Source organism: Paenibacillus lautus, assembly GCF_050482385.1.
GTDB lineage: Bacteria > Bacillota > Bacilli > Paenibacillales > Paenibacillaceae > Paenibacillus_AQ > Paenibacillus_AQ lautus_B.
The window spans coordinates 288358-346028 of the sequence record NZ_JBCNHV010000003.1; the positions used below are offsets into that span (position 1 = coordinate 288358).

Sequence of the window (57671 nt, forward strand, 5' to 3'; positions counted from 1 at the left end):
CAGAAGCGCAAAAAGCGATTGCCGAGAGCAACTCCATGGTCATGTACGATACCGAAATCGATCAGGCCAAAGTTACTTCCTTGTACTACAAAGCCTTTAACCTGGTGAAATCCACAAGCATTACGCCGGTATACGATGCTTATCTGTCTGCAGAAGCGGCTGAAGTCATCAATAACGGTCTGCAGGAAATTATGATGGGCGGTCCCGTCGAAGGTGTGGCCCAGAAGCTACAGGATGCGCAAGCCAGATCCGCTACTCCATAAGAAACCGTTCATCACTGCACAAGGATTAGGAGGGAGGAGGCTGCCATGCCTACAGCGATGAGAAGCAAAGGATTTATAGCCATAGCTCTTCTTCCTGCGCTTCTGTTGTTTCTGATATTTGTCATTATTCCGGTCTTCTGGTCAGCTTACTACGGATTTTTCAGTTGGAAAGGGTTCGGAGACGCTGCCTTTATCGGTCTTGATAATTATAAAGAGATGTTCAAGGATCCGATTTTCTGGCGGGCGCTTCGAAACAACCTGATTCTGGTCGTATCATCCATTATCGGTCAGGTTCCAATCGCGTTGATTCTGGCTATTGTATTGTTCAAGAATTCGTTCTTCTCCAGGTTCATCCGGTCTGCCGTATTCATGCCGATGGTTCTCTCCACGGTTGTTGTCGGTCTCATCTGGGGTTACATTTACCATCCTCAGTTTGGGATCGCCAACTATGTGCTGGAGATGCTCGGTCTGGAGTCATGGACCCGTGCCTGGTTGTCCGATCCAAAAGTGAACATGCTGGCGATATCGATCCCGATTAACTGGGCGAACATCGGCCCTTATCTGGTCATCTTTATCGCAGCACTGCAAAATATTTCACCGGAGATCCATGATGCGGCCAAAATCGATGGGTCCACCGGCTGGAACAAGCTGATGCAAATCACGCTGCCGATGATCTGGAGCACGGTTGTCGTAACCATTGTGCTCTGCATCTCGGGAAGCCTGAAAGCTTTTGACCATGTCATCGTCATGACGGGTGGCGGACCGGCGCAATCGACCGAGCTGTTAGCCACTTATATGTATAACAGCACGTTCAGTGTGTACCGTTACGGTTACGGCTCCGCCGTCTCCACGATGATTATGATCGTCAGCGCCATTCTTATCGCGCTTAACTATTTCGCAACGCGCAGAAAGTCAAGCTAACATGAAGGAGGGAGCGATGTGAATTTACAGACGACCGGGACCGGGAGCGCCTCAGGGAAACGCGTCATCACGAAGGGGTTAACCGGGTTCGTAAAATTGCTGCTGATTGTGTATGCGATTCTTACGCTCTATCCCTTGTACTGGCTTTTTACGAGCGCGTTTAAATCGAATCAGGATTTCTTCACCAACCCTTACGGCCTGCCGAAGGAGTGGATGACCGAGAATTTATTCCGGGCATGGGAGCTTGGAAATATGGGCAGAGCGATGCTGAATTCAACGGTTGTGACGATTACAGCTGTCGCTCTGACCATCCTGCTCAGTGTACTTGCGGCATATGTATTGTCCAGATTCGAGTTTCGGTTCAAAAAGCTGGTGGTCGTGTTGTTTACGACCGGGCTGCTGATTCCGATTCACAGTACGCTGGTGCCCCTGTTTATTATGATGAAAAATATCGGCCTGCTCGACACGTACGGTGCGCTCATTCTGCCTTATACAGCATTTGAGCTGCCAATCGCGATCTTCTTGGCGATGGCTTACATGTCTTCCATTCCAAGAGAGATTGAAGAAGCGGCCATGATTGATGGCAGCGGCTGGTGGGGAATCTTCGGCAGAATGATTCTTCCGCTCTGTACGCCTATCGTGGCAACGATATCGATTCTGGCATTCCTTCGATTCTGGAATGACTTCTCCTTCGCACTCGTATTTATCAATACGCAAGCGCTGAAGACGCTGCCGCTCAGTTTGTCCTTGTTCTCGGACGGCTTCGGCACGGATTACAGCTTGACGATGGGAGCGATGGCGATCGCAGTCATTCCAACGATCGTGGCCTACCTGATCTTGCAGGAGCAGATCATGAAGGGTATGGTGGCAGGGTCCATCAAAGGTTAAATCGTCAGAACGTCCGATTTAACGTAAAGCGTTAGACAGTGTTTTTCCTAAGGATAATCCACTTCATATTTACCATGCAAAGCCTCTTCCGATGCATTCGGAAGGGGCTTTTTCATTTCCTCGTGATCGTGGTAAGTCAACGTTTCCAACCGAAAAAAATTCATGCACGATTTTCGGCTACGTCATGTATGCAAAAGAAATATAATAGGAACACAAAGGTAAGCCACATGATTTGTAAGGAGAAGAACAGCACACATCATTATCGCCATATAGAAACAAAAGATACAGGGAGGAACCAAACATGATATCAGCCGCGAACCAACAGGAATATTATCAGGCGCTGCTGGATAAGAAAACCGAGTACGAAGGTGTCTTTTACGTAGGTGTGAAGACAACCGGTGTATTCTGCCGTCCGACATGTCCAGCGAGGAAACCCAAGATCGAGAACTGCGAATTTTACGAGACGGCTCAAGAAGCGCTGCTTGCTTCCTTCCGTCCCTGTAAACGATGCCGTCCGCTATCGCACCCCAATCAGGTATCCGACCTGGTCCGGCTGCTCGTAGAAGCCGTTGAGGAGAATCCGGAGAAAAGGTGGACCAACCAGGACTTTCAGAAGCTGTCCGTGGACGCTTCAACGGCAAGACGCCAATTCAAAAAGCGGTTTGGGATGACCTTTGTCGAATATGCGCGGGCACGGCGGATGGGACTCGCCCTGAAGCAAATCCGGGATGGGCATGCCGTCATCGATGCGCAGCTGTCGACCGGCTACGAGTCCAGCAGCGGCTTTAGGGATGCTTTTTCCCGCATTATGGGTGCAACGCCTACCCGAGCGGGGCACCATAACATCTTAAAAGCATCATGGCTCGACACGTGTCTCGGACCGATGATGGCCATCGCGGATGAGGAGGCACTGTATTTGCTCGAATTCGTGGACCGCCGAGGCCTGGAGCGTGAGGTTGAACGTCTCCGACAGAGAACCAAGTCGGCCATCATTCCGGGTTACACAGCTCCGATCCGTTCGATTGAGAGAGAGTTGAGTGCGTATTTTGACGGGAAGTTAACGGAATTTAAAACCCCTTTGTTCCTGTTAGGATCACCATTCCAACAGGAGGTATGGGACCGGTTACTGCAGATTCCACCTGGACAAACGTCTTCGTATGGTGAGATCGCAGCAACGATGGGGAGACCTACCGCTTATCGTGCCGTTGCTCAAGCGAATGGCGCCAACCAGCTCGCGATTGTCATCCCATGCCACCGCGTGATTAATACGAGCGGCGAATTGGGCGGATACGGTGGAGGATTGTCGCGCAAGCAGTGGCTGCTGCATCATGAGAAATCGATGAGTGCTGCAACCACACATGAATAGTAGACGTTCGTCGTAGAAAATGGTCTTACCTATCGGTAAGACCATTTTTGTATAGATCGTGTAGTCATTGGTATGACGTAATTATATATAAAATCTTTAAAATATAGAGCATACAATTGCATCAGTGGAAAAGGGAGCGTGAACATTGTGCAGAATCAAGAACAACTGCCTCAGTGAGGTATGGCCAAGATTCAAATTCAAGTGATGATCCTTTAATAACGAGCCCTCTATCATTATCAATGGTCCAAAAGTGATAGGGGGCTTTATGTCGTCGTGAACGAAAGGCTTCCGTTATCCACCGACCATTGGCAGCTGTATCCCATGTTTTTTACATTGAGCAGGACGATCTGGAATATGCATTTCGCAAGACTATTTGGGAACGACCGAAAGCATTATCGACTTCGTTGATAGAATGCAGAAATCGTTGCTGATCGACGTAGTTTTGCGTACTGAATAACCATACAATATGGTTTATTAGGAGGTTAGTAACGATGAAATGTACAAATCTCAGCAGAAACACATTGGATTTTAACAAGGACTGGAAGTTCATTCTTGGGGATACATCGGGAGCCGAGCTGAGGAACATGACTGATGATGAATGGGAATCCGTTTATTTGCCGCATACGCCTAGAATTGAATCCCTTCATGTTGATCTGAACTATCAAGGTCTTTGCTGGTATCGTAAGCACTTTATCGCAGACGAAGCGTGGAAAGGAATGAAGCTGTTTATTGAATTCGAAGTTGCCATGCAGGAAGCCCATGTATGGATCAACGGAACATTCAAACGGATTCATAAAGGCGGTTATTTGCCGTTTATGCTCGACATCACCGAGGATGTTGAATTCGGGGGGGAGAATGTGATTGCCGTCCGACTTGATAACCGCGACAACGGAGCAATACCGCCAGGCAAGCCGCTGGAGAGTCTGGATTTTTCATATTTCGGCGGACTGTATCGCAATGTGAAGCTCCATATCATAGAGAAACTCCACGTTACTGATGCGGTGTTTGCCGGGAAACAGGCGGGAGGCGGGGTCTTTGTCAAATATTCCAACGTCTCGAAAGCAGCTGCCACGGTTGAAGTTCAGACCCACGTGCTGAATGAGCATGATCATGTCAAGGATGTCACAGTCGTGACATCGATCATGGATAAACAAGGCAGATTACTAGGGACGGCAGAAAGCTTGATCGAAACCGTTAGCGCTGGCGGGGATCACACATTCGAACAAATGATTACGCTTTCAAACCCTCGGCTTTGGCATCCGGATCATCCCTATTTGTACACGTTGTTGACAGAAATTACCGATGGTGAGGGTAGGAAGGCAGATGATCTTCGAACCCGTATCGGAATCCGCACGATTTCGTTCAGCAAGGCGAACGGTTTTATGATCAATGGGGAAAGGTTGGTCATCCGGGGAACGAACCGCCACCAGCAATATCCTTATATCGGCAATGCTGCCTCGAACAACGCCCAATATCGCGATGCGTTGAAGTTGAAAGAAGGCGGGTTCAATTTCGTACGCCTTGGCCATTATCCGCAGGCTCCTGCTTTCCTGGACGCATGTGATGAGCTCGGGTTAATGACCGTTGAGCCGGTACCCGGCTGGCAGTTCTGCGCGGAAGGTGAATTCCAGGAGATTGTCAAGCAAAATATTCGGGATATGATCCGCCGCGACCGAAACCACCCTTGCATGATCATGTGGGAAGTCAGCTTGAACGAAACTTATAAAGGGCGTCCAGGCGCAACGGATGATTTCTTTCGAGAATGTCACCTGATCGCTCATGAAGAATATCCCGGAGATCAAATGAATACAGCGGGAGATACGATCGGCAGGGATAACCCGGCTTACGTTAATTATGATGTACCTTATACCATGTGGGACGAAGCAACGTTAACACGTCCATTGGAAGAGGTTCTGCCAAATAAAGCAGGTTTTGATAGAGAATACGGGGATTATGAATTCGGCGGTCATGAGAGTACAAGCCGTGTGCCACGAGGTGCTGGAGAGGAGAAACTGCTGCTGCAAGCTTGGAATTATCAATGGTCGTTGAATCGGAACCGCGGCAACCGCTGGTCGCTTGGTGACGCTTCTTGGGTTGGCATTGATCATAATCGGGGCTGCTACCCGCAGCTGTCGGAATGCGGAGCCTTGGATACATTTCGCTTGCCTAAATACGTTTACTACTTCTATCAGAGCCAGAGAATTCCGGATGTCATACACGAGCATTTAGACAGCGGACCGATGGTATTTGTTGCAAATGAATGGACGGAACGCGTCTCGCCGACGAAGATTGTCGTTTTTTCTAATTGTGATGAAGTAGAACTGTTTGTTAACGGAAAATCGGTGAGGACTCAAAAGCCTGACCAAGGGCCCGATACGGAATACGGTGAACGCGTGACTGGCTACGAAGTCGATTATTGGCTGACCGACAAGGAGCAGCATAAGGGAAATGATGTGACAACAGAGATTGGCGACGATCCCGACAGCCTGAAGGTAAATCCGCACGACGGAGGAAATTGCCGCAATCTGGAGAGGGCGCCGTTTACGTTTGAAGGCGTGGCCTATGAGCCGGGAGAACTGAAAGCGATTGGACGAATCGGAGGAGTGGATAAGGCGTCGTTTGTCGTGCGTACCCCGCTTGAACCTGAAATCCTTTCCATTCGGATAGACATTAGCGGCAAAGCTCTTGCCGCAGACGGTTCTGATTTTGTCTTTGCCTGTGCGGAGATCCGGGATGCCAAAGGGACTGTCGTAAACTCTGCCAATCATGAAGTGACTTTTGAAGTTGAAGGGGCCGCTGTCATCGTGGGTGAGAATCCGGTTCGAGCAGAAGCGGGCATCGCGACGGTATTATTGCAATCGCGTCCGGCAGCGGGTGAAGTGATTTTGACTACCCATGCAAAAGGATTAAAATCTGCTGTCGCGAAGTTGACAACTGCTTAGGAAAAGTCAATTTGGCTGCTACATAGATTGAACCAAAGAAAAGAAGAAACTTCAGCGGAGAAGGCGGAATTATTCTGGAGAAGCGAAGTGGTCGCCTTTGTCCCCGGATTTTAACCATGGTATGGATGTATAGAAGAAATCTGGGGGCAACAGCGATCGGAAGAATAATCCGCATTCGTAGTGATGCTCAGGCTAAGAATCTTTAGTTCAACTTATGTAGAATACACTTTTCGTTCTAGGAGGTGGTCTGGTTGGCCAAACGTTTCATTTGGCAGTGGGACCTGCAAATTATGGTGATCCCGGCGATCATCATGATCATTATATTTTCTTATTTCCCCATGTGGGGGGTCCTTACTGCGTTTCAGGACTATAGTCCGGCGAAAGGCTTTTTGGGAAGTGAGTGGGTAGGGTTCAAGCATTTCAGGATGTTTTTTAACGCTCCGGAATTTTGGCAGATCATGCGGAATACGATTGTGATCAGTCTTCTGAAGCTGTTCATCGCGTTTCCTGCGCCGATTATTCTGGCCTTGATGCTGAATGAGGTGAAAAACGCGTTCTTCAAGCGCTTCGTTCAGACCGTCAGTTATTTGCCCCATTTTATTTCGTGGGTCATCGTGTCAGGATTCGTAATCTCCTTGTTGTCGGTTGACAACGGCAGTGTAAACATCCTGCTGCAGAAGCTTAACCTCATAGATGAGCCTGTCCATTGGTTATCGATTCCCGAGTACTTCTGGGGTATTCTGATCTCGTCAGGGATCTGGAAAGATATCGGTTTCGGCGCTATCGTATATTTGGCAGCCATTGCGGGAGTCGATCCCAGCATGTATGAGGCGGCTTCGATTGACGGCGCTGGCCGGATGAGGAAGTTGGTATCCATTACACTTCCGTCAATAGCACCGGTGATCATCATTTTCCTCATTTTGCAGGTTGGACAAATATTGAATGCGGGCTTTGAAGAAATATTGCTATTGACTAATCAGGGGCAGAACGTCGTATTAAGGCCGGTGTCGGAAACGATTGATACATATGTCTATCGTGTCGGGATCGAGAACTATCGCTTCTCCTATGCGACGGCGGCTGGTTTGTTCAAGAGTGCGATCAGCGTCGGACTGCTTGTGATAGCTAACTGGATTGCCAGAAAACTGGGGGACTCAAGCTTATGGTAACGGCTTCAAGAAAGGAGGCAGCTTGTGAAACGCTCACTGGAAGATAATATTATCGATATTGTGGTATATGCAATCTTGTTGTTGCTTGCCGTAGTTACTTTGTATCCGTTCTGGAATTCTTTGGTCATTTCCTTGAATGCAGGAAATGACACGGCGGCTGGGGGCGTTACCATTTGGCCGAGAGAATTTACATTGGAGAACTATAAGTATGTTTTCAAGGACGCCCGATTAATTAACGCTTTCTGGATCACGGTTGCAAGAACGGTTACGGGAACCTTCCTATCGATTCTGTTTACCTCCATGTTTGCTTACGCGATGTCCAGGCGCGGATTGATCGGCAAAAAGTTCTATATGATCCTTTGCGTCATTACGATGTACTTCAGCGGCGGTCTAATCCCGAGTTATCTGTTGATCAAGGATTTGAATTTGATGAACACCTTCTGGGTTATGATTATACCCGGCATCATCAGCGTCTGGAATATGATCATCTTCCGCACCTTTTTCCAAGGGCTCCCTGACGGACTGGAGGAATCGGCAAGAATCGACGGGTGCAATCACATTAATACTTATTTCCGAATTGTTCTGCCGGTATCAGGACCGGTCATCGCGACGCTATCGCTGTTCACTGCGGTAGGTCACTGGAACGCATGGTTTGACGCTTCGATCTATATTTCGAATCAGAAGCTGCTGCCATTACAAGTTATTCTTAACCAAACCATACAATCGATTTTGTTATTTGAAGCCTCAACGCAGATCAGTGCGACCAAACAGGAATTTTTGCAGAACGCGCAGAGTGTCACGCATAAATCTATCGTGATGGCGACCACGATGGTAGCAACCATTCCGATTGTTATGGTGTATCCTTTCGTGCAGAAGTATTTTGTCAAAGGAGTGCTTGTCGGATCATTGAAAGAATAGGAGATGTTATGCGCCGATAGGCGATAACCTATAAGAAATGTACGAGAGGGGTAATCGATACATGAACAAGAAAAAATGGCTGATCGGTTTGTTGGTCGCGGTTCTATCTGTCAGTACTCTGATAGCCGGCTGCGGAAGTGCCAAAGACAAGAGCAAAGCTGCAACAGGGAATGGAAATGCCGGGGAAGCTGCTAGCCAAGACCAACCGGTAGAGTTTACGATGTACACTTTTGATGACGGATGGCAGCCTGCCGCTTGGGGAGAGACGGTTACCACGAAGTGGATTCAGGAAAACAAGAAGGTATCCATCAATTATCTTCCGACGAATGGCAATGCCAAACAAAGGTTCAATGCCATGTATGCGAGCGGCGAGCTGCCTGACGTTATTGCGCTTGGACCAGGGCCCGAGCTGGATCGGTTGATCAGTGAAGGCCAATTGGTGGAGCTTGATCCGTATCTCGACAAATATCCGAACTTGAAGAAGGCTGCTGGCGAGCAAATTATAAATATCAACCGTTCGGAAGACGGCAAGCTGTATCTTATTCCGGAATGGTATGTTGGAGGCGATCATCTGAACGGGAACGGCGGCTATGCCGTGAACCGGAAAATCTATAAAGAAATGGGTTCGCCAAAGCTGGAGACATTAACAGAATTCGAGAGCTATCTGCGTGCAGTTAAAGGAAAATATCCGGACATGATCCCGCTTGAAGTCGGTGGTCCATACGATATCAAAATGATGTATTCCGCATTTAGAGAAAACAGCACGCCGTATTTTGTGAGCAGAATGTTCTATCCGGAAGGCAACACGTTAAAACCGATTACAGAAGACCCGGCATTCAAGGAGTTTATGCTGTTCGCCAGTCGATTGTATCGCGATAAGCTGATGACCCAGGATGTGTTCACTCAAAAGGCCGATCAAATGATAGAGAAGCTGAGCCAAGGGAAAGTCGCTGTTGCCATTAATGCGAACTTATCGGGCAGAGCGCGCGTTCCGAACTCTACTCTCCGCGCCCAAGATCCTGAGGGTGGATACGAATTTATTTGGCCTATACACAATGAGGGTTTGGACAAGAACAAAATTTATCCTAACTATACCGGCAGAGAAGGCGGCGGCAAAATCGTCATTACGAAGAATGCGAAAGATCCTGAACGTATTTTCGAATATCTGGATTGGGCTACAAGCAACGAGGGACAGGCGATTCTTTGGTTTGGACCTCCGGGATTCCTGTGGGATACCAAAGACGAGAACGGGGTTCCGATCCCCAACGAGAAATACAAAACGATGGATAAAGCCGAATTGGATAAGCTGCAAATATCCGACAACATGATGGCCGGAAATGCAACCTGGGTCGATCTGGCTAAAGTAACTAGGGAAAGTCTTCTGCCTGAGAATCAGCGGGATTTCCAGACGCAGCAGCAGGTGAACGTCGCTTGGAAGACGTCTATGGACATCACGGCCTTTGCGAATACGGACCCGCAAGGGGATTCTGAAGAAGGCATTATCCTACAGTCGGTGAAGGATATGTTTGATCAAGCTTTCTCTACCATGATTTATGCCAAGAGCGAGGAGGAAGTCGAGTCGATACTGAAGAAGACGAATGAAGACATGCAAAAGCTTGGTTTCCCCAAAGTACTCGATTATGTCCAGAAGAAATGGCAGGATAATCTGAATAAAATGAACGGCAAATAACTTCAGGTTTGCCGGATGTAAGAGTATACTTTCTAGAGTATACTCTATACCTTTTACAAGGAATGATTGCCATATATAACGTATTGCTAGTGGATGATGAACAGTTGGATTTGGAAGTCTTGCAGCGATTTATGCCTTGGGAGCAGCTTGACATGACGATTGTTGGTGCTGTACACGGGGGAGGGGCTGCCTTGAACTTATTGCTGGAACAGCACGTGGATATCCTGATCACCGATATCCAAATGCCGATCGTGTCCGGGTTGGAGCTGGCCGAGCAGGCCAGAAACTTGTTGCCCCATTTGAAAATTATCTTCATAAGCGGTCATGAGGATTTCCAATATGCCAAAAGAGCGATTTCGATGAATGCCAGTTCTTATATTCTTAAGCCTATGGATGATCAAGAGCTTCTGAACACGCTGCAGCTTATCAGAGAGCAATTAAAATACGAAAGGGAACAAATGCAGAAGGAAGAGCAAGTGGACTCATCGATTCCGCTCTTGCAGAATGAAATGATGTATCAATGGCTCCGTGGAATGATTGAATATAACACCCTCTACAGACTATATGAGAGAGGTGAAATTTTCTGGCATGGTGGACAATGCTGCGTTGCCATTATCGAAATGGATGACCTGGCCTGGAAATTGAAGGCGCTTTCAGATGATCAGCGGAGATTCGCCATCGATCACGGATTTCGGTTGATCAGCGATTATCTTCAAGACCGGCAGCTGGGGATATATTGCAAAACGGGAGATGACAAGGTTGTCATCGTCACCAACGCTGCAGGGCTCAATGCTGTGGAAACGATGCAGTCTTTGGTTGAACATGTCCGTAACCATTCCAACTTGACGATTACGGTTGGACTGGGCTCGGAGGTTGCCTCTCTTCAAGACGCCCCTGAATCCTACCTGCAAGCCCAAGAGGCGCTTGCAACGAAAATGTTCATCGGCAAATGCCGGGTAATTACGCTGGAGCAAACGGCAGGCGAGATCGTTCAAACATCGTTGGATCTTGAGCAGATCATGGAACGAATGTTTGAGGCCACCGCGAATTATGACCTTGTGCGCATTCACGACAGCTTGGAACAGCTATTCGAATTGGTGCAAAACCTGAAGGACAAGCTGTCTGTTTACAATTTTTCATTGTACGTGGTTTCAAAAACGGATTTTTTCCTGCAAACATTGAACGTTAGTCTGTATGACTTATTAAGCATAGATCTAAAAAATTTGAACGTACTATACGATTTTGAGACGATTGCCGACATAAAGTCGTGGCTGCGCAAACAATTGTTTGAGGTTTCCGAGCATATGCACAACAAAAAGAAAAATCCGAACCGGAAGCTGATTGACGAAATTGAACGATACGTTGAAGCAAATCTGGAGATATCGCTGCAACTGCGGAATGTAGCCAAGCTGTTCGGCTTTTCGCCCAACTATTTGGGTTATTTGTTTAAAGAGGTAACAGAAGAACATTTCAGTGATTTCGTAACGAAGAAACGGATGGAAAAAGCGCGGGAGTTGCTTCAGGATCCGAAGTTGAAAATATTTGAGGCGGCACACCAGGTAGGTTATCAGAATCTGACCATGTTCAGCAGGCATTTCAAGCAGAGTTTCGGTCTTCCGCCAGTTGATTATCGCAAACAAGGCAGTGGTCATAAATGAAACGGCTCTCCTTCAGATTTAAACTAATGGCCTCTTATATGCTGCTGGTTATCGTGGCCGTCATTTCAATTGGTTATTATGCTTATTATACTTCCGTACAGTATGTGAAAGAACAGACGATCCAAAATGTGAAAGGCACGTTAAATCAGGCTCGCGATAACATCGAGGGAAGAATGAAAACGGTGGAGCAGGTTGATAATCAACTTTATCTCGATCAGTCGCTGCAGCGGGCATTAAATAAACGACTCGAGCCTTTGGAAAGCTATCGGACCGTTACTCAAAACATCATTCCAAAGCTGGAATCCGCATTGAATTTGTCATCGAACAACGTCGTGATTGATTTGTTTTTGCATAACGAAACCTTGCCGGAAATCTATGATACAGAGACCGGCGAGGATCCGCTCCTGCAAGGTAAGCGGTATAATCTGACCCAATATCAACGAGCCGAGCAGATGGATTGGGTAAGAAGGTTTGATGCCATGCCTGTGGAATCCTTGTGGATGCAGGTTAATTCGGATTCGAAGTTCGATAATGTTTCTTGGCTTAGAAAGATGATGGATTTTCAAACCATCAAGGCGATTGGTATTATGCGGATTACTGTCAAAATGGACGATTTATTCGGAAACCTGAATTACAGCGACAACGGAGACGGCATCCCCGGTTATTTCGCGGTGATCAACGAGCAGAACGAAACGGTGTACGAGAACAGGAGCAATCCGCTCCCTGAGAATTGGCAAGCTGAGGCGGAAGCTTATATGCAGATTCATGAGCCCATTGAAGGCATAAACTGGCGGATTATGGCGCTTGTTCCGCTTCAGGAGCTGGAACATGCTGCGCAGAAAGTAAAAAATGTAACACTGCTCATCTGTGTTGCAAGTTTTTTGGTACTCGTGGCGATCGGCGCGATGGTTTCCGATACGTTTTCGAAGCAAATCAACAGGATTGTCCGTTCCCTTCGAGCCTTTCAGGAAGGTAATTTTGCGAAGCGAATCCAATACTCCGGCTCCGATGAGTTTGCGCAAATTTCCACTGCATTCAATGAGATGGCGGAGAATATAGAAGACCTGATTCAGGAGGTCTACGTTAGCAACTTGAAGAAGAAGGAAGCCGAGCTGGATGCGCTTCAGGCTCAGATTAAACCGCACTTTTTGTACAATACGTTATCATCGATCAGCAGGCTCGCGCGTTTAGGCGAAACGGAGAAGCTGCACCGAATGGTTGGCGAGCTGGCAACATTTTACCGTCTGACCTTGAACCAAGGGAGATCGATCATCCCGATTCGGGAGGAAATTCAGCAGGTCCGATCGTACATTGGCATTCAAAAGATTAAGCATGTCGACAGGCTTGATGTTAGCTTTGACATTCAATACTCTGTCTTGGAATACGATACGGTGAAGCTGATTTTGCAGCCGTTTGTTGAAAATGCCCTGGAGCATGCCATGTCCGAAGAACCCCTTCACATCCGGATCGCCGCTTATCAGGAAGAAGGGACCATCGTAATGAAAGTTATCGATAACGGAGTCGGTATGAGCGAGGAGACGATGAGTAAAGTTTTTGGGTGCAAGGATCAAAGCGTTGGTTATGGAATCCGAAATGTGAATGAGCGGATCAAGCTGCAATTCGGAGAATCGTTCGGCGTCACGCTTGAGAGCGAATTGGGTTTAGGAACGACGGTTCGTATCGTCATTCCTTTATATCGTAGTTACGGCTGAAACATTTCAAATCAAGTCTAGTTCCATAATCAGGGAATCCGTGATCAGCGCACGAATGACTACCGAGATGGTTTATCTGTCATGGGGATTGTATGTTCGTCATTATGAAGATATCTATTCATGGGAGTCGACCGATATGTGGATCTATGAATCCTCGTATGGTTCAGATCGCTATCTCTACTTTTTTAATGGTATTTTAGAGAATATCTCGAGTTACTAATGTGCAAAGCAGCCAAGCTCCTGCCTTTAAGGATGAGCATGGGCTGCTTTTTTATTCCTTCATTATATAGTAGAAAAAATTCAGCGGGGGCTTTTCTCTTGCCCCGGCCTGGCCGGCACCGTTGCCGTTGCCCGGAATTTGACCGGGGACACGCCATAGTTGGCTCGGAATACCCGGTGAAAATAGGAGTAGCTAGCAAAGCCGCAGGTTTCCGCGATTTCCTCCAGCGTCATGGTGCTGTATTTCATGCGCTCGACGGCTGCATTCAGCCTGATCTCCAGGGCGTACTGGATCATGGTTTTCCCGTAATACTCCTTGAACAGTTTAACCGCACGGGATAAACTGAGTCCCACATGGGAAGCAGCCTCCTCCAGCTTGAAGGTGATGGTGGCATGTTCCTCTACGAATCGCTTCAGTCGCAGGGCAGTGAAGGCAAGACGATCGGTCGGCTTGATCTCGGTAATAGCCCGATCCAGGCAGAGGCAGAGACTCCGCAGCAGGTAGTCGGTCAGCTCCCCAATTTCTCCTTCAAGTCCGCGCCGCTTCTCCAGCAGCATCTGTCTCCACAGGCCCAGCAAATGATCGTCGAGCCCGACATGGCTGACGACAGGGCGGGGGATGCGGTTCCACCAATCATCAATCCAGGTGCCGTCGCAAAATATAAAATAATCCCCGCTGGACACGCGGCCATCCTCGCCGTCTTCCTTCACCCGCAGCTCGTATTCATCGCCGGGCTTCAGCAGCAGCAGGTCGCCTGCCTGCACGTGGTGCTCGATGCCGTTGCAGTAGATTTCGCAGGAGCCTTCGGTTTGAAGACGGAACAGATAGGTCGTCAAGCCACCCCGATGGCTGTTGCTGAATTGCTGAAAGTGATAGGAATAGTCGCAAATGAGAAGCCTTGCCTCCATCATGGTAACAACCCCCAGTAAAAATATAAGCAGATAGTTCATGTTGCAGCAATATTGTTTATGTTCATTTTAGCCTATTTGCATGTATGATAGTAGCAGATAGAGCAGTAACTCATTTTTGGAATCGAGGTGCGCTATAATGAGAAGAATGAACATTGGTTTGCAAATGTATACGCTGCGCGATGAAACGGCACAGGATTTCCGCGGTACGCTTCGCAAAGTGGCTGAATTGGGTTATGAAGGCGTGGAATTCGCGGGATATGGAGACATTCCAGCCGAGGAAATGAAAACGCTTCTTCAAGAACTTGGCCTGAAAGCGATCGGCAGTCACGTGGGCCTGCACCTTCTTCGTGCAGATCTGCAGAAGGAAATTGATTACCTGAAAACCATTGGCGCTAATTATATGATGTGTCCATATGTGGCCGAAGAAGATCGTAAAGATGCCGAGGATTGGAAGAACCTCTTCTCCTTCCTAGAGGAAGTAGGGGCCGAAGCCCGCAAGCAGGGACTGATCTTTGGATATCATAACCATGCATTCGAATTCGAAGCCGAAGTCGATGGCCAGTTCGTCTTTGATGCGATGTATTCTGCAACGACGCCAGAATCCGTGCAAGTGGAGATGGACGTATGCTGGGTACAATTCGCCGGACAAGATCCGCTCACCTACATTCCGAAATACGCTGGACGTCTTCCGCTGCTTCACCTGAAAGACTTCAGCAAGGATGCGGAAGGCAACATGAAGACGCTGGAGCTGAGCCAAGGCTCGGTTAACCTGCCAAGCGTCATTCAGGCTGCATCCGATGCAGGCACGGAATGGCTGATCGTCGAGCAGGACGTATGTCAGAATCCGCCGCTGCAAAGCGTGGAGAACAGCATGAACTGGCTGAAGCAGAACTACCTGAACCAATTTTAATCTACTTGCCCAAAGGAGACTTTCAATGAGTAAAATTAAAGTGGCTGTGTTTGGCTGCGGCGCCATCGCCCAGCGCAGACATATTCCTGAATACGCGAACAATGCTAACGTGGAGCTGGTTGCTTTTGCCGATCCGGTGAAGGAACGCGCCGAAGAGATGGCAGCTCAGTATGGCGGTAAAGCATATGCAGACTACCAAGAACTGTTGAAGAACGAGAAGCTGGACGCCGTTAGCGTATGTACGCCGAACTATCTGCATGCTCCGATGAGCATCGCGGCTGCGAATGCCGGCCTTCATGTGCTGGTGGAGAAGCCGATGGCAACAACGGCTGAAGAAGGAGAGCAAATGATCGAGGCCGCCCGCAAGAACGGGGTGTACCTGATGGTAGGCCACAATCAGCGCCTCATGCCTCCGCACGTGAAAGCGAAGGAAATCCTGGATTCCGGTAAGCTCGGCAAGGTGCTTACCTTCCGTACTTCCTTCGGCCACGGCGGTCCGGAGAGCTGGAGCCTCGATGGTCGCGACAGCTGGTTCTTCCGCAAAGAAGAAGCGATTATGGGCGCTATGGGTGACCTCGGCGTGCATAAATCCGACTTTATCCGTTACTTGCTGAACGATGAAATCGTGGAAGTGGCGGGTTTCATCGGAACGGTTCATAAAGACGGAACCGATGTGGACGACAACGCGACTTGCATCGTTCGCATGAAGAGCGGGGCCGTAGGCACACTAATGGCGAGTTGGACGCATTATAGAGCCGGCGATAACGGAACGGTATTGTGGTGCGAGAAGGGCGCCATGATGATCGGTACCGTTAACGGCGATGAGGTGGTTGTTGAGCTGACCGACGGTACGGTGGAAACCTACAAGGTTGGTGCCATGGAAACCAATGAGAAGCAGGTTCCGAGCGGCGTCATCGACGCTTTTGTTGAATCCATTCTCACAAACACGCCGCCTAGCATTTCCGGTGAGGAAGGACTTCGTTCTTTGAACGTGATCCTGGGTGCTTTTGAATCTCAAGAGTCCGGTAAAATTGTGAAACTGTAATATGATATACAGGGAGAGCCGTCTGCGGACGGCTCTTTTTTCTGTTGAGGGTGTGGAGCACACTTGTACGGCCTAAAAACGAACCAGATTGTTGATTCGTACAGGCATGCCGGTTGCGATAGCGCGGTTGGCTGCAATTCCGGTCAGTATGGACCTCGCCCCATCGATATGGTTGGCTGCGCGGGCATACGGATCTTCCACCGGTTCCCCGAACAGATCATTTAGCAGCACCGGGTCGCCTCCGCCATGTCCGCCCTGCTGCTCCTCGACGTGAACCTCGTACGGGGCATCGAACATCGGAAGCACCCGCAGCGTTTTCCCGATTAACGCGCCTTCCAGGCTCTTGTCGCCCAGTGAATTGACGTAGGATTGCTCAACGATGTTCATCTCGATCCGGCCTTTGGTGCCGTTGATGGCGATGCGATAGCCTTCCCAAGGCTGATAGGCGACCAGCGAATACGTTAAAATGGCCTTGTTCTGATATCGCACGAGGACGCCCATCGTATCTTCAATGTTGATGCCGTCTCCGAATACGCTCTGATCCCGCTGGTAGCCGTCCTCCGGCTCGGCATCCAGGTACATGGCTTTGAGATGCGCATCGGAATCCAGATGGAGTGCGAAAGGGTCCTCCTTGGCGAGCGGGTTGCCTGTGGCACGATTGTAAAATTGCGTTACGCCCCGTGCCTCCGCATTCTCTCTGCCATAATACATGAGATCCCCGAATGCAAAAACGGTTTCAGGCTGCGAGCCGATCCAGAAATTGACTAAGTCGAAGTGATGGGTGGATTTATGGACGAGCAGTCCACCGCTGTTCCGCTTGTCCCGGTGCCAACGTCGGAAGTAATCCGCTCCGTGGCGGGTATTCAGCAGCCATTCGAAGTGAACCGAAGTTACCTGGCCGATGGTATCGTTCATGATCAATTCCCGTACCTTGGTATGATGGGGGGCGTAACGGTAGTTGAAGGTGACCCTGATATTCTGTCCGGTCCGCTTGGCGGCATTCAGGATGGCCTGGCATTTCTCCTCGTCGATGGTCATCGGCTTCTCGGTCACGACATCGCATCCAAGCTCCATTGCGCGAATGATGTACTTGTGATGGGTCCGGTCGATGCTGGTCACGATAACGAAGTCGGGCTTCTCGTTCTCGATCATCCGGTCGAATTGGTCCGCAGGGTAGGTAGGCACCTCGGCGTATTTATATTTTTCCCGCAGCAGCTGATTCGCGTAATTCATGCGGGTTTGATTGATATCGCAAAAGGCAGCAAGCTCGGATTTGTCACGGAAATTCTGGGCCAGGGCACCATAAAAAAATTCGGCGCGGCCGCCGGTACCGACCAATACATAACGTTTCTTGTCACTCATCTCTATCGCCTCCTTGAATATAGCTCTAGCCTATAACAAGGGAACGCTTCTTTCGCCGCATTTTATGCGTAATCGCTTTCAAACGCCGCTTATTTTGCTATAATCCAAGCAAAGGGGGCAGTGACATGACGAAGCCGTTTCGAGCGGATTACCACGATCCCAGCGGATATTTGGATATTGAATATGACCGCCGCATTGGCTATTTCTCGATGACGGTCGACCATCTCCACGATCATTATGAGCTGTACTATCTGTTATCGGGCGAGCGGATCTACTTCATCAAGGATCGCTCCTATAGAGTTCGGGCCGGTGATCTTGTCTTCGTGGACCGGAATGCCGTTCATAAGACGCTGGACAGCGGCCGGCCCGACCATGATCGCCTTGTCCTCTATATAAGTCCGGAATTGTTCGCGGATCTGGCCGTACCGCCTGAGCTGGCCGAAGGGCTAAAGGAGCCGTTCGGCTGGGATGTTCCGATTCTAAGGCTTCCTTCGCCAGCGAGTGAAGCGGTGGAACGAATGGTCGGCGACATGGTGAGTGAGATGATCCATCCCCAAGCGGGAAGCAGCTGGCTGCTTCGGCACCGAACGGTCGAATTGCTGCTCTTGGCCTCCCGCAGTCGGCATCTGGGTACGGTTCGTTCCGCCGATACCGAGCCCATTCTTCATCCGAAGACCCAAGCGGTGGTCCGCTATCTGAACGACAACTATCAAAAGTCCTTATCGTTGCCTGAGGTAGCGGAGGCGTTTCGAATCAGCCCGCACTATCTCAGCCGGCTGTTCAAGCAGACGACGGGTTTTACTTTTAGCGATTATCTCAACCTGCTTCGGGTCAAGGAAGCGCAGCGTCTCCTGCGGGAGAGTGATGATTCCATCACGGATATCGCCTGGCGATCGGGCTTCAGCAACTTCTCCCATTTCGGCAAGATGTTCAAGCGGACGGTGAATGCTTCACCGAGGCAATATCGTAAACAATATCGAATGCGAAGTTAGAGGGATATGGCTATGTCTTCTTTCTGGTTCACTAGAAAAAGCTGTAATGAAATAGATAATCTCTATTTTATTGCAGCGAGGAGCTCGCCCAGACTTTGTGTATGGCTCAGATTGTATGCGCTTCCTACGGAAATAAGTCGCGCAGCGTGCGTATTGCATCAATGAAGAAGATTAGGCGCGTACCCTCGGGCTATACAAGAGTCTGTTATTTTCGGGCTGCCGGTCGGGTGCGGGAGCATGACAACCAATCCACCCTATACGAGAAGGGGGAATAGAATAGAGGCTGTACCTAGTCCCTAATAGAGGCACCGCGTTCAGCGAGTTGACTCAGCCCGTGACTGTGGTGCTTTTTGGTGTGTATATGGTATCTTGGAAGTGAAAGAAAACGACATGTTTGATAGATTTGTTGAGAGGATCGACAGTCGAATGAAAACAATAATAAAAGAGTTGCCGCTGTCGCCGGGTGTATATCTCATGAGAGATTCGCGGGGGACGGTCATTTACGTTGGCAAATCCAAAAGTCTCAAGAAGAGAGTACAATCGTATTTTTACAACAATAAATCGCACTCCCCAAAAGTGAAGAAACTGGTTCAGCATGTCAAAGACCTGGAGTTTATCGTCACCGACACGGAGTTTGAAGCGTTTATGCTGGAATGCAGGCTCATTCAGGACATAAAGCCGATGTATAACCGTAAGATGAAAAATCCGCTAGGTTATAGTTATATCGTATTGCGGCAAAAGCGAGATTGGCGATGGCTTGAAATTACAGATACACTGGATGAGGGCGGTCCCGACCAGTCTGGTTTTTTCGGCCCATATACAGCCAGCAGAAATAGTCTTGAACATGCAGTGCAAAAGATTAAGGAATGCTGTAAAATCGCCTGCAATCATACACCGGCCGCTTCTTCGGCGAATACTCCCTGCTTGAATTATTCGATTGGCCTCTGTCTTGGCAAGTGTCTTGGGGGCGAAACCGCTCGGCAATTTGATGAAGTCATGGATCGATTCATTGCTCTTCTTCAAGGGGACGACCGAAGTTTATATGATGAAATGGAGCGTAAGATGCTCGACGCCGCAGAGCGTTTCGATTTTGAGCAGGCTGCAAAATACAGGGACGGCATGGAGGCGGTGAACTTGCTCTTAAGTAAACGGCATGTGATCGAGTTTGCCGAAGAGAATCACAGCATCGTTGTCTACGAGCATTTAAACGAAGATACGATAAAGTTATTTCTGATTAAGAGGAACGTTGTGCTGCACAGTGAACGATGCTCTGTTGCTACTACAGTGGACATTGAATCGCTGAGGCAGAGGGTCAAAGCCTTGATTCTCAGCTATTTCACGAGGGATACGGAATGCGATGCTGCCGAGGTTACCCGGGAAGATATCGATGCTGCACAAATCATCTACAGCTATTTGCAGAGCAGCGCCTGCCGCTATCTTGTTATTCAGGATCCGTGGATCGAAGACGTGGGGGAGCCTGATATGGAGGCTGCACTGCGGGATTTTTTAAATAATTGTATTGTGTCATCTTAATTTGATCATGAACCGGGCTGCTGCAGGCCGGTTTTTTTGTTACCCAAAAATCAAAAAAAAGTTTGGAATGCCGATATAAAGATAAAAGAATTATTTTTCTGGAAAATTTGTAATAAAGATGGAGTGATGAAGTGGCTATTATTGGCATTGATTTAGGGACCTCGAACAGTTTAGTTACTTGTTTTATAGAGGATGAATGTGTCATCATTCCCAATGCGATGGGAGAGAAACTGACCCCGTCTGTGGTGAGTGTACTTGAGACAGGTGAAATCATAATTGGCAGTGCAGCCAAGGAGCGATTAATAACTCATCCACATATGAGCGCTGCTGTTTTTAAGCGTCATATCGGTACAGGAAAAAAGTATGATCTGGGCAGTTATCAATTTTCACCAACGGAGCTTTCTTCTTTTGTACTTAAATCACTTAAAGCCGATGCGGAGAACTATTTGGGAATGGAAGTTACGGAGGCAGTGATCAGCGTACCTGCCTATTTTAATGATCATCAAAGAAGGGCTACGAAGGAAGCGGGGATTTTGGCGGGGCTGAAGGTCGAACGATTGATTAATGAGCCTACGGCGGCGGCTGTAGCTTATGGTTTAAATGAATTGAAAGAAGAAAAGCAGGTGCTTATTTTTGACTTGGGTGGAGGAACGTTTGACGTTTCGATTTTAGATATGTTGGAGGATGTCATGGAAGTAAGGGCTGTTGCAGGGGATAATTTGTTGGGCGGTGAAGACTTTGACGATTGTCTAATCCGGTATTTCTTGGAGCAGCACAATATGAAGTTAGATAGGACAGCCCACAAAACCTACTCCATGCTCCGTAAACAGGCAGAGAATTGTAAAAAGGCTCTTTCACAATCAGATATTGGCGAGATGTCATGTATGATCAATGGAATGAATTATACATCGCGGATTACGAGTAATGAATTTGAAAAGCTGGTGATGGATTTACTCGTAAAATTTAAGAAACCACTAAAGCAGGCATTAACAGATTCCTCCGTTCACCCAGATGAATTAGACCATGTAATTTTAGTCGGTGGTTCGACGAAGATGCCTGTTATTCGTGCATTTGTATCTAAATTATTCGGCAAATTTCCTCTTAGCCATTTAAACCCGGATGAAGTTGTAGGCATTGGAGCCGGAATTTATGCAGCGATGAAGGAACGTCATCAGAATCTCCGCGAAACGGTGCTTACCGATGTTTGTCCTTATACCTTAGGAATTGGACTTGCAGGCGGTCGGTTTGCTCCGTTAATTGAGAGGAATACAGTTATTCCTTACAGTAAGGTGGATGAGTTCTGCAATGCTTACGACTATCAGACTCAGATTACCGTCAGCATTTATCAAGGGGAAAGCCGCAATAGCGAGAACAATTTGAAACTTGGGGATCTTGAATTGGATATACCGCCGGCTCCTGCAGGACATTCGGCCATTGATGTTAGATTCACCTATGATATCAATGGTTTATTGGAGGTCGAAGTTTATTCCCACGTAACCCGGGAAAAGAAGTCTAAAGTTATTATCAATAGTTCTATAACCATGACCGAGGAAGAAATAAATCAGCGACTGCGTGAACTTGAAGAATTAAAAATCCACCCTCGCGAGAACAGTAAAAATCAATATTTGTTAGCGCTTGGGGAACGGTTATATGAGGAAAACTTATCCGATATAAGAGTTACCATAGCCCGTGAACTAGAGAATTTCGAGAAAATTTTAGACCAACAGAACCCACAAGAAATTAATAGGGCGGCACTGCGACTCGAACGATTTTTAAGAAGCGTGGAGGAGTGGCCATTTGAATGAATCCGTGGAGTACTTTGGAGATCAAGCCCACAAAAAATAAAAAAGATATTCGACGTGCCTACACCAGATTATTAAAAAAATATCATCCGGAAGATAACCCGGACGGTTTCATGAGGCTTCGGGCTGCATATGAACAGGCCATGAAGTGGGCTGAACAGCTTGATAGAGCCCCTTCCAATAATACTCATTCAGCGCTCTTTGGTTCTGAAGCTGACTTCATAACGAAAGAAGAACAAACGGTTATTACGGATGAGGCCGAGGAAGAAGAACCAATTGTTATTACGGATGAATCCAGCGAAGCTGAGCCACAACTTATCATTACAGATGAAGTCGAGGTAAGCGGCTTTTATGAAGAGATGCGTGCCATCTATGATGATATTTTTAAACGCAGGGATATAAATAGCTGGAAATCACTTTTTTTACATCAATCCTTGGTGGATAGCGAGCGATTATCTGAAATTGCCATACAATTTTTTATAGAGAACCCTCACCTGCCGCATGACATATGGTTATACCTTGACAGCGAATTGTCTCTCAGCAAACGTTCATGGTTTCCTTGGAAGGATATGATTCAATATGACCTGGGGCTCACTTTTCAATACTTGGATCCTAATCTTGCTGTTGATTACGAGAAGTATGCTGATTTAAGATTTCAAGCCTTTTTGGCTATCCGTGATATGAAATACTTAGAGGGCATAGATTATGCGATGCAGGCTATGGAAATATACAATAGAGACCCGGTATTGTATAAGTTATTAGGCGTATCTTACTATGTTGTGGGTGATTATGATCGCGTTGAAATTACTTTTTCCAGTGTATTAAAGTTCATTCCCAATGATGTAGATACCCTTGTATATCGGGGTTATGCATATTATCAAAACGGCGATTATGAAAAAGCGAAGCAGGATTTTAATCAAGTTTTATCCAGAGATCAGGACAACATGGAGGCACGGAGAGGCCTGGGCCTGATTCTTAAGGAAATAAAGGCTCGAAACCAAACGGTGGAAGACAAGTGTTTTGACCAAATTTATGCAATGGATCTGGAGTTGGACTATTCCAAATGCAGTGAAAGTATGTTCTTTTTTCCGGATCTTCCTGAGAAGGAGAATTATTTAACCTTTATAAGGAGGAACCTTCCTCTCCTTTTTCAGATCATAGTGTTTAGCGGCATGTTACTGTTTCTATTAACGGGGATATACACTATGATTTTTGATATAGGAGATGTGTTGCTGTCAATGATCTTGATCGTTGTTTTGATTATTGGAGTAATAAAAGTAGTATTACTAGTAAATCAATTAGAGAGGTAAGTTATTCGATGATTCATCAAAAGTTATGGAATCTCTCTTTAAGTATGACTTCTGCATTTGGAGCAAAGTATGATTTAGAGATCATGTTTACGAAGCAGGATTTTTGGGAGAACATCAAGAATAACGAGGTTAGGCTCGATTCCGAAATCATTTTCGGCGTTCCTGAATCACAAGGGCTAGAGAGAGCGATAAGAAAAGAAGAAGTCAGTCAGTTTTTAGGCCGTTTTGGTGTTTCAAGTCACAAGACATTTAAAGTGAAGATGGAGGAGCTGCTTCAGGGCAGTGAACTGAATGCCTTATTTGATTCAATAAGGGGCTCACTTCTAGTTATGCCATTGCAGGAAAGAGCTAAGCTGCTAAAAAGCATCCAACATGAACAAGAAAAATACATACGATATTCGGTTGTGGCTCAGTATGACAAGACGTTGCTCTCTTGCGGCATTAGAGGTTTCGATATTGCAAATGGTACGAGTCTGTGCCGATTGTGTGCATATTTAGGATACATAGACGAAGAAGAAATGCTGATCTGGTTGGAACAAACGGCTTCTCTTGCCAAGACACATTTTAGAAGTTTTAAAGAATATGCGCTGTCCAGCACGGTAGGAGGAGTATTTTGGGCTGGCAGTGGAAGTGATGATGCTTTCTTGAAAAATTATTATAACTGCCTACAGCATCCATATAGTTACTGGAAACACCTCACATGGGATCAATGTCAGTAAATATAAGTAACCTTACTAAGACTTGGTCAAAGGTCATCATCTTAATGGAGGGTCCCCCAAAAAATCAGGTAATACCGAGTTGGATCTCATTTCAAAAAGACGTCCCCGAATGATCAAGGGAACGTCTTTTTGTGTCTCCGTTTATTTGTGAATAGACCAATTCCGACGTGAATAGATCGTCTTCCATCTATTGCCAAAGTGATATTATATTATTACACTCGCGTTAGAGAATTGATGTAATCCCCGTTTTTCACGAGATCTGATTTCTCAATTAAATCAAACTTTTTTTAAAAAAATCCGAAGTTTTGTTCAAATCATGAGTGCCGCAGGCATCTTCATCTATAGGCCCTATAACTAACCGTTCAAAGAAAGGAGGAGGGGGGACACTTATGCTGGAAACCACGGCAGATGGGACCACCATCGAGACGATGGAGGACCGTATCTTAACAGAGCGGGCGCAGGCAGGAGATACGGAAGCCTTCGGGGAGCTTGTTCGCCGCCATCGTACCTCGGCTCGTTCCTGGGCGCGTTCCATGACCCGGGATACCCATATGGCAGAGGATATCGTACAGGATTCGTTGATCAAGGCATTCCTGCATGTCGGACAGCTGATCGATTCATCCAGATTCATGGGCTGGCTGCAGGCCATTGTCCGCAGGCAGGCGCAGATGAAGCTGCGACGCGGCGGTCCTTATCGAATCGAACAGCCCTTTACCAGCTTGAAGCCATCCCAAACGATGGATTCCGCCAACATCGATTGGGGCGATGTGGATCATATTTTGCAATTTCTGTCTATGCAGCTAACGCACAAACAGAATGAGTTGAACCCGGAGACATTGTACCTACGCAAGGAAACGATTGAAATGATCCAATCTTTCCTGCACTGTTTAAACCGCAAGGAACGCGGCATCTTTGAAGCCTATTTTTTTAAACAATGGTCTCCTGATGAAATCGCCGCGATGTTCCAGACAACAACCCAGTCGGTCTATACCTACATCTATAGGGCTAAACGCAAGGTGCGCGAGGCACATTCCCGCATGTTAGTCCCTGCTTCTCCAGCGAAATTGGGTCAGGAGGAGAATGGAGGAAACGACCGGATGATAAAGTTGCTATTGCCTAAATCAAGAACGAGGAAGACCACGTCTACACTTATCGATACCGTCTCCATGATGCTGGACATGACGAACCATACATATAACGTGAGCGAACTGATGGGACGCTCCGGTTATGCGTTCCGCTTGCGAATCTCCGGATTGTCCACCTATGCTGACGGTGTGTTTGTATTCGATTGGCAGGAGGTATTGAGGCAGCTGTTTGATGGGATGGGATATGAGACTGCATTTGTGAGCGGTCAGCTTCCGGATGAAGGTTTCGTTCCGCTGGTCCCCGTTGCCTCCTCCTTTCCTTTTGCGAAGTCAAGAAGTCCTGAGGTTATAAACTTTGTCAGGGAGTACCTGATTGCGGGAACGCCGGTGATGTTTTTTGATACCTATGTTCAGAAGCCTTTTACGTTTGAATGGAGCCTGATTTACGGTTACGATGACGGTCGGCAGGAGCTTTATGTGACGGACTCGTCGGCTCCTTACACGAAAACCATAACGTACGAAGAGCTAACAACGAGCAGCTTACGTTTTCTGTGCGGAATTAAAAAGCGACCCGAACAGGTGAAAGATACAGGGCCGATTGCATCGTCTTCAATGGAGGAGCAGCTAAGCCGTATCGCCAGAATCGCTGTAGAGGGTGACGGTTATTCGCCGCGTACCCCATTTCCTCATTATGTGCAGGGGTTGGAGGCTTATGATGCCTGGAGAAATCACCTGAAGCAGGGTGAAGCACATATTAATCTGCATGGGATGAGCTATTTGATTCGCGTGTATGGGGATGCCCGTAGGCATGCCGTGACGTATCTACGCGATCTCAAGGACCAATGGAGTGCACAAAAAGAAGGGGATTGCCGTGTAACTGCTGAGAGCGGAATGGTCCAAGATTTGGGGACATCACCTGTGTATCCAATGGATGAAGCCTATGATCATGTCATAACATGTTATGAAGAATCCGCAAGGATGTGGGCGAAATTGGAGAGACTTTTCCCGTTTCCTTGCGGAACCGGAAGTTTTGACCCGGAAGCGATGGTGGCGGCAAGCGATCTTTTGAAACGGGCTCATGAGCAGGAGAAGGAAGCTATGAAGCATTTACAATTCGTGATTAACCATATACGGAGGGATCATTAAATGACAGCACCAACTGAGCTTCGCCTCATCACAGAAGCGAACGGACATGATCTGAAATATGTGCAAACGGTGATTCAATCATTCGAAGTTTTCAGGCCAGACGTCAAAGTGGTGCTGGTCCAGGCGGAGGACAGCTATGGTGTGATGGAACAATTCCATCACGAAGGGGCTGATCTGCTGCATATCCGTGAGGGTGGTTATTCTACTCAGTTACGTAAAGGTGTTGTTCAAGATTTGCTGCCTTATCTGAAGAATGATCCGGTGCTGAAAATGGATGATTTTTATCAGGGAGCACTGTCTCATCCGATGTGGGAGGGACAGCTGGCTGCGCTGCCAGTTCTGGACGTTGCAGTGCCCCAAATTTTTTATAACAAACAGTGGTTTGCCGAAGCGGGCGAGCCTTTCCCTACGAATGAGTGGACGGAGGACCAGTTTCTTGATGCAGCGATCCGCTTAACCCGGCACGGAGAGAACGGGGATGAATCACGGTATGGTTTTTACATTTATCCGGATGTGGAATTTTTGGAACCGTTTCTTATGCGCAGGGGAGGGCGGTACTTGTCGGAGGATGGAACTGTCGGTAAGGGCTATGTGGATAGCGAGATTGCGCATGCGACGTATCAATGGATTGTGGATCTTTACCTCAAGTACTTTGTAGCCCCTCCGCCGGGAGTCCATGCCGACAATATATTCCGTTCGAATCGGTTTGCCATGATCTATGACTTTAGTTGGCACAACGGCATCGCCTACGATCCAGAGCTAAGTGAAATCTATGGCGTGGTGGGATTACCTCATGCAAAGGGCGGTAAGGATATTTATACGATGTATTCGACAGGTTACGGCATTCCGGTTACGTCCAAGCATTCGGAACTGGCATGGGAATTGCTGAAAGAATTAGCGCTGCCTTCTTCGGAGGAAGCGAGGCGTGCTTATTGGGGCGTGCCCATCACAAGAACATTGGCTAAGGAACTTGGACGTATCGATAACCCTTGGTGGGGTCCGGCCTTATATGCCATGGAGCGAATCGAGAAGAATGCTTATCTCTCCAATCAGGTCTGGAACCTGTCCAGGCAGCAGATCAATCAGGATATTGAGCGGATGATCAAGGGAGAAGCCGGCGTTGAGGAGACGTTATCCCGCTGGGCGGGGATTGTATCGTAGGAAAGCTATCAGCAACAGAGAACTGTGGAGTTGGATCTTTATCACATTAGCCTCTATCCAACACGGATAGAGGCTTTGGTTTACTTATTTATTTTCAAAAGAGAGACCTGGGAACACAGTATAATTATCGACATCAAAGAGCTTGGCTCCCTTCATCGATTTAATTTTGCCTTGAGCATTTAGCCGTTATTGAAAAATCGCCCCATCGGTAGCTCCCTCGTAAAGGTGATCCCTCCATATTTATATTTCACTTCAATCTGGGTGATGGGCTCATCGTTATAAAGACGGATGCCGTAATTAAGCGGAATGCGCGAACTTTGATTGAGCGCGGCTCTCTTCTCGTCCGGCATGAGCTCGGGCCGAATCGGTATCTCCCGAATATCCACGAACTCGATATCGGGATCTTCATCAAGGCCCTCGCCGCCGACCAAATGAAGGGAATAACTGACGCCCAGCTCGGCTTTGGCTGGCTTCCGGCCATCGTTCACCCGCACGTCCAGCAGCTCCACATCGGCGAATCCTTCATTGATCACCTCGAAGATCATGGTATTTTCATCCGTAAAGGATGTAAATCCACCCACCTTGATTGGCGTGGGCCGTAGGAATAGTAGGAATAGCAGGTATAGAAGGATAGCCGAGAGGAGTAACCCCAGGCCCAGATATCCGAGCCGGCGGAGAGGTTTGGATTTTGGTTTCATGGTAGAGCAAACTTCCTTCTCTATATTAAATAGACAGCTTCACAACCGATTTGCCTGCCTCAATATCAGCTTTCATCCCTAACAGATAATTCCGTGTGCGCTCGTTCATTTCATTCCAGTTTACAAATTTGGAAAAGTAGACATAGGAGTAGATATTGCGAAAGTCGATGAAAAATGGAATTCGCTCGATCCAATCCGCACTCAGCGTATTCTCTTGAAGGTAGCCGGATAAGAACGAGTCGAAGAATCTGGCGACAAATTCGGCTTTTCCACTTTCAGGCACGGTCTGAACCGCATGATAGATGGCGATAGCGATATCGTAGGCAAACCAATGACAGGAGACATCCCCGAAGTCGAAAAAGATAATCTCCCCATTATGTACGTGGAAATTGTTATGGTGGAGGTCATTGTGAACGATGCCGTAGCCTTCCTGGTCTTGCGGGAGGGCCTCAAGTTCCTTAAGATACTGTTTCCACTGTGCATGGACTTTTTCACCTGCAGCCTCCGGGAACGCATTGGTAAATATTACATGATCATTCCACTGGGGAAATGCCATTTGGTGAACGAGTGAAGCTGCGGTGGAGTCCTTTTTGCCGAGTTTATGCATACGGCCCATCCCGCGCCCCCACTGCTTGATCATGGCGAAATCCGAGGCCAAATCCGTTAACGGGCTGCCCGGAGCCTTTGTAAAAGCAATGACATAATATCGCTTCGACTCATGGGCGATCTCTTCAATAAGAAGATCCTGAGCGGATCGAATCGACTCCACCATGTTCAGCCCATGTTCGGCGAGATAGGCCATCCACGTGAGCTCGCGTATGATCGATGCTTTGCGGTATTTGGATGCGTCCAAAAATTTAATAATGAAGTGGAGTCCGTCTTCACCGTTGTATTCAAATACATTCTGATCGAATCCCCCAAGTAACTTCAGTGAATAAGAACCTTGTCCGAATCGCTCGGCACCTTGATCCAAAACAGCTTGTTCCATGGAAAGTCCCCTTTATCGTATTCTCGATATGCCCCTCTGACTGACATACCGGATAAGTTACAGGTATTCACTACCAACTACAAGTCTACCGAAGATGGTGAGCGGTTGCAAAAAGAGGTAGGCCATGAAAAAAGGGCGCCCCCTAAGGAGCGCCCCTTTTAATCTATGATCTGCCTTCAAACGTCTGCGCCAGTTTACGAAAGTCCAGCTCCGCCGTGCTGGACAGCACGACATCCGCGTGCGGGAAATGCGCGGCATTGCCGATTGCCACGGCGAACATGCCGGCGCCCTTGATGGCATCAACGCCGGATGCGGCATCCTCCACCCCGATGCAGTCGGCAGGCTCTACGCCAAGCTGCGCGGCAGCGGTAAGGAAGATCTCCGGGTCCGGCTTGTTGTTCTTCAGCTTGGTCACGTCGACGATGACGTCGAACTGGTCCATGACGCCAAGCCGGGTCAATACGGCAATGGCGTTTTTGCTGGCGGACGCGATGCCGGTCTTCAGGCCGGCCGATCGGATGTCTGCCACAAACTCCGTAATCCCTGGCAGCAGGTCGGCTGGCGTAATCGTTTCGATCAGCTCGACATACTGCTTATTTTTGCGGTCGGCCAGCTGTACCAGCTCTTCATCGGAATAGCTTACAGGCTTCTCAGCTTGGCTTAACAGCAGCTTCAAGGAATCCATGCGGGATACCCCTTTGAGGTTCTCGTTGAACTCTCGCGTGAAGGGAATGCCCAGCTCGGTTGCCGTGGCTTTCCATGCCTGATAATGATACTCCGCCGTATCGGTAATGACGCCGTCCAAGTCAAAGATGACAGCTTTCAGCTTACGTGTTTCGTTCATGTTTTTATAGCTCCTTTTTGAGATATCAGAAAGTAGAAACTCGATGCATGGACCCTCCCTGATAACGCAAGAAAAATGACGGCTTACCGCAGTCTGTCTTCATGGAATATATGTCGATAGATCGTTTTCTTCGTAAACCGGGAGTGATGTCATGCGTAAAGGTAGGGCAATCACCCACGGCCTAGACCTAATTACTTGCTCTGAAGCGCATGTTTCACAGGTCTCCCGGCTTCAAGCGTTACGGCCTTGTCGTACAGCTTGATCTCGATGGAATCCCCTTCCACGATCTCCAGGGTCACGCCGTCCTTTTCGATGGATACGCCGATGAGGCGGCCGCGGAAGTTCAGACGGAACGCATACTTTTCCCAGTCCTTCGGAATGGCCGGGGAGAGGGAAAGTCCGCTTTCCTTCAGGCGCATGCCGGCAAAGCCGTAGACGATGGACATCCAGGTACCGCCCATGTTAGCCATGTGCAAGCCGTCCTTCGTGTTGCCGTGCGTATTGTCCAGATCCAGGCGCGCCGTCTCGATGAAATACTCATACGCCTTGTCCATGCTGCCGATCTTCGAAGCCATGATGCTGAAGATGCAGGAGGACAGCGACGAATCATGCGTCGTGATGCCTTCATAGTAGTCATACGAATGCTGGATCGTTTCAAAGCTTTGCTCGTCTTCCAGCAGGAAGTGAGCGAGCACCGTATCCGCCTGTTTACACACCTGGTAACGGTAAATGGTGAGCGGATGGTAGTTCAGCAGCAGCGGATATTTGTCCTCCGGCGTGTTGTCGAAATCCCATACCGCTTTGCGGAGGAATGTATCATCCTGCGGGTTAATGCCGAGTGCTTCGTCATACGGCAGCAGCATAGCATCCGCCGCTTTCGCCCATGCCATGATCTCGCCTTCCGTGACGCCCAGCCGGTCACACAGGGATTTGAAACCTTGCGCATCGTAGGATTCCAGAATGGCGCAGCTCTTGGCGGCCCATTTCAGGTTATGCTTTGCCATGACATTGGTGTAATAGTTGTTGTTCACGCAGCAGGTATATTCATCCGGCCCCGTAACCTCATCAATATGAAAGGCACCGTTATAATAGTGGCCCATGTCGGCCCACAAGCGGGCGGTCTCGATCAACACCTCGGCCCCATAGGACATGAGGAAATCCCGATCCTGTTCGGCGAGATAATACTGAATATAGCTGTATGCGATGTCTGCGCTGATATGATATTGCGCCGTTCCCGATGGGAAGAAGGAGGAGCATTCCGTTCCCGAAATCGTGCGCCACGGGAACAGGGCGCCTTGCCGGTGACCCATTTCCCGAGCTCTGTCTCTCGCTTGCTCCAGCGTGGAATAGCGATACAGCAGCAGCTGGCGTGCGATGTCCGGCTGCGTCATCAGGAATACCGGGAACATGTAAATTTCCGTGTCCCAGAAATAATGGCCTTCATAACCTTCGCCGCTCAGCCCTTTGGCAGAGATGTTGCTGTGCTTGTCCCGACCGGCGGATTGCAGCAGCTGGTACAGGTTGAAGCGGATGCCTTCTTGGAGTTGGTCATCGTTCTGAATCAGCACATCGGCCGACTTCCAGTAGGTATTCAAATACTCGGTCTGCTCAGCCAGCAAATCCTCGAAGGAAAGCTCTTTGAGCGTCTCCTGCAGCTGGATTCCGCGTTCGATCATCTCCTGCCCGTGACGAAGACTATCGGTATACAGGTTGTATTTCGTAAAGTGGATTGGCCCGGTCAATGGAAGAGTAGCCGTGAACGTAACCTCTCCTGCTCCGGCTTCGAGCTGAATGTCGGCATCGGCATCCAACTGGTGACGGGTCACGCAAGCCGCGCGCAGCTTGGAGGCCATCGTCTCATCAACAATATAGGCATCGCTGCCCTTCACGCCGGCATCGATGACGGTCATCCGTTCCGCATGCCCTGCTCCGACCCGGGGGTCATTGGCATTGGTGTAGTTCTTCACTTTGCCGTTCACGGTGGAGACGATGCGGACCTGGCCGTTGAAATTGACCGGCTCCATCCGTACATGGATGGCAAACAATTCCCGGCGCGTGAAGGACACCAGGCGGCGGAAGGTCAGCTTGATCTCTTTGCCTTCAGGCGATTTCCACTGCACGATTCGCTCCGAATATCCCTTGTCCATATGCAAGCGGCGCTCATGCGAAGTGATCGTGCCGTGATCGAGACGGAAAGGTTCTTTTTCGTCACCTAAATAGAACAGGACCGTTTGGGCATCAATATTGTTAACGAGTTTTTGCTGTGTATCGGGAAAGGCGAAGAGTTTCTCGCCGTATGGGATTTCAATCACGTCGTGGAAAGCGTTCAGATAGGTACCGCGAATGGTGGACAAACTTTCTCCGTAGCCTTCTTCGAAGTTGCCACGTACACCCAAGTAACCGTTTCCGAGTGCAAAAATACTTTCCATATTCAGCAACGCTTGCTGTGACAAATCAGGATTTGATATATTCCAGGTCATGGTCTACACTTCCTTCCTAGCATGGTTATGCTTGAATTTTAGAGCTAATTGGGGTTATGTTATACTAAAATATCAAGGTTTTTATCAATATTTTTAGGTGGTGTGGAAATAATGAAAGAGTCTTCACGCACGGGAAACCGTCCATTTTATCTGTCTTCCCGTATGCATTATTTGCGCGAGAATTTTATCCATCCCCCATTTGATTATGAGCACGAGCTGCTGGAAGCGATTCGCTTCGGCGATGAGAATAGAGCCATGGATATGCTTCGTAAGATTAACGAGCTGGAAGCAGCTGTGCTGGCGACGTATCCGCTTCGGTCGAAGAAGAATGCCCTGATTGCTTCTTGTACCTTATTTACCCGCGCGATCATCCGGGGCGGTGTGGATCCTGAGATTGCCTTTCATTTAAGCGATACGCTGATCCTTGAGATCGAGAAAATGACGGATGTGGAACGGCTGGTTCACTTTGAATATGAGATGCTGGTGCAGTTTGTGTCGATGATTCGCTCCGAGAAGGAAGACGTGTCCTACTCTCACATTGTGAATCTGGCGATCTATTACATTCGGGAGCATATTTTTGAGGAGCTGACCTTGCAGAGGGTTGCGGAATATTTGAAAGTCCACCCAAGCTACCTGTCCGATCGCTTTAAGCGGGAGACGGGCGTATCCATTACAACCTTTATTAATCGGCGGAAGATTGAGGAATCCAAGCATTTGCTGGCCAATACGAACCAGTCGATATCTGAAATCGCGTTTACGTTCAAGTTCTGCAGCCAGAGTTATTATACGCAATTGTTCAAGAATTTTACGGGGATGACGCCGAGAAAATTCCGGATAAGCGGTACGGCGCGATAAAGGACGATCCCAACGAGAAGAGAGAGACACGGCTCATGAAGAAACTAAAGCAGAAGATGCTTCACTTAAGTCTGGGGAAGAAGCTGATCGCAGCGTTCTCCGCCTTTATCATCGTTCCCCTCCTGTTGATCGGCGGCATCGTATCTTGGGTATACGTGGAGAATAACCGGAGTACGATGATTGATGCCGCGGTGGAGAACAACAAACAAATTATTAAAAATATCGACACCTCCCTGCAGCCGTTACTGCGACTGTCGATGTTTCCGATTCAGGATTCCACGGTGTATGCCATTATGCGCAAGGATTACGGCAAGGTAACGTATCCATTGCTTGAACGGGGGCAGGATTTCGATAAAGTGAACGGCTTGATCCAGAGCGGGATCATGCTGTATTCGGATTTGATTGACTCCGTTGTCATCTATCACGAGAACAGTCAGTCAATTATTGGACGAAGCAACAGGGAATATATGAACTTCGCCTATTTCAAGGAGCAGTTTACCCGTGAGCCTTTTGTCCAGAAGATCAGAGGAGCCCATGGTCGCCTTGTCCCTGTAGGGATTCGTCAGGAGCGGCTGCTGTCAGCCAAGGGAATTCCGGTCGTGTCGGTTGGCCGGGCCATCATGGATCCGTACACGAAGGAGGATCTTGGGTTTATCCTCTTTAACATTTCGGTGGATAAACTCAAGACGCTGTGGAGCGATACGGCATTTTCCGAGAATACGAATTTCTATCTGATCGATGAAGCCGATCATATCGTGCATAGCGTCCACCCCGAGGAAATCGGCTTGTCGGCATCCGAAGTATTGGGAAATGATTTTCAATATAACGCAGACGGCGAAGTGAACACGAAGATCAATCGGGATACCTACATGATTTCTTCTTCCTCTTCTTTGGCTAATTGGAAGGCGGTTACGGTCATTCCGAAGAAGGATTTGTTCTCGATTGTCTATCTGATGGTTGCCATCTTAATCGCCGCATTGATTCTGCTGCTCGTGCTGTCCATCCTGATCTCGGCACGCATCGCGACCACGATCATGAAACCGCTGGCGGTGCTGAACAGCAAAATGAAGCTTGTCTCCCAAGGTCAGCTTGACGTAAGCTTTGATACGAGACAGCACGGCGAAATCGGCGTGATCAGCCATACCGTGGACCAGATGCTGCAGGAAATTCGCGAGTTAATCGAGCGGATCTACGTGGAGGAAGAGGAGAAGCGGAATCTGGAGATGAATGCGCTGCAGTCGCAGATTCGTCCGCATTTTATATATAACACGCTGAACGTCATCAAGTGGATGGCCAAGATTCAGGGGGCAACCGGCATTGAAGAAGCGCTGCAAGCTTTCTCTTCGGTCATCAAGTTTACGGTGAAGAAGGAAGGTGACTACGTGACCATTGCGGAGGAAGTCGAATTCATGGAGAATTATACGAAAATTCTCGATTTCCGCTATTTTAATAAATTTGATGTCACGTATGAGGTGGATCCGGCCGTAATGAATCATAGGACCTTGAAGTTTCTGCTTCAACCCCTTGTGGAGAATGCGGTTTTCCATGGCTTCGAAGGTATCGATTACAAGGGAAGCCTTGTGATATCGATTTATGAGGAACTGGATGCGCTCATCATGAAAGTAAGTGATAACGGACGCGGTTTTCCGGAGGGTGGACAAGCGAAGGTGGAGCAGGGCGGTCCGCAGGATACCTTCAACTCGATTGGACTTAACAATATACGGAACCGGATATCCCTTCATTTCGGGCCGGAATACGGCTTGTGGATCAAGAGGGGAGAGCATGGCGGAACCGTGGCATGGCTTCGGCTTCCGATCATCACAGAAGAAACAGGGTGATAAGCAAGTGCGAATACTTATAGTCGATGACGAGCCGCTCGTACGGATCGGAATCAAATCAGCGATTGACTGGCAAGCCCAGGGTGTAGAGATAGTCGGTGAAGCGGGCGACGGAGAAGAAGCGCTTCGCATGATAACGGAAACCGCACCTGACGTGGTGCTGCTGGATATCAAAATGCCGAAGATGGACGGGATCGAGGTACTCCGGGCGATTAAGGACCGGCAGCTTCCTGTTCAGGCCATTGTGCTGAGCAGCTTCGATGATATTACGTATGTGAAGGAAGCGTTGAAGCTGGGGGCGTTTGATTATTTTCACAAACCCGACATGAATGAACGCGAGCTGACGGCGATGCTGAAGAGCGTCCGGGAGCAGTTAGGAAGCCGGGGGGTTCCCGCTCAAGTAGGGCCGAGTGCAGCGGGCAACCGGAAGGAGCAGATGTTGTATGACGCTCTCCATGGCCATGTTCATGATTTGCATGAAACGGGGCTCAAAGAGGGCAACATGTACGTCGTCCTTTTCAGAATCAAAAATTATCACACGATCATCCAAAGGTATACCAAAGAAACCGAATCCATCCTGCCGAATACGGTTCAGAATGTGGTCAGCGAGATTCTGTCCACGGAGAAGGAAGTTGAATATCTTCAACTGGACGAGCAGTGCAGCGCCGTATTCATCAGCAACAGCGAGCTGAAAAGCCTGCTGGCCTCGTTGACGCGTGTCAATAAAATGGTGCAGATGATCAGCTCCGCGCTCAAGCGTTTTGTAAACATCGACATCGTGCTGGGTATCAGCGACTGGTTTGCTGATTTCGATGGCATTCAGAAAGGTTACGAGCAAGCAGGAACCGCGTTAGCGCATCAATTTTATAACCCGGATACGTCGATATTCTATTATCAGCATCTGAAGCAGAAGAGTGAGAGTGTCTATAAACAGGCAGATGCCTATTTAAGCCAGATGAAGTCTGCACTCAGGGAAGAAGCAAACGATCGGTTTATGGAGCTGCTGTCCAAGTGGGAGACGTTTCTGGAGCAAGAAGAATGCATGGAAGAGAAGGATGTCCGCAAGGTTTACGAAGGTCTGCTGTTTATGATCGGGGAGAGCAGGGGGACGCCCGGCGGGACCGTTCAAGAGGATGTAACGGCTTTTGAAGAGATCCATAATTTCCAGCAGCTGTCGGCTGAATACCGGGCCAGATTCGAGGAGCGGTTTAAGAACCGCAACCATCTGGAGATGAAGGGATACAGCCAGCTGACGCGCAATATTATGGAGTATACAGAAGAGCACTACCCGGAGAGCCTCTCGTTAAAATTGTTTGGGGACCTATTTCATGTCAGTCCGAATTATGTCAGCCGGTTGTTCAAACAAGAGGTCGGTCAAGGTCTGTTCGATTATATTAACGAGCTCAGGATTGAGAAGGCGAAGGTGCTTCTCAAGGACTACCGCTATAAAATCTATGACGTTGCCGAGATGGTAGGATTTAATAATCAGGCCCATTTTGCGATTGTATTTCAGAAATACACGGGCTTTTCTCCTAAACAGTATAGGAAAGAAGAAGTGTGATATTCGAGAAGAAAGTGTGATTTTTCATAAAAACGATCTTGCAGTGCAATATATTTATAAAAAAATAGTCAATTTTAAAAAATTAATCATCATTTGATTAATTTTTTTTATTGCTTCCGCTCTTTATCATTAAGGTGCAAGGTAAAACGAAAAGAAATGTAGGGGGTAGCATCATGGGTAAAGTGAACAAGAAGTTTTCTGCCATGCTGGTGTTGTGCCTGGCTCTTGTTGTTGGTTTAACCGCTTGCGGCGGCAATAAAAGCGCTGACAATACAGATAATGGATCTGGAGACGCTGGGGAAAAAGTGACGGTGAATTTCGGATTCTGGGGTACGGCACAGGATTTGGAGATTTATCAGAAAGCAGCGGATACCATCTCCGAGCAATATCCGGAGCTTGAACTGAAAATCAAACAATATCCAAGCAGTGAGCAATTCTGGAATACACTTCCGGGTGAAATCGCTGCCGGCGTCGCGCCGGATTTCATTAAGATGTCCAACGAAGGTGCTTACGAGTACATCAACAAAGGATTGTTCTCGCCGATCGATGACCTGGTTCAAACGACAGGCGTGGACATGAACCGTTTCCCGGATACATCGAAGAAAATCTGGAACGTGGATGGAAAACAATACGGTGTGCCTAACAGTGATATGCCGGCGATGTTCTTCATCAACGAGCAAATGTGGAAAGATGCTGGCCTCGGCGAGTACCCAACCACTTGGGATGAAGTGATCGAAGCAGCGAAAGTGCTGAACAAAGGCAATGTGAAAGGCATTATCGTGAATCTGGATGCCTTCCATATCACGAACTACGTGAAGAGCTTTGGCGGCGGCTGGGGTAATGGTGCGACCATCAACTCCCCAGAGAACGTCAAAGCGCTGGAAATGATCATCGATATGTATGACCAGAGACTTGCTGTAACTCCTAAATCACTCGGCTTCGGCTGGGATGGCGAAGTGTTCAGCAACGAGCAGGGCGCTATGAGTACAGGTGGTTACTGGTACAAAGGTTACCTGAAGGATGCAAATCCGGACCTGAAAATGGTTGCTATTCCGGTACCAAAAGGAACAACCAACGGAAGCACCATGAGCTCTGACGCTTACATGGTACTGAAAGACGCGAAGAACAAAGAAGCTGCGCTCAAAGCTGCTTATTACATGACCAATGACGATACGCAAACCGCATTCATGGAGCTTGGCTTTAATCCGGCGGTAGCCTCATTGTCCGAGCAATATTTCGAGAAAAATCCTGAATTCAAGGCGCTGCAGCCTGCGCTGGAGTACAGCACAGACTATGGTTATCCGACAGATACCAAGCGTTTCACGGATGAACTCGTTAAAGAATTGGAAGGCTTGATTCTTGGCGGATCCGGTAAAACGGCTCAGCAAATTCTCGACGATATTCAAGGCCAATTCAAATAAGAAAACGGCAACACCCGCTCCCGCTCCTTGTTCTCAGGGGAGCGGGAGCCTTTGTTCACATATTAGAATGTATAAGTTTTTTGAGGTCCCCGCAAAGTATTTGGAATAAGCATCGCATCATAGGTTCCGCTTTGTGGGGGTTTTTCAAGATCCATCCAAATTGAGTATGGGAGTGGGGGATAACTTATGTCCGATTACAGCAGCAAGCACGCTGATTTGAAAGGAAACAAGATCAGGCAATCCTGGTTCCGTTCGTTGGCAGACTCCGACAAGACGCTGGGCTGGTTGTTTTCACTGCCCTTTTTGATATTGTGGGCGTGGTGGTTTCTATATCCATTTATCCAGTCTTTCGTAAGAAGTTTTCAAGATGCGAACTTCGCTGCCTTGGACCAGGCGAAATTCATCGGCCTCGAAAACTATGTCACCATTCTTCAAGATAAAGAATTCTTCCGGGCGCTGCTTCATTCCCTGGAAATCGTGGTCATCTCGATTCCGATTCAGACTGTCCTCGGTTTGCTCTTGGCCATCCTGGTCAATCAGAAGCTGAAAGGCAAGGGGATATTCCGGACGGTATTCTTCATTCCGTATATCACCTCGCAAATCGCGATCACAACCGTGTTCATGATGCTGTTTAAGCAGGGCACCTTTCTAACAGAATTTTTCGGAGCTTTAGGCTTCGGGAATGTAACATGGTTTGCAGATACCAACTATGCGCTCTTATTCGTATGTATTCTGTTTATCTTCCAGCAAGCCGGCTTCACCATGATTGTGTACTTGTCGGGCCTGCAGGAAATTCCGAAGGATCTGTACGAAGCGGGCGAGATTGACGGAGCATCCAAATGGAACAAATTCCGCTACATCACGGTGCCGTTCCTGAAGCCGATCACGTTCTTCATCGTGTCGGTATCGACGATCGCCGGCTTCCAGATCTACGACCAGATTGCGGCGATTTCCCGGTATGGCGCACTCGGTTCGCCAGCAGGCGCTACCAGTACGGTGGTTACGTATTTCTACCAGCACGGGATCCGTTACATGAACATTGGATACGGAAGCGCGGCGGTGGTGCTGTTCTTCATGATCATCATGTTGATTACGTACCTGCAAAAAAAATTCTTGGATGAGAAGGAGTGAGAGTAATGTTGACCCGTACGAACAACGGTCGGCTGTTTCTGTATATCGGCACGATCATACTGGGGCTCTTATTCGCCCTTCCTTTTCTCTATACCCTTTATACGTCCATTATCCCGATGCGCCATGTCAATACCCTGACGTCGCCGGCCAACTGGACGTTCGAGAACTTCAAAATCTTCTTTACGAACGATGCTTACAACGTGCCGAGATGGTTTCTGAACACCGTGATCATGACCGGCGTCGTTGTCATCGGGAACCTGATAATTAACCCGATGGCCGGCTTTGCCCTGGCCAAGCTGAATTTCAAGGGAAAAGGTCTGATTTACTGGATCGTCGTTGCCACCATGATGGTGCCGTACCATATGATCCTGATCCCGGTGTACGTGAATGTGGCGCAGCTTGGATGGTTGAACACATTCTGGGGACTAACGGTGCCTTTCCTGTATCAGGGCTTGTACATCTTCATGCTCCGTCAGTTCTTCATCTCGGTTCCAAATGAGTTTTTGGAGGCTGCGCGGATGGATGGCCTGACGAAGATGGGTGCTTTCTGGCGGATCGTGTACCCGTTGGCCCGTTCATCGCTGATTACGATGTCGATTCTTGCTTTTGCCGGAACCTGGAACAGTTATCTTGTTCCGAGTACGCTTGCGAATACACCGGAAATGTATGTGCTGGTTGTGGGTCTGAACAGCGTGAAGGATATGTTCTTTGAGAATACGCCGATGATTATGGCCGGGGTTGTGCTGTCCACGCTGCCGATCATCCTGTTCTTCTTCCTGTTCCAGCGCCAATATATTGAGGGGATTTCGAACGCCGGCGTGAAAGGTTGATATAAAGCCTTGGGAGGGATTAGATATGGATAACGTGGAACAGCGTGCAAAGGATCTTCTCGCGCAGATGACTTTGACCGAGAAGGTCGGCCAGACGGTCCAGTATGGCCGGTGCGAGGAGCAGGAACTGAAGCTGGTTGCCGAAGGAAAGATCGGGTCTTTGCTGAATGTGCATGGTCCGAAAAAGATCAATGAGCTTCAGCGGCTGGCCGTGGAGGAAACGCGGCTTGGGATTCCCCTTCTCATTGGGGATGACGTCATTCACGGCTTCCGTACCATCTTTCCGATTCCGCTCGGCGAAGCCGCCAGCTGGGATCCCGAAGGGATGGAGAAGAACGCTCGCATTGCGGCGGTAGAAGCGGCCGCGGAAGGCATCCGCTGGACCTTTGCCCCGATGGTCGACATCACGCGGGATCCTCGTTGGGGCCGCATCGCGGAGAGCACGGGGGAGGACGTCTATCTGTCCTCCCTGGCCGCTGCCGCGAAGGTCCGAGGATTTCAAAGCGCGAATGAGGATGGCTACCCGACGGTAGCGGCATGCGTGAAGCATTTTGCCGGTTATGGCTGGATTGAAGGCGGTCGGGACTATGATACGACAGACATGTCGGAGCGGACCTTGCGGGAAACCGTGTTGCCGCCGTTTGAGCACGGGATTCGGGCAGGGGCTCTGTCCGTGATGAGTGCTTTCAGCGAACTGAACGGCGTTCCGGCTTCTGGAAGCCGGTATCTGCTGCGGGATATATTGAAGCAGGAATGGGGCTTTGAGGGTATGGTGGTCAGCGATTGGGAGTCGATTGAGGAGCTGATCTACCATGGCTATGCTGAAGACCGGAAGGATTCCGCGCTGAAGGGATTGAACGCTGGCGTCGACATGGACATGCACGCCGGAGTCTATCTTGATCATCTGGAAACGCTGGTCCAGGAAAACCCTGAGCTGCTTAAGCTATTGGACGATGCGGTACTTCGCATCTTGCAGGTGAAATTCCGCCTCGGATTGTTTGAGAACCCGTATGTAAACGAAGACGCTGAAGGAGCCGGAGATCCGTCGAAAGGTCAAGCCATTCCTGCGGCGCATCTGGCTCAGGCCAGGGACAGCGCCCGGAAATCGATTGTGCTGCTGCAGAATGACAGCGGGATTTTGCCGCTGGACACCGGCGCGCACAAGAAGCTGGCTCTGATCGGGCCGCTGGCGGATGATCGCCACAATTCGATGGGCTGCTGGGCCTGGAAAGGCCGCGACGAGGACGTTGTCACGGTATGGGATGCTTTTCAATCGGAAATCGCACCGAAAGCCGAGGTGTTCTACGAGCCGGGCAGCGGCATTCTGGAGGAGCTGGATGGCGGAGTCGAGCGGGCTGTGGAGCTTGCCAAGCAGTGCGATGTCGCCGTAGTCGTTGTGGGCGAATCCGAAGCGATGACGGGCGAGCATTACAACGTAACGTCCATTACGCTTCCACCCTGTCAGGAGCGCCTGATTCAGGAGCTGAAACGTCAGACCGACACGCCGATCGTCGTCGTGCTGATGAACGGACGTCCGCTTGCCATTCCATGGCTGCATGAACATGCGGATGCTGTGGTTGAAGCGTGGCATTTGGGAACCACCACAGGTCATGCGCTTGTGGACGTGCTTACCGGCACTTACAATCCGAGTGGTCGCCTGCCGGTTACCGTTCCGCGTGCGACGGGCCAAATTCCGATGTATTACAACCGGAAGAATACCGGACGTCCTCATTTGTACGAAGATTATATCGATTGCGATGATTCTCCGCTGTATCCGTTCGGGTATGGCCTCAGTTATACAACGTTCGAATATACGGATTTGCAGCTGGATCGGCATCAAATCGGCCGGGATGAGTCCGTAGATGTATCGGTGACCATAACGAATACCGGACAAAGAGCCGGCGAGGAAACCGTTCAGCTGTACATCCGCGACTTGGTTGCAAGCTCGACCCGGCCGGTCAGAGAGTTGAAGGGATTCCGCAAGGTACAGCTGCAGCCGGGTGAGAACCGGACGGTACATTTTACGCTGGGACGTGAAGAACTTGGGCTGTTGGATGAGAGACTTGCGTTTACGGTAGAGCCCGGAAAGTTCCATGTCTGGGTCGGACCACATTCGGAAGAAGGACTGCAGGCTGAGCTTGTAGTTGTTGAATAACCGGAATCAAAGGGGGATTAAACATGGACTACCGTGTAATTAAAGAAGGAGATTTATTCTTTCTGACCGGGCTTAATGGTGATATCGTCCTGGGGGATGAACAAGGCCATGGTTTATATACGAAGGATACGCGTTTTCTGAGCCGCATGGAGCTGTTCATCGATGGCGAGAAGCCTTCGCTCCTGTCCTCCACGGGGGACAAGAGTTATGTTGCTTCATTCCGTCTGATGAAGGATGCCAAGGATGAAGGGGCGATTGAATTGCTTCGGGAGCGCTTCATCTATAATGGCATTTTGTACGAGCGCTGCACACTGACCAATTATTTCGTGACGGATTCGAATATCGAGTTCGCGGTTTCCTTCGACGCGGATTTTCAGGATATGTTCCTGGTCCGTAAGTACCGTACCGGGGAAGTTGGCAAGATGGAGGGAATTCTGACCGGCGATCAGGATATGACGCTGGCCTACGTCGGGGCTGATAACCTGAAAAGACAGACACGCATTGCTTGGGATGCGGACGGCGGCCAGGCGGATGAGGCCGGGAACGTCTCGTTCCCGTTGTCCCTGAAAGCCAAAGAGCGGAAGGTCATTACTTTCTTTGTCACGCCGATGACGGAGCAGCATTCCGTAACGGAGCCGCTGACCTACGAAGAAGGGCTGAAGAAGCTCGAAGCCTCCTATGAAGAATGGTACGGGAACAGCTCACGGGTCCAGTCGGATTCCGCGCTGTTCAGCGGCTTGTACCAGAGAGGACTGCAGGATCTGCGCATGCTGACGACCGATGTGGGCTTCGGCGATACAACAGTCGCGGGGCTGCCGTGGTTCGCGGTTCCATTCGGCAGAGATAGCTTGATCACGGCCCTGTTCATGCTTCCGGTGAACCCGCAGCATGCCAAGGGGACCTTGAGAACGCTGGCAGCTTATCAAGGCGAGAAGACGGACCCTTGGCGGGATGAGCAGCCGGGCAAAATCATGCATGAGATTCGCTATGGCGAGCTGGTCACGACGAATCAATCCCCGTTCTCGCCGTACTACGGCACCATCGATTCCACGCCGCTGTTCCTGGCGCTGATCGGCGAGTACTACCGTTGGACGGGTGACCTCTCCCTTGCGGAGGAGCTCAAGCCGAATATGCTGCGGGCATTGGATTATATCGATTCCGCACTTGAGGCGGGCTCCGGCTTCATGGCCTACAAGCAGGAAGCCGAGAAGGGCTTCCCGAACCAGGGCTGGAAGGATTCTGCCAACTCGATCATCCATGAGAATGGGGAATACGCGGAATCCCCGATTGCATTGTCGGAGGTTCAGGGGTATGTGTATCAAGCGAAGAAATCGCTGGCACCCGTCTTCGCAGAGCTGGACGAGCCGGATCTGGCCCTCAAGCTGGAAACGGAAGCCGAGAAGCTTCGTACCCGTTTTGAATCGACCTTCTGGATGGAGGATGAGCAGTGCTACGCCATTGCGCTGGATAAGGATCTGCGTCAGGTACGAAGCGTCTCCTCGAACCCAGGACACTTGCTCATGAGCGGGCTGCCGGATGAGCGTCGTGCGAAGGCGCAATCCGAGCGGATGCTCAGAAGCGACATGTTTAACGGATACGGCATCCGCACGATGAGCACAGACTCCACCGGATATTACCCGATGAGTTACCACAACGGCAGCGTGTGGCCGCATGACAATGCGATGATCCTGCTGGGACTCGGCAAGCAGGGATTCAAGGAGGAGGCGGGCAAGGTCATTTCCGGCCTGCTGCAGGCGTCGGCTCATTTTGAGTACCAGCGTCTGCCGGAGCTGTTCTGCGGACATGATGCAAAGCTGGGCCATCCCGTTCCGTACCCGACAACCTGCTCGCCGCAGGCTTGGGCGGCGGGAACCTCGATTGTCTTCCTGCAGGCGATGCTCGGATTGTATCCGAACGCGGCGAAGAAGGAAATCGCGTTGTCCCCGTTCCTTCCGGAAGGGATGAATGAACTGAAGGCCGAGCAGATTGCGATTGGAAGCGGCCATCTGTCCGTAAGCGTCGTGCGCGAGGCTGACGGCAGCACGTTTCATGTGGAAGTGCTTGAGAATACAACCGGATTCAATCTCGTTGGCTGATTCGGTCATAAGAAGTATGGCGGAACAACCTGCCTCTTAGCTTTTAAGGGGCAGGTTGTTTTTTTGTTGAAATGTCAGGAACGTATGTTCTATAATGGTGGAGCGAGTTCGAACATATTCGTGTATACATCTTGGATTGGAGAGAACATATGAATTCCTATTGTACATATGCATTGCATCAAATCGAGGTTGCTGTCATTTCTGTTGTTGCGATTATCGACAGGCTGGATGAAGCGGACCTGCTCGTAAAGCCGACGGAGAGCAAACATTCCGTTGGAGAGCTGCTCAAGCATATCGCAGTGATCTGCCGGGCTGATTTTTACATATCGAGCGGCGCCACGCAAGAGGAGATGGACGCTTATTACGAGGGCGTGTCGTTAAATAACCTGAAGGATTTACAGGCTGAATTATTAAGCAGCTATTCTTATCTGGAGCAGGCTTTTAGAGAGATGACGGAAGAAGAACTCCATCAGGAGATGACGTCCTACTGGGGTGTCACCTATTCGAGGTACGAATGGCTGCTCGAAATCGTGGCGCATGTGTATCATCACAGAGGACAGCTGCATGCCATGCTGGTTCATTGTAACGGGAAGGACCCGAAGGTACCGTTATTCGAGTAGCAATTGCGTGGAGGATATCAGCCCGGCCGGACAAGGATTCATTCTTGGCCGGCTTTTTTTCAGCATTTGAAAGCTCCTTCCTTTTCTCGCATAGAAATTCACCTAAAAAACATACAATCGCGCATCGTCAATTCTTCTGGAAATCCTTTATAGTAATGACACAGCATGGAATATGCTTGTCACCCATCGTTAAGCTCCCCCGCAGATTTACGCACGACGTCATGATGCTTCTACTTTTGCAGCAGTACCTGAACCAGCATACCCACTCATTATATTTCCGCATGATTCACTACTAACAATGCCAGCACGCAAGATTTTACCTATGTTTGGGTTAACCAACAGGGTTATTCGTGTTTGCGGCGTGACGTGGATTGCAGCGGCGGTTGACCAACACAGGGCACATAGGAGTTCAAGGGAGGTGATCGGAACGAACGGAATATAGATGTAAGCGCATACTTATTCTCCCAACATGCGGCCGAGAAGACGAGATGATGTATGCAATGTACACAAGGAAAGCATTTGATATCAGGAGGTTGGATCATGAAATCCAGAAGGTTGATGAATAGAATCAAGCCTGTTGTCATGAGTTTACTCGTATTGATGCTGATATGGACACAACTGATCATTGTGCCTGACTCGGGCTTTGCAGAGGGATCCCATACCGATTTGCATTCAGCCGTTCAGATTGGAGATGGGCAGCAATGGGATGGCGATCCGGAAGCGGGGGGACCCGCTATGAATCAGCCGGACGCAGGCCAGCCCGGCTCCGGTCATGAGGAGGCTTCAGGAGATGGCTCAGGCCATGAAGACACTCCGGGCAGTGGGTCCGAAGAAGGTAAAGCTCCTGTATCCGGCGAAGACGCAAAAGCGCCAGCAGCCGAGGATGCCGTAATCGCAGTGGAGCCAGGCAATCTGGCGGCTGGCAAGAATATGACGGCCAGCTCTTATAACCAGACTTATGTTGCCGGGAATGCCAATGATTCTAACCAGGCCACCTACTGGGAAAGCAGCAACAACGCCTTTCCTCAGTGGCTTCAGGTGGATCTGGGCAGCTCCTACAATGTCAACAAAGTGATATTGAAGCTGCCCGCGAGCGGGTGGGAGACGAGATCTCAGACGTTGACCGTACAAGGCAGCAGCAACGGCTCAACGTTCAACAACCTGTCTTCTTCCGCTGTCTATACATTTAATCCGGCAGACGGCAATAAGGTTACGATCAATCTGACCGCGCAATCGGCGCGATATGTACGGCTGCTCTTCACCGCCAATACAGCCTGGCCAGCCGGTCAGATTTCCGAGTTCGAAGTGTACGGCCAGGCACCGGCCGGGGATACAGAGGCTCCGACTGCCCCGGGCAACCTCGCTTATACTGAGCCAGCTTCAGGCCAGATTAAGCTGACTTGGTCGGCATCAACGGACAATGTCGGTGTATCGGGGTACGATGTTTATGCCAATAATGCGGTGAGAGCAAGCGTAGCCGGAAATGTGCTGACGTATACGGATAATCAGCCTGCAGCCGCCACAGTCAGTTACTATGTGAAGGCCAAAGACGCAGCCGGTAATGTATCTGCCGCCAGTAACACGGTGACCCGCACGGGCAGCGGCGGCGGAGGCACCGGAACCAATCTGGCACTGAACAAACCGATCACGGCTTCCTCGAACGAATACATTTATGCCGCTTCCAATGCCAATGATGGCAGCTTGAGCACGTATTGGGAAGGCGGTGCCAACCGTTATCCGCATACGCTGACCGTCGATTTAGGTTCCAACGCGGACATCTCGTCGGTTGTGCTGAAGCTGAATCCGGATAGCCAGTGGGGAACGCGGACGCAGACGATTCAGGTGCTGGGTCATGATCAGGACAGTACCGCCTTCACAAATCTGGTATCCGCTGCGCAGTATACCTTTAACCCGGTCTCGGGCAATACGGTGACCATTCCGGTTATCGCCAAAGTGAATGCCGTGCAGCTGAGGATCACGGCAAATACGGGTTCATCCGGAGGCCAGATTGCCGAGTTTCAAGTCATCGGCACGCCTGCATCCAATCCGGACTTGACCATTACGGGAATGTCCTGGACACCGGTGAACCCGGTGGAAACCGATAGCATTGTATTAACGGCCGTAGTGAAGAACATCGGGACCCTCTCTTCCGGGGCAACAACCGTCAATTTCTACCATGGCAATACCAAGCTCGGTACTTCGAATGTGGCGGGACTCGCAGCCGATGCTTCGGCTAACGTGACCTTGAATCTCGGTGCCAAGGAGGCGGGAACATATCAACTCACGGCCAAGGTGGATGAGAACAATGCCGTCATGGAGCAGAACGAAGCCAATAACAGCTACACGCATCCGACATCCATGGTCATCAGCCCTGTTCAAAGCTCCGACCTGGTGGCAGCGACAAGCTGGTCACCGGGCAATCCGGCTGCCGGAAACAGTGTGAATTTCACCGTCACGGTGAAGAACCAGGGTACGGCCGCTTCCGCTGGAGGTGCCCACGGCATTAAGGTGACCCTGAGCGATGCGAATACAAACAACGTCATTCAGACCTTTACAGGCACGGTGAATGGCGTCATCGCCAGCGGGGTTTCGGCTCAACCGGTGAACGTAGGCAGCTGGACGGCGGCCAACGGCAAGTACAACGTGAAGACCGAGGTGGCCGTGGATGCCAATGAGCTGCCGGTGAAGCAAGCTAACAACATTGCAACAAGCCCGCTCTTTATCGGACGGGGGGCGAATATGCCTTATGACATGTATGAGGCCGAGGATGCCGTCGTTGGCGGCGGAGCGGCTGTGGTCGGGCCGAACCGCAACATCGGGGATATTGCCGGTGAAGCATCCGGCCGGAAGGCGGTCACACTCCATTCAACAGGCAGCTTCGTAGAGTTCACGGCGAAAGCCAGCACGAATAGCCTGGTTACGCGCTTCTCGATTCCGGATGCGCCTGGCGGCGGAGGGATCGATGCCACGTTGAACGTCTATGTGGATGGTGTCTTTACCAAGACAATCAATCTCACTTCCAAATATGCATGGCTCTATGGCGATGAGGCCAATCCAAGCAACAGCCCGTCTGCAGGAGCACCGCGTCACATATACGACGAGGCCAACATCATGTTTGATACCACCATCCCGAAGGGAAGCAAAATCCGCCTGCAGAAGGACGCAGCCAACACAAGCCAGTACGCCATTGATTTTATCAACCTGGAGCAGGTGACATTAATCCCGAATCCGGACCCGGCTAAATATGTCGTTCCGGCAGGTTTTACGCATCAGGACGTGCAGAATGCTTTGGATAAATTCCGCATGGATACAACGGGGAATCTGGTCGGCGTCTATCTCCCGGCCGGAACCTATCAGACATCGAATAAGTTCCAGGTTTACGGCAAACCGGTGAAAATCGTCGGTGCGGGCCCATGGTTTACCCGCTTTACCGGCCCATCGTCACAGAACAATACCGATATCGGATTTTCCATCAATGCAACGGCGAACGGCTCCACCTTCGCGAACTTTGCATACTTTGGCAATTACACCTCCCGGATCGACGGACCGGGTAAAGTGTTCGATTTCTCGAACGTTGCGAACATGACGATCGATAACATCTGGGTGGAGCACCAAGTGTGCATGTATTGGGGCGCCAATACGGATTACATGAAAATTACCAACTCCCGGATCCGCAACGTGTTTGCTGATGGGATCAACATGACCAACGGCAGCACGAACAATCTCGTGAGCAACATTGAAGCACGGGCAACAGGGGATGACAGCTTTGCTTTGTTCTCCGCGATTGATGCGGGAGGGGCAGACGAGAAGGATAACGTCTACGAGAATCTGACTTCGCTGCTGACCTGGCGTGCGGCGGGCCTTGCGGTATATGGAGGTTACGGCAATACGTTTCGTAATATCTACATTGCGGATACGCTCTGTTATTCCGGCGTCACGATCAGCTCGCTGGATTTCGGATACCCGATGAACGGCTTCGGCGCATCGCCGCCGACCCAATTCGAGAATATCTCGATTGTCCGTGCGGGCGGCCATTTCTGGAACCAGCAGACCTTCCCGGCAATGTGGCTGTTCTCAGCCTCAAAGGTGTTCCAGGGCATTCGGGTAACGGACGTGGACATTATCGATCCGACTTACCACGGCATCATGTTCCAGACCAATTATGTTGGCGGGCAGCCGCAGAACCCGGTCAAGGATACGATCTTTACGAACATTACGATCTCCGGGGCCAAAAAGAGCGGCGACGCATTTGACGCGAAATCAGGCGTAGGGATCTGGGCTAACGAAATGCCGGAACCGAACCAAGGTCCGGCCGTGGGCAGCGTGACCTTTAATAACCTGAAGATCACCGATACCGTAACGCCGATCAAGAATAACACATCGACGTTTACGATTCATGTGAATCCTTAATACTCAAGCTGTGAAGTAAGATCAGCGCGGCTTGCAGAACAAGCAGCTAAGCTAAGGGCAGAGCAGACCCGAATGGTGCATTTGAAGCATGGAACCGCAGGCCGTCCGAACTTTCCGGGCGGCCTGTTCCATGCTCTATCTTAGCTTACGCTTCAGGAAACCTTTTTCTAGATGCACCATAACTGCGGATGGGTGAAACATTACCACACCTTTTTCCTCTCGTAAATCCCCAACAAGAGGTGTTGCGGTGTCATAGAATCGTCGTTCGCGCCATGATATTTGTTACATTGAGTTGATATTCTTTTAAATTCGACAAAATAATACAAACTTCGCTATAGACTATGGCTAAATCATTCCTCTATGATAGATATTAAATAGTTTGGCAAGCTATTCTGAAAGCGCTATCCTCTTCGCTGAACCGAATGATCCTAAGTCTAGGGGGAATCGACCAAACCAGGATATAGCAGAATCTGTTGTTAACTAAATAGTAAGCGTATACATGATATATCGAAGCCCTGGTGAGTGCCGTTAACACAGATTTTACATATCGTTAATACTGTCATGATCTTATCGCTTTATCATAAGAGTGTTCGGTAAAAGGAGGACACGCACTTATGGCAGATCAAAGGAAACGGCGTCTTCCCGTAATCGCTTCGATTACCAAGCTGGAACAGATCGATGCAGCTGTGAACAGCACGGTGGAGCGTGTGAACCTGATGACAGGCGATATCATAAAACTCAGGGATATCGTTAATCGACTTCACTCCTCAGGCAAAAAAGTGTTTGTTCATCTGGAGATGGTAAGCGGCATTGGCCGGGATAATTCGGCTGTGCAGTATTTGGCGGATTCGTACAAGATCGATGGGATTATTACGACGAAGACGAATACGGTATTGGCTTCGCGCCAAGCGGGCATTAGCTCGATACAGCGAGTGTTTGCCATTGATACGACAGCTTTAAGAACCGCAGTGAAAATGATCGGACAAGCCCGCCCGGATGAGGTGGAATTAATGCCGGGACTCATACCCCGCGTGATCCGCGACCTGAAGAAGGAAATTCACTGTCCGCTTATTGTGGGAGGTTTTTTACGAAGCGAGGAAGAAATCGATGAGGCGCTGGCAAATGGTGCAGACCTCGTATCTACAGGAGATACGCGTTTTTGGACGTAAGGTTCCCTGTACGGTTGATGGATTAACTATAATTACATATTTGCTAGGGGTGGAGACGATGAGATAACCCGAGTAGCAGCTACTTTAGCTTTTATAGGAGGTGGTGGCTCTTAGGTTGCGCTCTTTTGACGTCTCTATTTTTGTGCGCTTTTTAAGGGGTAGACGGGTTGATTGGATGGGGGAATCCCCCCATTTTAGGATCCGCGTGCCGTTGAACCGGCCATTTGATGAAGTGGATAGACAGCAGTGATGAAGATGAATGATGAATAGATTCGAGAGGGGATAACAGATCATCTATGAAAAAGAAATCATGGTTGTTAATGTTACTGACCATATTTATGGTTATTACCACGGCTTGCGGAGGCGGCGGTGGAAGTGAAAGTGCCGGAGGAGAGGTTTCGCTCGACGATGTGGAAGCTGCTTCGATGGATATGAAGAATGATACGACGCCTGTCAAAATCCAGTACTGGCATGCCCACGCGGATGCTCAACTGGAAGGCTTGAACTACATGATTGCAGAGTTCCAGAAGAAGTATCCGCATATTACGGTAGAGCCGGTGTTCCAAGGCGGCTATCCTGATCTTCACAAAAAATTATCGGCTGCAGTAGCAGCGAACGATGTGCCGGCCGTTACGAATGTTGAGGTATCTTCACTCGCTAACTTTGCGGACAGCGGCGTTTTTGCCGATCTGGGTCCGTGGATTAAGCGCGACGAAGTGAAGATGGATGATTTCGCTCAAGGTATGCTGAACGCTTATGCCTACAACGGGAAACAGTTTGGATTCCCTCTGATCGTCAGCACCAGCGTATTCGTCTACAACAAAACGATGCTGGACGAGCTGGGCGTAGAGCCTCCTGCGAAATGGGATGAGATCGAGGATTTCAATGCGAAAGTAACGAAAAAGGAAGGCGACAAAACGACGCGTTATGCTTTCTCTGTTCCAGGCTGGGACACATGGTACTATGACCCGTGGAACATTAACGGCGGTGGACAAATTCTGACGGAGGACCTGAGTGCCTCGGCTGTCGAGAATGAGGATTCTCTCCGTTACCTCCAGAATTTCTACAAGTGGCAAAATGACGGCAGCATGCATATGGGCTTCGGTAAAGGGGCCTCCGATAATATGCGTCAAATGTTCCTGAACGGTGAAATCGCGATGGTACAGCATACTTCCGCGATGCTGAAAATGTACCGCGAGAATGCGAACTTCGAGGTTGGCGTATCCTTCATCCCTGGTGATAAAGTACGGACCTCCAACATCGGCGGTGCGGGGATCGTCATGATGGACGGTGCCGAGGATCTGGAGAAGGAAGCGGCGTGGAAATTCATCGAGTTCATGACTTCGGCTGAGCAAAACATTAAGTGGGCTGAATCCGTTGGATACCTGCCGACAAGAAAATCCGCCATTGAGTCTGAGGAAGGCAATCAATATTTCGAAAGATGGCCGCAATACAGAGCGGTATACGAGCACTTTGACGAAGTGACACCGCGCATGCAGCACCCGGCTTACCCTGAATTCAGCGAAGTTTACAAAGAAGTTGTAGGGGAAATGGTGCTGAACAAAAAAGATCCGACACCACTTATGCAGGATGCAGCCAAGAAGATCAACGATATTCTGGCTGACTATGAGTGATGCCTATGGAGACCAATAAACCAATGACAAAGGCGGTGTCCAATCGGGCGACCGCTTCGGTCTCTAAACGGATCTCCCATACGTTGATTGAGAAGTGGAAGGACTTTTCGTTCGCGGTCCCGGCGTTGTTATTCATGGGCGTGTTCCTGTATTATCCTCTGGGTTATTCCGTGTACATCAGCTTTACGAACTGGAATATGACGCGGCCCATGAAGAAGTTCGTGGGCGTCGATAACTACACGCGCTTGCTGTCGAACCCGGATTTCTATCATTCCTTGAAGGTTACGTTCTTGTACACCGTCATGGACGTTGTGTTCACGCTTGTCATCGGGCTGATGCTGGCGCTGCTGCTCAACGTGTCATCCTCACGGTTGTTCGGTTTCATGCGCGGCGTTATCTTCATGCCGTATTATGTCTCGATGGTTGTCGCCGCCATGGTATTTACCTGGATTTACAACGGGCAATATGGGCTGCTGAATTCTATTGTTTCCTGGTTCGGCATGGAACCGGTCGAATGGCTGACCAACCCTTCGACGGCATTGCCGGCGCTGGTCGCCGTTTCGGTCTGGAAGGGTGTCGGCTTTGCGATGATTCTCTTTATTGCGGGCATGCGTGGGATTCCAGCGGAGTATTATGAGGCGGCTTCGATTGATGGAGCCAGCAAGTTCCGGCAGTTCCGCAACATTACGCTGCCGCTCTTGTCGCCTATGACACTGTTTCTTGTCATCACCAGCTTTATCTCTTCTATGCAGGTGTTCCAGTCGATCGATGTTATGACGGACGGCGGTCCGCTTAAGGCAACAAACGCGATTGTGTACTGGATCTATACGATGGCCTTTGATGAATTCAAAACAGGAAGAGCCTCGGCGCTTGTCATGATTCTATTTGTCATCATATTGCTGTTAACATTGGTACAATGGGTGGTCAGCAGGAAGAAGGTGCACTATGAAGGATAATTATATGGCTGGGTCCGCCAAGTACCGAAAGACCATGATGGCGCTCCGTATCATCGGAGCTGTGATCGTGACGCTCGTCATGTTCTTTCCGGTATATTGGCTGCTGATCAGCGCGCTCAAGACGCAGTCTGAGATGCGGATGGCCGTACCTACATTCTGGCCGGAAACCTTTGCCTGGCAGAACTTTGCCGAAGCCTTCCGGGTTATCCCATATGCACGATATTTCGGCAATACGCTGCTCATGGCAGTCGGAACGATTATTCTGCAGCTAAACGTGGCGCTTATGGCGGCGTATGCATTTGCGAAGGGGAAGTTCTGGGGACGGGACGCTCTATTCTTGCTCGTTCTCGCAGCATTGATCGTGCCGGAACAGGTTATTTTCGTTCCGGTATACGTCATGATGTCTAAGCTGGATTGGCTGAATACGTTCTGGGCGCTCATTGTGCCCCACGGGGCTTCCGCCTACGCGATATTCCTGCTCAGGCAGGCGTTCAAATCGATTAACAACGACGTACTGGAAGCGGCGCGAGTGGATGGAGCCGGTCGTTTCTCCATACTGTACAAGCTGTTGTTCCCGATGGCGATGCCAACGATCGTTACCATGGGCGTGTTGATCTTCATCTCGTCCTGGAACTCGTATTTCTGGCCGCTGATCATGACCAACAATAACGACATGCGCGTGCTAACGGTAGGGATTGCGATGCTGAGGGACTCCATTGCCGGAAATGAAGCCATGTTCTTCAATGTCATTATGGCGTCCAGCGTCATGGCGATTATCCCAATCGTGCTGGTCTTTACGGTCATGCAGAAGCATATCGTAGCCGCGATGGCGAATTCGACGTTTAAATAACCGCATAACCGGATGAAGCAGGTATTCTAGACGGTATGGAAACGGTGGGCAAGGATACACCGCCATGCCGTCTCTCTGTTTTCTCCCAAAGGTTATGATCCGCTGCAGACAGCAGGGATCGGAAAGTTTCTGGCGAACAGTCCTATAGAGCTTCAAATGGTATCCCGATTACGTAAGTCAGTCCGTTAACGTACGGTACTGGCCGTGATCGAGGCACAATCGACTTAGATATGGAGGGAATGGCACATGGAAGTACGTGGATTGGCTCATAGAGGGTATCCGCTAAAATACCCGGAGAACACGATGCTGGGCTTTCGGAAAGCGCTGGAGCTTGGCTTCTCGCACCTGGAGCTGGATGTCCAGCTGACGAAGGACGGCGTGCCCGTAGTGATCCATGATCCAACGGTAAACCGGACGACCAACGGAACAGGGGCAATCAATGCCTTCACGCTGGAGGAAATACGCAAGCTGGATGCAGGTTCAGGAGAAGTCATTCCCACGCTGGAGGAAGCTCTGCGCTTTGCCAAGGATCGGATGATCGTTGACATTGAGCTGAAGCAGATGGGGGATACCTACCCCGGCCTGGAACAGAAGGTCATTAACGTGATCAAGGAAACGGGCATGGAGAAGCAGGTATTCCTCACCTCCTTCGATCATTATTCCATTGAACGAGCACGTTCACTGGATCCTGACATCGAGCTGGGCCTGGTGATATATGGAGCTACGCCGTCGGTGTTCCCTTACCTGGAAGCGATAGGCGCTCGTTATGTGTCCGTCAAATACGTGTACGTGACCCCTTCATTTATGGAGGAAGCGCGCAAGCGGGGGGTTCAGCTTATTGTCTGGACGCCAGATGATGAGGCTGTACTGGCATCTCTTGCCCAATACCCTGAGCTCTTGATCGTTACGAACAATCTGGAGGGCTGGTCCAGAGTATACAAGGAGAAGATTGCGCTGAACGCGTAATGGGCTCACGGAACGGACGTGCGTGAATACTAAAATCGAAGGATCTGTCCTAAGTTGCGGCATAGGGCGGATCCTTTTTTTGTGAAGAACATAATTGCCCGTAATTCTATGTGTCTCCACAGCATGATCCGGCGGGTTCGTACCATGGACGGCATCCGTTTTTCTTTTATTGAAAATTCAATGAAAATTTTCAGTTGACCTGCGGACAATTGTCCGTTACAATAAAAAACGCATTACCGGACAATTGTCCGTGTATACAGAGATAAGGGAGGATAAGCTCTTGGATATGGGAGTGGGGCCAAGTTCGGCCAAGATTGATTTAAGCAAAATTAAGAGAGGGCCGATTGTTGCCGCACTGATTATTGGCGCGTTCGTTTCCATCTTGAATGAGACACTGCTGAACATCGCTTTCCCAAGCTTGATGGAGCAGTTTGGTATTGGCGAGTCGACGGTGCAGTGGCTTTCAACATCCTATATGCTGGTTGTCGGTATTTTGGTTCCAGTCACGGCGCTGCTGCAGCTGTGGTTCACGACAAGACAGATGTTTATAGGCGCCATGACGCTATTTCTTATAGGTACGATTATCTGCGGCTTTTCACCAGTATTTGGGGTGCTGCTGGTAGGGCGTATCCTGCAAGCGATCGGAACAGGGCTTATGCTGCCGGTTCTGATGAACACGATACTAAGTATTTATCCGCCTCAGAATCGCGGAGCCGCCATGGGGATGATCGGTCTTGTGATCATGACGGCCCCGGCGATCGGACCGACGCTGTCCGGCTTGATCGTAGACGCGCTGAACTGGCGCTGGTTGTTCTATCTGGTCATTCCACTGGCTGCGTTCGCCATCGTATTTGCTGCGGTCTTCCTTAAGAACGTATCAATACTGACCAAGCCGAAGGTCGATTATATCTCGATTATTCTGTCTACTATCGGTTTTGGGGGTATCGTATATGGATTCAGCAGTGCCGGAGAAGGCACTTGGTCTGATCCGAAGGTAGTATGGTGCATTACGGCAGGGGCTATCAGTTTGCTGCTCTTCGTATGGCGTCAACTGAAGATGAAGGAACCGATGCTGGATCTGCGTACCTTCAAATTCCCGATGTTCTCACTCGTGACCGTACTGATGCTGGTGCTGATGATGAGTATGTTCTCCACCATGATCATGCTGCCATTGTTCCTGCAAAACGCACTGGGCTTAACTGCGCTTGCGGCAGGCCTGGTCATGATGCCAGGCGGTATCATCAACGGATTGATGGCGCCGATTACAGGAAAGCTGTTCGATAAATTCGGACCGAGAGTTCTGATTATCCCTGGTCTTACTCTCTTGAGTATTGCTATTTTGCTATTCTCACGCATTGACTCTTCATGGACCGGTGGTTATGTCATCTTCCTTCATGTTATGATGATGATAGGGATTTCGATGGTTATGATGCCGGCCCAGACTACAGCCTTGAATCAGCTGCCGCGCTTGCTGTATCCGCATGGAACAGCCATCATGAATACACTGCAGCAGGTAGCAGGAGCCGTAGGTATGGCGCTCTTTATCAGCATCATGACAGCAGGTGCTAAAAATTACGTTGAAACAACCGGGGATCTCAATCCGGTAGAGAGCATGGTTGCCGGTCTTCATAATGCTTTTGTAATCGGACTTGTTCTTGCAATCATCGCTTTAGTACTGGGCTTATTTGTTAAACGTACAACTTCACCCGTTGAAGAAGAACAGTCTGCCGCATAAGGTTCCCGTGTGTTCAAATTAGAAAGGGATGCGTGCATTGCCGAAAGAGAATGACGAGTTGGGTCAAAAGATTTTGGATACGGCTCAGGCTTTATTTAATAAATACGGAGTCGAGGACGTCTCCATGCATCAAGTGGCGAAAACGGCCGGGATCGGGCAAGGCACCTTGTACCGCCGTTACCCCAGCAAGAGCAAGATTTGCTTCACGCTGATGGAAGCCAAGATCGATCGGTTTATGGAGGGGCTGGACGTTTACCTTCAGAGCAGTGAGGGTGAACCGGTGGCTCATCGGCTGCGTACGGTAATGACGAAGGTCATTCTGCATTTCAATGAAGATTTGGAGTGGCTAAGGGTGATGCTGACCTCTGACCGACTGGAGGACACCAAGAACATTATGTGCGAGAACCCGCCCTTCACGTTCTTGCGATTACAGATCAAGCGCCTGCTGGAGCGTGCGGCAGAGCAGGGAGTACTGATGCCGCTTGACCCTCAGTTTACCTCTGTGATGCTCGCATCTCTGCCGCGCGCGGATATCATTCTGTACATGCGTGATATGGGGTACAGCGCGGAGCAGATTGCGGAGGAATATTGCAGAAGCTTTGTTGACCCGCTGTTTATCCATCGCTAAGTCAGATAAAGAGGCCGTTTTGGGAGACTTGATAAGTCTATCCCGGAACGGCCTTTTTCGCGTATTATTGGCACGTTTACTTATCA

The 57671-nt window shown here is 49.4% G+C and carries 42 protein-coding genes (1 of these 42 running past the window's edge); 36 read left to right on the forward strand and 6 right to left on the reverse strand.

From position 1 onward, the window contains the following. From ABEW73_RS06710 to ABEW73_RS06755, 10 genes are all read left to right on the forward strand, one after another. Positions 1-263: the end of an extracellular solute-binding protein gene (locus ABEW73_RS06710; RefSeq protein ID WP_098741615.1), read on the forward strand. 1063 nt of this gene lie to the left of the window's left edge; only the last 263 of its 1326 coding nucleotides appear in the window; its start codon lies off the left edge, out of view; its stop codon occupies positions 261-263. A gap of 45 nt (positions 264-308) precedes the next feature. Further along, positions 309-1184, forward strand: coding sequence for a carbohydrate ABC transporter permease (locus ABEW73_RS06715; RefSeq protein ID WP_430162692.1), 876 nt, complete (start codon positions 309-311; stop codon positions 1182-1184). Between the two features lie 18 nt (positions 1185-1202). Next, positions 1203-2072, forward strand: a complete 870-nt coding sequence (locus ABEW73_RS06720; RefSeq protein WP_430162694.1) for a carbohydrate ABC transporter permease — start codon at positions 1203-1205, stop codon at positions 2070-2072. 301 nt (positions 2073-2373) lie between these two features. After that, positions 2374-3438 (forward strand): bifunctional transcriptional activator/DNA repair enzyme AdaA, encoded by a 1065-nt coding sequence (locus tag ABEW73_RS06725; protein WP_430162697.1) that lies wholly within the window; start codon positions 2374-2376, stop codon positions 3436-3438. Positions 3439-3929: 491 nt separating this feature from the next. Further along, positions 3930-6380 (forward strand): glycoside hydrolase family 2 protein, encoded by a 2451-nt coding sequence (locus tag ABEW73_RS06730; RefSeq protein ID WP_430162700.1) that lies wholly within the window; start codon positions 3930-3932, stop codon positions 6378-6380. 290 nt (positions 6381-6670) lie between these two features. Then, complete coding sequence (locus ABEW73_RS06735; protein WP_430163046.1) at positions 6671-7546, forward strand: ABC transporter permease; 876 nt, start codon at positions 6671-6673, stop codon at positions 7544-7546. 24 nt (positions 7547-7570) lie between these two features. Beyond that, entirely contained in the window at positions 7571-8464 is an 894-nt protein-coding gene (locus tag ABEW73_RS06740) for a carbohydrate ABC transporter permease (protein WP_430162703.1), read from the forward strand. Between the two features lie 61 nt (positions 8465-8525). Then, a complete protein-coding gene (locus ABEW73_RS06745) occupies positions 8526-10154 on the forward strand; it encodes an extracellular solute-binding protein (protein ID WP_430162705.1) in 1629 nt (542 codons plus the stop codon). Between the two features lie 62 nt (positions 10155-10216). Beyond that, a complete protein-coding gene (locus ABEW73_RS06750) occupies positions 10217-11812 on the forward strand; it encodes a response regulator (protein WP_430162708.1) in 1596 nt (531 codons plus the stop codon). Further along, positions 11809-13524, forward strand: coding sequence for a histidine kinase (locus ABEW73_RS06755; RefSeq protein WP_430162711.1), 1716 nt, complete (start codon positions 11809-11811; stop codon positions 13522-13524). Before ABEW73_RS06750 ends, ABEW73_RS06755 begins: the two co-directional genes overlap by 4 nt. Before the next feature lie 300 nt (positions 13525-13824). Here the strand turns inward: ABEW73_RS06755 and ABEW73_RS06760 are convergent, their stop codons facing one another. Beyond that, positions 13825-14652, reverse strand: coding sequence for a helix-turn-helix domain-containing protein (locus ABEW73_RS06760; protein WP_379414788.1), 828 nt, complete (start codon positions 14650-14652; stop codon positions 13825-13827). Positions 14653-14791: 139 nt separating this feature from the next. Here ABEW73_RS06760 and ABEW73_RS06765 point away from each other — a divergent pair, with 139 nt between their 5' ends. Both ABEW73_RS06765 and ABEW73_RS06770 read left to right on the forward strand, forming a co-directional pair. Continuing rightward, complete coding sequence (locus tag ABEW73_RS06765) at positions 14792-15565, forward strand: sugar phosphate isomerase/epimerase family protein (protein WP_430162714.1); 774 nt, start codon at positions 14792-14794, stop codon at positions 15563-15565. 25 nt (positions 15566-15590) lie between these two features. Then, positions 15591-16610: a Gfo/Idh/MocA family protein gene (locus tag ABEW73_RS06770; RefSeq protein ID WP_430162716.1), complete on the forward strand. Its 1020-nt coding sequence runs from the start codon at positions 15591-15593 to the stop codon at positions 16608-16610. A gap of 72 nt (positions 16611-16682) precedes the next feature. On the opposite strand, the gene ABEW73_RS06775 is transcribed toward ABEW73_RS06770, so the two are convergent. Further along, positions 16683-17972: a Gfo/Idh/MocA family oxidoreductase gene (locus ABEW73_RS06775; RefSeq protein WP_430162718.1), complete on the reverse strand. Its 1290-nt coding sequence runs from the start codon at positions 17970-17972 to the stop codon at positions 16683-16685. A 125-nt stretch (positions 17973-18097) separates the two neighbouring features. Here ABEW73_RS06775 and ABEW73_RS06780 point away from each other — a divergent pair, with 125 nt between their 5' ends. The 7 genes from ABEW73_RS06780 to ABEW73_RS06810 all read left to right on the forward strand — a co-directional run bounded on the left by ABEW73_RS06780 (position 18098) and on the right by ABEW73_RS06810 (position 27720). Beyond that, a complete protein-coding gene (locus tag ABEW73_RS06780) occupies positions 18098-18964 on the forward strand; it encodes a helix-turn-helix domain-containing protein (RefSeq protein WP_430162721.1) in 867 nt (288 codons plus the stop codon). 426 nt (positions 18965-19390) lie between these two features. Next, the gene (locus ABEW73_RS06785; RefSeq protein WP_430162724.1) at positions 19391-20497 is read left to right on the forward strand and encodes a GIY-YIG nuclease family protein; all 1107 of its coding nucleotides are present in this window, start codon (positions 19391-19393) and stop codon (positions 20495-20497) included. Positions 20498-20628: 131 nt separating this feature from the next. Beyond that, entirely contained in the window at positions 20629-22302 is a 1674-nt protein-coding gene (locus ABEW73_RS06790; protein WP_430162727.1) for an Hsp70 family protein, read from the forward strand. Then, positions 22299-23609 (forward strand): tetratricopeptide repeat protein, encoded by a 1311-nt coding sequence (locus tag ABEW73_RS06795; protein ID WP_430162730.1) that lies wholly within the window; start codon positions 22299-22301, stop codon positions 23607-23609. The genes ABEW73_RS06790 and ABEW73_RS06795 overlap by 4 nt, the downstream gene beginning before the upstream one ends. Positions 23610-23617: 8 nt before the next feature. Beyond that, a complete protein-coding gene (locus ABEW73_RS06800) occupies positions 23618-24328 on the forward strand; it encodes a DUF1266 domain-containing protein (RefSeq protein ID WP_430162733.1) in 711 nt (236 codons plus the stop codon). 389 nt (positions 24329-24717) lie between these two features. Next, positions 24718-26559: an RNA polymerase sigma factor gene (locus ABEW73_RS06805; RefSeq protein ID WP_430162736.1), complete on the forward strand. Its 1842-nt coding sequence runs from the start codon at positions 24718-24720 to the stop codon at positions 26557-26559. Beyond that, positions 26560-27720: an extracellular solute-binding protein gene (locus ABEW73_RS06810; RefSeq protein WP_430162739.1), complete on the forward strand. Its 1161-nt coding sequence runs from the start codon at positions 26560-26562 to the stop codon at positions 27718-27720. A 179-nt stretch (positions 27721-27899) separates the two neighbouring features. Here the strand turns inward: ABEW73_RS06810 and ABEW73_RS06815 are convergent, their stop codons facing one another. From ABEW73_RS06815 to ABEW73_RS06830, 4 genes are all read right to left on the reverse strand, one after another. After that, a complete protein-coding gene (locus ABEW73_RS06815) occupies positions 27900-28418 on the reverse strand; it encodes a hypothetical protein (protein ID WP_430162742.1) in 519 nt (172 codons plus the stop codon). Positions 28419-28443: 25 nt separating this feature from the next. Then, positions 28444-29406, reverse strand: coding sequence for a phosphotransferase enzyme family protein (locus ABEW73_RS06820; protein ID WP_430162744.1), 963 nt, complete (start codon positions 29404-29406; stop codon positions 28444-28446). A gap of 163 nt (positions 29407-29569) precedes the next feature. Continuing rightward, the gene (gene pgmB, locus ABEW73_RS06825) at positions 29570-30250 is read right to left on the reverse strand and encodes a beta-phosphoglucomutase (RefSeq protein WP_430162746.1); all 681 of its coding nucleotides are present in this window, start codon (positions 30248-30250) and stop codon (positions 29570-29572) included. 191 nt (positions 30251-30441) lie between these two features. Beyond that, positions 30442-32730, reverse strand: coding sequence for a glycoside hydrolase family 65 protein (locus ABEW73_RS06830; RefSeq protein ID WP_430162748.1), 2289 nt, complete (start codon positions 32728-32730; stop codon positions 30442-30444). 111 nt (positions 32731-32841) lie between these two features. On the opposite strand from ABEW73_RS06830, the gene ABEW73_RS06835 reads away from it, so the two are divergent. From ABEW73_RS06835 to ABEW73_RS06915, 17 genes are all read left to right on the forward strand, one after another. Beyond that, positions 32842-33585, forward strand: a complete 744-nt coding sequence (locus ABEW73_RS06835; protein WP_430162750.1) for a helix-turn-helix domain-containing protein — start codon at positions 32842-32844, stop codon at positions 33583-33585. Between the two features lie 35 nt (positions 33586-33620). After that, positions 33621-35423, forward strand: coding sequence for a sensor histidine kinase (locus tag ABEW73_RS06840; protein ID WP_430162753.1), 1803 nt, complete (start codon positions 33621-33623; stop codon positions 35421-35423). A 7-nt stretch (positions 35424-35430) separates the two neighbouring features. Then, the gene (locus tag ABEW73_RS06845) at positions 35431-36984 is read left to right on the forward strand and encodes a response regulator transcription factor (protein ID WP_430163049.1); all 1554 of its coding nucleotides are present in this window, start codon (positions 35431-35433) and stop codon (positions 36982-36984) included. A 173-nt stretch (positions 36985-37157) separates the two neighbouring features. Beyond that, positions 37158-38405, forward strand: a complete 1248-nt coding sequence (locus tag ABEW73_RS06850) for an ABC transporter substrate-binding protein (protein WP_430162755.1) — start codon at positions 37158-37160, stop codon at positions 38403-38405. 186 nt (positions 38406-38591) lie between these two features. Next, the gene (locus ABEW73_RS06855) at positions 38592-39536 is read left to right on the forward strand and encodes a carbohydrate ABC transporter permease (RefSeq protein WP_006207847.1); all 945 of its coding nucleotides are present in this window, start codon (positions 38592-38594) and stop codon (positions 39534-39536) included. A 5-nt stretch (positions 39537-39541) separates the two neighbouring features. After that, entirely contained in the window at positions 39542-40366 is an 825-nt protein-coding gene (locus ABEW73_RS06860; RefSeq protein WP_006207848.1) for a carbohydrate ABC transporter permease, read from the forward strand. A gap of 25 nt (positions 40367-40391) precedes the next feature. Continuing rightward, on the forward strand, positions 40392-42521 hold the full coding sequence (locus ABEW73_RS06865; RefSeq protein ID WP_430162759.1) for a glycoside hydrolase family 3 N-terminal domain-containing protein: 2130 nt from the start codon (positions 40392-40394) through the stop codon (positions 42519-42521). A gap of 23 nt (positions 42522-42544) precedes the next feature. Next, complete coding sequence (locus tag ABEW73_RS06870; protein WP_430162762.1) at positions 42545-44617, forward strand: amylo-alpha-1,6-glucosidase; 2073 nt, start codon at positions 42545-42547, stop codon at positions 44615-44617. 149 nt (positions 44618-44766) lie between these two features. Continuing rightward, positions 44767-45237, forward strand: a complete 471-nt coding sequence (locus tag ABEW73_RS06875) for a DinB family protein (protein WP_430162765.1) — start codon at positions 44767-44769, stop codon at positions 45235-45237. 540 nt (positions 45238-45777) lie between these two features. Further along, on the forward strand, positions 45778-49647 hold the full coding sequence (locus ABEW73_RS06880) for a discoidin domain-containing protein (protein ID WP_430162767.1): 3870 nt from the start codon (positions 45778-45780) through the stop codon (positions 49645-49647). 614 nt (positions 49648-50261) lie between these two features. Beyond that, positions 50262-50816 carry a glycerol-3-phosphate responsive antiterminator gene (locus ABEW73_RS06885; RefSeq protein WP_430162769.1) on the forward strand — a complete coding sequence of 185 codons (555 nt, stop codon included), beginning with the start codon at positions 50262-50264 and terminating at the stop codon, positions 50814-50816. Positions 50817-51112: 296 nt separating this feature from the next. Continuing rightward, the gene (locus tag ABEW73_RS06890) at positions 51113-52450 is read left to right on the forward strand and encodes an ABC transporter substrate-binding protein (RefSeq protein ID WP_430162772.1); all 1338 of its coding nucleotides are present in this window, start codon (positions 51113-51115) and stop codon (positions 52448-52450) included. Then, complete coding sequence (locus ABEW73_RS06895) at positions 52450-53406, forward strand: carbohydrate ABC transporter permease (protein WP_430162775.1); 957 nt, start codon at positions 52450-52452, stop codon at positions 53404-53406. The genes ABEW73_RS06890 and ABEW73_RS06895 overlap by 1 nt, the downstream gene beginning before the upstream one ends. Beyond that, complete coding sequence (locus ABEW73_RS06900) at positions 53396-54256, forward strand: carbohydrate ABC transporter permease (RefSeq protein WP_430162777.1); 861 nt, start codon at positions 53396-53398, stop codon at positions 54254-54256. The genes ABEW73_RS06895 and ABEW73_RS06900 overlap by 11 nt, the downstream gene beginning before the upstream one ends. A gap of 246 nt (positions 54257-54502) precedes the next feature. Then, entirely contained in the window at positions 54503-55222 is a 720-nt protein-coding gene (locus ABEW73_RS06905; RefSeq protein WP_430162780.1) for a glycerophosphodiester phosphodiesterase, read from the forward strand. 286 nt (positions 55223-55508) lie between these two features. Then, on the forward strand, positions 55509-56957 hold the full coding sequence (locus tag ABEW73_RS06910; RefSeq protein WP_430163052.1) for an MDR family MFS transporter: 1449 nt from the start codon (positions 55509-55511) through the stop codon (positions 56955-56957). 28 nt (positions 56958-56985) lie between these two features. Beyond that, the gene (locus ABEW73_RS06915) at positions 56986-57585 is read left to right on the forward strand and encodes a TetR/AcrR family transcriptional regulator (protein WP_430162783.1); all 600 of its coding nucleotides are present in this window, start codon (positions 56986-56988) and stop codon (positions 57583-57585) included. The last annotated feature ends 86 nt before the right edge of the window (positions 57586-57671 follow it).

Coding starts and splice junctions, on each gene's coding strand:
- ABEW73_RS06880 (WP_430162767.1), top strand. CDS start 45,778: ATGAAATCCAGAAGGTTGATGAATAGAATCAAGCCTGTTGTCATGAGT.
- ABEW73_RS06870 (WP_430162762.1), top strand. CDS start 42,545: ATGGACTACCGTGTAATTAAAGAAGGAGATTTATTCTTTCTGACCGGG.
- ABEW73_RS06750 (WP_430162708.1), top strand. CDS start 10,217: ATGATTGCCATATATAACGTATTGCTAGTGGATGATGAACAGTTGGAT.
- ABEW73_RS06775 (WP_430162718.1), bottom strand. CDS start 17,972: ATGAGTGACAAGAAACGTTATGTATTGGTCGGTACCGGCGGCCGCGCC.
- ABEW73_RS06780 (WP_430162721.1), top strand. CDS start 18,098: ATGACGAAGCCGTTTCGAGCGGATTACCACGATCCCAGCGGATATTTG.
- ABEW73_RS06835 (WP_430162750.1), top strand. CDS start 32,842: ATGAAAGAGTCTTCACGCACGGGAAACCGTCCATTTTATCTGTCTTCC.
- ABEW73_RS06725 (WP_430162697.1), top strand. CDS start 2,374: ATGATATCAGCCGCGAACCAACAGGAATATTATCAGGCGCTGCTGGAT.
- ABEW73_RS06915 (WP_430162783.1), top strand. CDS start 56,986: ATGCGTGCATTGCCGAAAGAGAATGACGAGTTGGGTCAAAAGATTTTG.
- ABEW73_RS06760 (WP_379414788.1), bottom strand. CDS start 14,652: ATGGAGGCAAGGCTTCTCATTTGCGACTATTCCTATCACTTTCAGCAA.
- ABEW73_RS06900 (WP_430162777.1), top strand. CDS start 53,396: ATGAAGGATAATTATATGGCTGGGTCCGCCAAGTACCGAAAGACCATG.
- ABEW73_RS06820 (WP_430162744.1), bottom strand. CDS start 29,406: ATGGAACAAGCTGTTTTGGATCAAGGTGCCGAGCGATTCGGACAAGGT.
- ABEW73_RS06840 (WP_430162753.1), top strand. CDS start 33,621: ATGAAGAAACTAAAGCAGAAGATGCTTCACTTAAGTCTGGGGAAGAAG.
- ABEW73_RS06735 (WP_430163046.1), top strand. CDS start 6,671: ATGGTGATCCCGGCGATCATCATGATCATTATATTTTCTTATTTCCCC.
- ABEW73_RS06800 (WP_430162733.1), top strand. CDS start 23,618: ATGATTCATCAAAAGTTATGGAATCTCTCTTTAAGTATGACTTCTGCA.
- ABEW73_RS06715 (WP_430162692.1), top strand. CDS start 309: ATGCCTACAGCGATGAGAAGCAAAGGATTTATAGCCATAGCTCTTCTT.
- ABEW73_RS06910 (WP_430163052.1), top strand. CDS start 55,509: ATGGGAGTGGGGCCAAGTTCGGCCAAGATTGATTTAAGCAAAATTAAG.
- ABEW73_RS06890 (WP_430162772.1), top strand. CDS start 51,113: ATGAAAAAGAAATCATGGTTGTTAATGTTACTGACCATATTTATGGTT.
- ABEW73_RS06805 (WP_430162736.1), top strand. CDS start 24,718: ATGCTGGAAACCACGGCAGATGGGACCACCATCGAGACGATGGAGGAC.
- ABEW73_RS06830 (WP_430162748.1), bottom strand. CDS start 32,730: ATGACCTGGAATATATCAAATCCTGATTTGTCACAGCAAGCGTTGCTG.
- ABEW73_RS06860 (WP_006207848.1), top strand. CDS start 39,542: ATGTTGACCCGTACGAACAACGGTCGGCTGTTTCTGTATATCGGCACG.
- ABEW73_RS06895 (WP_430162775.1), top strand. CDS start 52,450: ATGCCTATGGAGACCAATAAACCAATGACAAAGGCGGTGTCCAATCGG.
- ABEW73_RS06815 (WP_430162742.1), bottom strand. CDS start 28,418: ATGAAACCAAAATCCAAACCTCTCCGCCGGCTCGGATATCTGGGCCTG.
- ABEW73_RS06885 (WP_430162769.1), top strand. CDS start 50,262: ATGGCAGATCAAAGGAAACGGCGTCTTCCCGTAATCGCTTCGATTACC.
- ABEW73_RS06855 (WP_006207847.1), top strand. CDS start 38,592: ATGTCCGATTACAGCAGCAAGCACGCTGATTTGAAAGGAAACAAGATC.
- ABEW73_RS06770 (WP_430162716.1), top strand. CDS start 15,591: ATGAGTAAAATTAAAGTGGCTGTGTTTGGCTGCGGCGCCATCGCCCAG.
- ABEW73_RS06875 (WP_430162765.1), top strand. CDS start 44,767: ATGAATTCCTATTGTACATATGCATTGCATCAAATCGAGGTTGCTGTC.
- pgmB (WP_430162746.1), bottom strand. CDS start 30,250: ATGAACGAAACACGTAAGCTGAAAGCTGTCATCTTTGACTTGGACGGC.
- ABEW73_RS06755 (WP_430162711.1), top strand. CDS start 11,809: ATGAAACGGCTCTCCTTCAGATTTAAACTAATGGCCTCTTATATGCTG.
- ABEW73_RS06745 (WP_430162705.1), top strand. CDS start 8,526: ATGAACAAGAAAAAATGGCTGATCGGTTTGTTGGTCGCGGTTCTATCT.
- ABEW73_RS06905 (WP_430162780.1), top strand. CDS start 54,503: ATGGAAGTACGTGGATTGGCTCATAGAGGGTATCCGCTAAAATACCCG.
- ABEW73_RS06785 (WP_430162724.1), top strand. CDS start 19,391: ATGAAAACAATAATAAAAGAGTTGCCGCTGTCGCCGGGTGTATATCTC.
- ABEW73_RS06795 (WP_430162730.1), top strand. CDS start 22,299: ATGAATCCGTGGAGTACTTTGGAGATCAAGCCCACAAAAAATAAAAAA.
- ABEW73_RS06765 (WP_430162714.1), top strand. CDS start 14,792: ATGAGAAGAATGAACATTGGTTTGCAAATGTATACGCTGCGCGATGAA.
- ABEW73_RS06850 (WP_430162755.1), top strand. CDS start 37,158: ATGGGTAAAGTGAACAAGAAGTTTTCTGCCATGCTGGTGTTGTGCCTG.
- ABEW73_RS06865 (WP_430162759.1), top strand. CDS start 40,392: ATGGATAACGTGGAACAGCGTGCAAAGGATCTTCTCGCGCAGATGACT.
- ABEW73_RS06810 (WP_430162739.1), top strand. CDS start 26,560: ATGACAGCACCAACTGAGCTTCGCCTCATCACAGAAGCGAACGGACAT.
- ABEW73_RS06730 (WP_430162700.1), top strand. CDS start 3,930: ATGAAATGTACAAATCTCAGCAGAAACACATTGGATTTTAACAAGGAC.